The organism is Rhodanobacter sp. MP7CTX1 (assembly GCF_014205795.1).
In the GTDB taxonomy this organism is placed as follows: domain Bacteria; phylum Pseudomonadota; class Gammaproteobacteria; order Xanthomonadales; family Rhodanobacteraceae; genus Rhodanobacter.
This window is the reverse complement of the sequence record NZ_JACHCN010000004.1, coordinates 192,739-249,380: the sequence shown is the minus strand read 5'-3', so window position 1 is coordinate 249,380 and position 56,642 is coordinate 192,739. Positions and strand designations below refer to the sequence as shown.

Here is a 56,642-nt window from a genome sequence, read left to right as displayed (position 1 = left end):
GTTCGACGCGTCCCGGCTACGTGGGATACGGTGTCAGCGATTTCGGCCAGACATTTAGCGACGTGAGCCCGACCGCCGGCGCCAAGTTCCAGTTGAACGACCAGAACCAGTTCTACTTCGGCATTGGCCGGACCTTCCGCGCTCCGATCAACGGCGCCGTTCTGCAAAATGCGGCAGCAGCGAATTTCCCCGGCCAGACCCAGCCGGCGAACAGCTTCCTCAACAAGCCGGAAAAATCGACCACCGCCGACCTGGGCTGGCGTTATTACGACGACAAGGTCTCGGCCAGTGTCGATGCGTATGCGTCCAACCTCACCAACAAGCAGATCTCCGGCTTTGACGAGCAGAGCTTCGCGACGGTTTACCTGTCGATCCCCTCGGTACACATGCGCGGCCTGAACACCGAGGCGAGCTACAAGATCACGTCTGACTGGACCCTCTACGGTTCCTATGCGTATACCAAGTCGACGGTAGAGACGGATCTGAACTCGAGTGGCGACGGCATCTACAACACCGCAGGCAAGACGTTCCTGAATACCCCGTTGAACACCGCCTTCGTGCGCGTGAGCTACGACAACGGTCCGTTCTGGGCGAGCCTGGACGAGAAATATCGCAGCTCGATCTATGGCGACTGGTCCAACACGGAGAAGGTGGGTGGTTACGCTACGCTCAACTTCAGTGCGGGTTGGAAATTCCCGGACTTCTCGTCGATGATCCACAAGCCGTACATCAAGCTCAACCTGTTCAACCTCACCGACAAGGAGGCGCTGACCAACGCCAACAACATCGGTTCGTTCCTCGCGTCCAACCCGGGCAAGACCAAGGACCAGAACGGTACGACGCTGTTTGCCTCGGCACCGTATTACTCGCTGCTGGAGGGTCGTACGGTCATGGTGACGATCGGTGCCTCGTTCTTCTGATCGGATGGAAAGATCGGGTTGATGCGTGATTGATACGCAACACTCCAGGCCGGCGCCTTCGGGCGCCGGCCTTTTCATGTGCGCTTGACGCTACGCGGCAGGCGTATGAAGCTAGCCGGTCAACTGTGGATGGACGGCGTTGCACAAGCCGCGACAAGACGGTCTGGAGAACGATACGAATGAACTACGCAAGCCCGGTTTCAAAAGGCAAATCCGCCACTGTCAGCGCGCGCATCTCGCCTGTCGGCGGGCTGGATGTGCTTTCCCGCAATGAAGTGGCGCGATTGCGTGGCGCCAGTGACTCAGGTCTGCATGCGCTGCTGTGTCGCTGCGCGCTGGCGGTGCTGACCTCAGGCAGCGTCACCGACGATCCGCGCGCCATCCTCGAGCAATATCCGGATTTCGATATCCAGGTATTGCAGCAGGATCGCGGCATCAAGATCGAGCTCAGCCATGCGCCGGCACAGGCGTTTGTGGACGGCCAGATCATCCGCGGCATCAACGAGCTGCTGGTCGCGGTGGTGCGCGATATCGTTTATGTGGCGACGCAGCTCGAGCAGATTGGCTTCGATCTGGAGGGGTCGGCGGGCCTGACCCAAGGCGTGTTCGAGATCCTGCGCAATGCGCGCATCCTGAAGCCGCACATCGATCCCAACCTGGTGGTGTGCTGGGGCGGCCACTCGATCGCGCGCGAGGAATACGACTACACCAAGATGGTCGGCTATCAGCTCGGTCTGCGCGGGCTGGATATCTGCACGGGTTGCGGCCCGGGCGCGATGAAGGGCCCGATGAAGGGCGCAACCATCGCACACGCCAAGCAGCGCCGACGCAACAATCGCTACATCGGCATTACCGAGCCGGGCATCATCGCCGCCGAATCGCCGAATCCGATCGTGAACCAGCTGGTGATCATGCCGGACATCGAGAAGCGGCTCGAGGCGTTCGTGCGCATGGGCCACGGCATCATCGTGTTTCCCGGCGGCGTCGGCACCGCTGAAGAGATTCTCTACTTGCTCGGGATTCTCCTGCACCCCGACAACGCCGGCACTCCGTTTCCGTTGATCTTCACCGGACCCAGGGAATCGGCGGCCTACTTCGAGCAGATCGACCGCTTCCTGCGGCTCGCGCTGGGCGACGATGTGGCACAGCGCTACCAGATCATCGTGGACGATCCCGCCACGGTGGCGCGGACGATGATCAAGGGCATCGACAAGGTGCGGCATAACCGGCTGGACACCAAGGATGCGTTCTTTTTCAACTGGGCGCTGCAGATTCCCGTTTCGTTCCAGACACCGTTCCAGCCTACGCACGAGGCGATGCGCGCGCTGCAGATTCGGCACGATCGTCCGCGGCATGAATTGGCGGCGGATCTACGCCGCGCGTTCTCCGGCATCGTCGCCGGCAATGTGAAGGAAGAGGGTGTGCAGGCGATCGAGAAGTGCGGTCCGTTCGATATCGACGGCGATCCGGACATCATGCGCGCGCTGGACAAGCTGTTGCAGGCGTTCGTCGAGCAGCACCGGATGAAGCTTCCCGGCGGTGCCGCGTACGTGCCGTGCTACCGGGTGCGCACGACCTGAAGAAATTATGCGGCGATCTGCTGTCAATGGCTTGACAGCTCGCCGCACCGACGACAAACTACGCAGCTCACGCCCGAATAGCTCAGCTGGTTAGAGCACTTGACTGTTAATCAGGGGGTCGCTGGTTCGAGTCCAGCTTCGGGCGCCATATACAGGTTTCAGGACACCATCGTCCCGCGAAGCCAAGAAAACCCCGCTGCGGCGGGGTTTTTCATGTCCGTGGTAGCTCAGCCAACCGATTCCGAGGTATTCGCGCGCATGCCAGAAGAAATTGAGGTTGATACGGACAAACTTCGTGAGTCGATTGCCGACGAGATTGAGCACGAAGGCGGGGATCTGCTTCGTTCCATTGCACTGAGCACGGCTCTGTTCGCGGCGCTTGCGGCGATTGTCGCGCTGCAGGCCGGCAGCACGGTAAACGAAGCGCTGGTCCTCAAGAACGAGGCCACGATCCAGCAAGCCAAAGCCTCGGACAGCTGGACGTATTACCAGGCCAAGGGTCTGAAGGCCGCGATGGCGCGCAGCGCGCGGGAGCCCTGGTTGGCGCAGGACAAGGCGCCCCCGGCCAACCTCGCCGATGAAGAAGCGCACTATCTCGCGGAGCAGCGCGAACTCAAGCTCAAGGCAGTCGAGTTCGAGCGCGAACGTGACGAAAAGTCGGCCGAAGCCGATCACATGCTGCACCAGCACGATCGTTTGGCGGAGTCGGTGGCATTTCTGCAGGTCGGCATCGCGCTCGGCGCGGTGGCCGCACTCACGCGCAAACGCCTGGCTTGGTGGGCTTCACTTGCGTTAGGGGTGATAGGCGGGCTGTTGTTCGCCTATGCGTTCGTTGGCGTGCACTGAGTCCGCGCCCGTTTGGCGATGACCCTTCGGCTTGCCAGGTCTCTGTTCCTGCTTGCGCACGTTGCGATCAACGCAATGTTGGCACCCGGCATGTGCGCCTTAAAGAGATAGCCGCCTCAGCTCGTCGCCGCGCCGATGCTCGATTAACGCCTTCGCCCTGGCCACCCGTGGCTGGATGTCGGCGAGTAGTCCATTTGTATTGAAACCATTGCCCGCAGAGGCGCTGCTCAAAGCATAAAGCCATGGCGTGGGTGCGGATTGAGCATCCATCGCGCGATAGGCGCAGGCGCATAGTTCGCGCAACCTGCTGCGCTCTTCGTCCATGTCGAAGAGCAACTCGCGAACGGCTCGCCATCCTTCGAATTTCACCGAAGCGTCGCCGGAGGCGATTGCTTCAACGACTTCTTTACTTGTGGACATGACGTTTCTCCCTGCGGGATGCGCAGCGTTGGAGTATCTCGAAGCTGACGCGACGAAACGGTGAGTGCTCCTCACGGCACCGTCACAAGTTATTGATTCATAAATGTAAATCATCAAACGTTCACGGTGGGAATGGAACCCGATAGGCATTCCGGGTATGCGTAAGAGAGGAGCCTGATACGTAACGGCCTGGTGCATTGGGCTCTACGAGGTAAGTCGCATGACCATCTCCTTGCTCTTCCTGGTTACTTTATTGATTCCCTCAGTCGCCGCAGCGGCAGATCAGCGGATCGTGTTCTCGGGCGCGATCGTTGAACCCACCTGCGGCGTAGGCGCCTCACAACGCACGACTGGGGCGCCGCAGCGATTGACCTGCGCCGTGTCCAGCCATGCAACGACCAACCCGATCTTTGGACTGACCACTCGGAGTTTGTCGGGACAGGAGTCGGATCATGTGCTGGAGTACTTCGACGCCTACGTCAAGGCAGGTCGCCCTGATGCGGTGGCTCCGACGTTGCTGACGCAGACTTACGACTGATGCTGCCGCTAACAACGGCCGGCTAGTCCTGGTGCACGCAACTCTCGGTCTGCTCAGCGTTTGCCCGGCCACTACGGATGCGGCCGCTGCTCGAGACAATGACGCTCAGCACGTGATCGGTGCTGCCCCGTTGGCAAAACAGCAGCGTGATATTGCTGCCGCGTGCGCTGCCGTCGGGGAGAAAGCGCACGAGGTGCCGGCCAGCGGTGCCCTGGACGGTGAGGTTGCCGCTGTAGCCACGACCCACGCGCAGCGGCCCGTGCTCGGGTTGATTGTCGCCATTCTGGAACAGCAGCCAGCCGTTCTCCCAGTGAAGTTCGTTGCTGCAGTGGGCGCCATCGCGGGTAGGGCAGAGCAGCGTACGTTTGCCGGTAGTGAGGGCGGTCTCGCGGGCATATTGCAGGGTGGCGATGACATCCGACTGCGCGATCTGCTGCTGGTTTTGGGTCAGCAGCTTTCGCAACGAAGGTACGGCCATACCGGTCAGTATTCCGACGATGGCCAGCACCATGATCTGCTCGATCAGCGTCGTGCCTTGTTGCCTGCAATGAAACCCGACAAGCTGCCGCAGGGTCATGGCGTCGCTCCTGCGTTGCCCGGGCCGTCCATGCTAGGTCCTTGGCGCAGCGCCGCATGCCGCTGAATGATGGCGTTGTTGTGGGCATCTGCTGACACCAGCTGTCAGCAGGGCAGATTTAAAATGGGACATCGGACCCACATATGTCATCGATGACTGACCGCTTTCAACTCGTATCCCCCTACCAGCCCGCCGGCGATCAGCCGTTGGCGATTCAGCGTCTGTCCGAAGGCTTCGAGGCTGGCCTGGCTGCGCAGACCCTGCTGGGCGTCACCGGATCAGGCAAGACCTACACGATCGCGAACGTGATCCAGCAGGTGCAGCGGCCGACCATCGTGATGGCGCCGAACAAGACCCTGGCGGCGCAGCTGTATGGCGAGTTCAAGGAGTTTTTTCCGCACAACGCGGTGGAGTACTTCGTCAGTTACTACGACTACTACCAGCCGGAAGCCTACGTGGTGGCGTCGGATACGTTTATCGAAAAGGACGCCTCGATCAACGAACACATCGAGCAGATGCGGTTGTCAGCGACCAAGGCATTGTTGTCGCGGCGGGACTCGATCATCGTCGCTACGGTGTCGGCGATCTACGGCCTGGGCAATCCTGAAGACTATCTGTCGCTGCGGCTGATCCTGGCCAAGGGCGAGCGGATCGACCAGCGCAAGCTGATCCATCAGCTGACCGAGTTGCAGTACACCCGCAACGAGATGGAATTGCGTCGCGGCACTTACCGTGTCCGTGGCGAAATCATCGACGTGTTTCCCGCCGAATCGGAGATCGAGGCGCTGCGCATCGAGCTGTTTGATGGTGAAGTGGAAAACCTCTCGCTGTTCGATCCGCTGACCGGCGAAACAGTACGTAAGGTGCAGCGCTATACGGTCTATCCCCGGACGCACTACGCCAGCACGCGCGAGAGCGTGCTGAATGCCATCGAGACGATCAAGCCCGAGTTGAAAGACCGGCTGGAGCAGCTGTACCAGGACAACAAGCTGGTCGAGGCGCAGCGACTGGACCAGCGCACGCGCTTCGACATCGAGATGATGGCCGAGGTCGGCTATTGCCAGGGCATCGAGAACTACTCGCGCCATCTCACGCGGCGTGCGCCCGGCGAGCCTCCGCCGACGTTGTTCGACTATCTGCCAGCAGACGGGTTGCTGGTGGTGGACGAATCGCACGTCACCGTACCGCAGCTCGGCGCGATGTACAAGGGCGACCGCTCGCGCAAAGAGACCCTGGTCGAATTCGGTTTTCGTCTGCCATCGGCGATGGACAACCGGCCGCTGAGGTTCGAGGAGTGGGAGGAGCGCGTACCCCGCGCGATCTATATTTCCGCCACGCCACGCGCGTACGAACTGGAGAGGTCCGGTGAGGCCGTGGTCGAGCTGCTGGTGCGCCCCACCGGCCTGGTCGATCCGGAAGTGGAGGTGCGCCCGGTGCGCACCCAGGTCGATGACCTGCTCGGTGAAGTGCGCAAGCGCGTGGCGATGGGTGATCGTGTGCTGGTCACCACGCTGACCAAACGGATGGCTGAAAATCTCACCGAATATTTGTCCGAACAGGACGTCAAAGTGCGTTACCTGCATTCGGACATCGAGACGGTCGAGCGCAGCGAAATCATCCGCGATCTGCGTCTGGGTGAGTTCGACGTGCTGGTCGGCATCAACCTTTTGCGCGAAGGGCTGGACATGCCCGAGGTGTCGCTGGTGGCGATCCTCGATGCTGACAAGGAGGGCTTCCTGCGCTCCACCGGCTCACTGATCCAGACCATCGGGCGCGCCGCGCGCAACGTGCGCGGCAAGGCGATCCTGTACGGCGACACGATCACTCGCTCGATGCGTGCGGCGATGGATGAAACCGAACGCCGTCGTGAGAAGCAGGTTGCCTGGAATCTGTCGCAGGGCATCACGCCGACCACGATCGTGCGACGGATCGCCGACATCATGGAAGGGGCGCGCAGCGAGGCCGGCAATCGTCGTGGCAACAAACCATCACGCAGCCGCGCCGTGGCCGAGCAGGGCGCCGAGTATGCCGCGCTCAACCCCCAGCAGGCGGCGGGTATGCTGAAGAAGATGGAGGCGCAGATGTACAAGCACGCGCAGAACCTGGAGTTCGAGGATGCCGCCCGGCTCCGCGATCAAATCCACCAATTGCGCGAAAAGGCGCTCATGCTCTGAGATCCTGAACGGGTTGTGATGGCGTGCCAGCGGTGCTGGGCCGGCCATCAACCCCCAGTGGTGGCTGGATGTTGTCGTGCGTCCGCCGCTCCCGTATAATTCGCTGCTCGCGAGGGCAACCGAAGCGAAACGGGCAGTTAGCTCAGCGGTAGAGCACTTCCTTGACATGGAAGGGGTCACAAGTTCGATCCTTGTACCGCCCACCAATTCGAACAAGCAAAAAGGCTACCCTCAAGGGTGGCCTTTTTGCTTTTGCGCCCCTTGCTTCCTCCCCTGCTGGCAGGGGAGGGGTGGGGTGTAGACGCTCTTTGTCCGAAGCGAAGAACAAAATCACCCACTCCCAGTCTCCCCTGCGACCGAAGGGAGTCCCTTTTTCGGGGCATGCGTGGGGAGGCGCGAAGTGACGGCTCGCGCAGCCAATGACACTTCCCGCTCATTCTGAGATGCTGTGGCGCAAAGGGGCCTTTGGGGGAATTGATGACTGCGGACGCTTTCCTGATCGCCATGACGATCATCTTCAGTGTTCCGTTCCTGATCTGGCGATTGGCGCGCACCGACTATTACGCGCCCCTGGTCGTCGTGCAGATCATCACCGGCATCCTGCTGGGTCCGGGTATCCTCGGCGCCATTTTTCCCAGCTATTACCACACGGTGTTCAACCCCCCGGTCATTCAGGCACTCAATGGCGTGGCTTGGTGGGGAGTCATGGTGTTTGTGTGGATAGCTGGCATCGAACTGGACTTGAAGGCGGTTTGGGTCGAACGACGCGAGTGCGGTACGACGGCTGGCCTTGCGCTATGCGTTCCGCTGTTGTTCGGCTGTGCCGCGGCAATGGGCCTGCTGGCCTGGCGAGATGGCTGGATGGGCGCAGCGGCGACGCCGTGGCAGTTCGTGCTCGGCGTGGGTATGTCATGTGCCGTGACGGCGCTACCGATCCTCATTTTGCTGATGGAAAAGCTCGGTATCCTGCGCGAGCCATTGGGTCAGCGCGTCCTTCGGTATGCCAGCCTGGATGATCTGGCGATATGGGCCGTACTCGCGCTCATCCTGCTCGACTGGCAGCGGGTTGGAACGCAAGCAGCGTTCCTGTTGCTGTTCGCGCCCGTGGCGTGGGGCATCCGCCGATTGATGCAATGGATGCCTGAATCGGACCGTTGGTATGTCGGGCTGATCTGGCTGGCTGGCTGCGGCTATGCGGCTGATCGATCGGGTCTGCACTACATGGTCGGCGCCTTTCTTGCTGGCGCCGTGCTCGATCGGCAATGGTTCAACCAGGATCGGATGGACTTGCTCCGCCGACATGTTCTGCTGGTGATCATGCCCGTGTTTTTCCTGTCGACCGGCCTTCGGACCAACTGGAATGTCGGGGGCGCCTCAGTGTTTATTGCCGCCCTGGTGCTGTTGTTGGCCTCGGTTGGCGGCAAGCTGGCCGGTGTACATATCGCGGGCCGGATACTGGGCTGGGCGAAGGGTGATGGGTGGACCATCGGCTGGCTGCTGCAGACCAAGGCGCTGATCATGATCATCTTCGTCAATATCCTGCTTGACCGAAACCTGATCTCGGGCGCGACATTCACTGCCCTATTGTTGATGGCGGTTGCCAGCACCATGCTGACGGTACCCATCGTCAGCCCGCGCCTGGCCTGGGCAAAGCGACCACCGCCATACTCCTAGGCAGCGTTTGGCAACCTCCCAGCGAGCGGAACAACGTCGCGGCGATGGCGTTGGTCAACGACCGCACGTATAGCGTGGGCGATCTTCGTCGAACCTATGGGCGTGCATTCTGCACGCTGACAATCACATGTATTCTTCGCAGTCTGTCAGTACGGCACGGCGGCAGGCAGCGCTGTTGCCGGGTTGGTTACCTGTCCCACCTGCCAGTGAATCGAGCTCATGCAATCCATTGAAACCCTGATCAACGACGCGTTCGAGCGTCGCAACGAACTCGGCTCGACCGAGATCGAAACCCACCTTCGCCCGGCCATCAGCCAGGTACTCGACCTGCTCGAATCGGGTGAGCGCCGCGTCGCCGAGCCGGATGGCCAAGGTGGCTGGACGGTCAATCAGTGGTTGAAGAAGGCGGTGCTGCTGTACTTCCGCATCAACGACAACTGCGTGGTCGATGGCGGTTCAGCGCTGGCGTTCGACAAGGTGCCGCTGCGCTTCGGCCACGGCAATGACCACGAGCTGCAGCAGCTCGGCGCACGCGTGGTGCCTGGCGCGTTGGTGCGCCGTGGTGCGCACATTGCGAAAGACGCGGTATTGATGCCGAGCTACGTGAATATCGGTGCCTACGTCGGTGCGGGCACGATGGTCGACACCTGGGCCACGGTCGGCTCCTGCGCGCAAATCGGCGCGGGCGTGCACCTGTCCGGCGGCGTCGGCATCGGCGGTGTGCTGGAGCCGTTGCAGGCCAACCCGACGGTCATCGAAGACAACTGTTTTATTGGCGCGCGCTCCGAAGTGGTCGAGGGTGTGATCGTGGAGCAGGGCAGCGTGATCGGCATGGGCGTGTTCCTCGGTCAGTCCACCCGGATCTACAACCGCGCCACCGGCGAGGTCAGCTACGGCCGCGTGCCCGCGGGCAGTGTGGTGGTAGCCGGCAACCTGCCGGCGAAGGACGGCACGCACAGTTTGTATGCGGCGATCATCGTCAAACAGGTGGACGCAAAGACGCGCAGCAAGACCGGCATCAACGAATTGCTGCGGGCTCTGTAGGAGCGCACCCTGTGCGCGATGGGATTTGCAACGAAACTGATCGCCCACAGAGCCTGCCCCGGACTCGATCCGGGGGTGGGCTCCTACAGGAAGTTCGTATGACTCAACCAACGATCTACGGCCTGCCCAATTGCGATACCTGCAAGAAGGCGCGCAACTGGCTCGCCCGTTTCGAGGTGGAACACGTATTCGTCGATTACCGTGCGAATCCGGTTCCGGCGGCCACGTTGAAGTTGTGGGCGCAGCAGCTCGGTGGTTGGGAGAAGCTGGTCAACAAGGCCGGTACGACGTGGCGCAACTTACTCCCGCAGCGCAAGAACCCGGGCAGTGATCCGGAGTGGACGTTGCTGCTGAAGGAATACCCTGCGCTGATCCGTCGCCCGGTAGTCGCGAAAACTGACGGCACGGTGAGCGTGGGTTTTACCGACAATGGTTTCAAGAAGTTGTTTCTGCCATGAACCAGGGCGAAGATCTTGAACTGGCGATACATCGCGGCGACGTCCTTGAGCTTGCCATCGACCTGATCCGTCGGCGCTCGGTAACCCCGGAAGACGCAGGTTGCCTGGCGCATATCGGCGAACGCCTCGCGCGGGCAGGGTTCCGTGTGGAGCACCTGCGCTACGGCGAGGTAGACAACCTGTGGGCAACCCACGGCGAGCAGGGACCTACGCTGGCCTTCCTGGGTCATACCGACGTGGTGCCGAGTGGCCCGGAAGCGGCATGGCAAAGCCCGCCATTCGAACCGACGATTCGGGATGGCCATCTATACGGCCGCGGCGCGGCCGACATGAAGGGGTCGGTAGCGGCGATGGTGGTGGCGCTGGAGCAGTTCGTCGCGGCGCATCCGAAACATCGCGGCCGAGTCGGCCTGCTGCTGACCAGTGACGAGGAAGGGCCGACGAATCTCGATGGTGTGCGCAAGGTGGTGGAACACTTTCGCGCTATCGGCGAGCGCATCGACTGGTGCGTGGTGGGCGAACCCTCGTCGAAGGAGAAGCTTGGCGACCTGATCCGCGTCGGTCGGCGCGGCTCCCTGTCCGGCACGCTCAGCGTACGCGGCGTGCAAGGCCATGTGGCGTATCCGGAGAAGGCGCTGAATCCGATCCATGCGTTTGCGCCTGCGCTGGTGGAACTCGCCGCCGAACGTTGGGACGAAGGCAACAGCGACTTTCCGCCGACCTCGTTCCAGGTCTCCAACCTCAACGCGGGCACCGGCGCGAACAACGTGATTCCCGGTGAACTGAACGCGCTGATCAACTTCCGCTACTGCACGGCCAGCCGCGCGGAGGATCTGCGCGCACGCACCGAGGCGATCCTTCACCGGCACGGCCTGGATTTCGCGCTGGAGTGGAATCTCTCTGGTGAACCGTTCCTCACTCCTCCGGGCGGCGTGCTGCGCGAGACGGTAGTGGCGGTGTGCCGCGACCTCTGCAATGTCGATCCCGAACAGAGCACTGGCGGCGGCACCTCCGATGGCCGCTTCATCGCGCCGATGGGTGCCGAGGTGGTTGAGCTCGGACCGATCAACGCGACGATCCACAAAGTAGATGAGTGCGTGGCAGTGGCGGACCTGGAGCGGTTGCCGGCGTTGTATCAGGCTATCTGTGAGCGGTTGCTGGGCTGATCAGAGCTTGCTGTGCTCCACCTGACGCTCGCGTTGCATCAGCGTCCACTCCGCGTGCTCGGTGAGTGCCGCATCGCCGAGTGAAAGCAGGATTTCGCGCTGCTCCACGGGGTCGTCCGTGCTGTCCAGCGCAGCGCGCGCGCTGGTGAAGATGCGCTGCATGAAGCGGTACTGCCGGATCAGTTCCTTGTCGGCTTTGCGGTAAGCGTAAGCCTCCCGTACCGCGGCAATGATCGACAGCACCGCCATGATCATCACCAGGACGGTCTTGGCGTCCTGCGGAAGCACGATGACAAAGGCGGCGAGGAATACGCTGATGGCGATGCCGCCCCACAGGCTGATCGACCCGATCGCTTCGGTAATGTGATGTACACCGGTGCGCTCGACGGTCTTTCGTTCGTAATAGTGCAGCTGTCCGGATTTCCCGGATTCGCCGACCCATTCCGCAATGACGCTGGCCAGCGCTGCGGGTGTGGGCTCCATCGTGGCACTCGCCGGGCACAGACCGGCGGCGCGCATCACATTGCGAATCCAGCCCAGTTCGATGTTCTGCTTCTGCAGGAAGTTTTCATGCGCAAACTCATGATCGCTGCTTGCCGAGATGCCCGCGCGCCGCCAGTACGACTGTATCCGCAGGCCCTCCGCCAGGGCGCGGTAGTCCAGATACTTCCGGTGCCAGCCGCGACGACGGGCGAGCACAGCCACCAAGCCGCCACTCGCGAACAAAAACAGAAACAAATAGATCAGATAGTCCTGCTCTGTCAGGTGCGCATAGAACGTGAAGGCAATACCCATCAATGCCGCGATGGTATAGGTCAGTCGCATCGCCATCAGCACGCGCCTCTGGAAATGCATCGCCAGCCAGTCGGCGGCATGGAACAGGCTATCGATAGCCACGGTGGTATTCGATTGCGAGTCCTGGCGTGTATTCGCCGCGGCCTCGATATCTTCAGCGTATCGGTCGCACTCCGCGTTGAACTCTGCCATGCGCGCGAACATCAACTGGAACTCCTCCGGCATCCGGGTATCCGCTGTATCGACGGTGCGCCACAACGTCTGCAGCGGTAGCAGACCAGCGGCTACGGTATCGTCGGCGCCATCGCGCGAGCAGACGATGTGATAGAGCAGACTCTCGTCGCCACCGCCGAGTATATGGCGCGTATCGCGACGTCGATCGATCAGGCCAGGCAATGCGCCGCTCAGGTGATACTTCACGATTTGTGCAGTGCCACCGAGTCGACCCGTCTCCTTGCCGTCCCAGATCGCCAGCAGGATATGGCAGTGACTGGCGATATACACGCCGGCCTTGGCGTACTGACGGTCACGTGCCATCCCCGGCGATCCGATCGCCAGCCGCGACTGTGCCATCAGCTGCGGTAACCGCACAATCTCGGCCTGGCTGCACAGCGCATCGAAATTTGCACGGATGACCGGGTCCGGAAAGTCGTCGACATAGAGCTCCCGCGGCAGGGGCAGTGGTGCGACCAGCCGTGCGCCGGCGGCGAGCCCTTCTTGCGCGACCAGTTGATCGCCGCCCTCGGCCAAAGCTGACAGCACCACCAGTGGCAACTCGGGGAAATTACGCTTGAGCTGCGCAAAAAACTCCCGCACGCGCTGGCGGATCGGCTCCATCTCGTGCGCGGGCATATTGCGGTGACTGGTTACGCCGACAACCAAGGGAGTCATGGTGGCTTCCTGGTGATGGAAGATGTGCACGAGGGAATATACGCGGCCGTGCAAACCCCTGCTCCAGGGGGAGCCGTTGCCGGTGCCGCCCTAACGGAACCGGGCGAATTCTGCTTGATATCCGGGCTGGTATTTATGCGAGCCCGCGCTAGTTATTTTTTATCCTCGGTTCGGTGCTTGTATTTGGAACGTCACCGCCCCCTTCCTGGGGCTCTTGCTCGGGTTCGCGCACGGGGTCTTCGTGCTCGTCTTCGTCTGGCAGGGAATTTCGGGTTTGATTGCTGTTCTTCGACATGATGGTCTCCAGAAATGATTGAAGTAAATCTGGGGTGGCTGTGCCTGCGCCCTTGCGTTGACGCGACATGACGAGAGGCGCGTCGCGCTGGCTCCTTCATCAATGGCATGGAGTTTGGCTGCTTAAGGCATTACCACGGCTCGCAAGTTTAGCTATCCACTCATGACTCACCTCCTGGGCTTTGCCGGTCGATTTCGCGTGAACGAAATTAATTGTTTTTGATCCGGGGATTCGTGTTTTGGGCTGCGGCCGTCACCACGGTGGTTGTGTAGACGGTTCCATTGATCCTGGCGCGCAGGATGTAGGTCCAGATTCCCGCGGTGCCGGGGCCGGTGTGGTGATCAAGTACCTTCAATTGATTGTTCGCGGGCAAGAAGGGCGCGCCGAAGATGCCTTGGTGTGGCTGCTCTCCGGTCCAGGCGAAGCCAAGCTCGGGTCCGAAAAGCGGAAGGAACGTGCCCGAGGAGGCTTCACCCATCAGCGTCCACACGATGCCCTGCGGATTGGGGCCGGAGTTCAAATAGTTCGGGTGGTTAACTTCATCGACGTGGAGATATGGCTGGGCACCGCTTCGGTTCAGGGTGACGCTCAGCAGGGTGTCGATATTTGGCATGGTGCGCTCCTGTGGTGTAAGGGTTGGGACGAGCTCGTTGGTTCGTACCGCCGTTGCCTCTGCTCGGTTGCATGGTCTTACGGGTGATCGCCCCGGCCAGTGACTGCCAGCAACTTTTGCTGGAAGGCTGCATTGACCGGGTAGGCGATCTGCGCGCGCTGCAAGATCGCGACGAACGCCGCATCGCGGTAGCCGCTGCTCCACAATGGCTGGATTGCGGACTGCGCTTCTGCTTTTCTACCTAGTGCCAATAGCGCCTCGACGCGCAGCGCCACCAGGCGCGGATCGCTGCTGCCGCTTCTTATGGCTTGCATTGTGTTCAATGCGTCGTTGCTCAAAGTCTGTGCGGCCTGTGCGTCACTGCTTACCGTTGCCAGCAACAGCTTTGCGCCCATGGCCGCCAGCAAGGTCGCGCGATCATCGGGTTGCTTGGCGCGCAGCGGGTCGAGGATGGCCAGCGCGGCCTGCGCCTGCGTGTGCGCCACGTCCGCCTCACCCGCAGCGCGCGATAGCGCGGCTTGCGCAATATGTGCCTCGGCGAACTCGCGCTGCCATCCCACGTTTGCCGGATCCTGTTTCGTCAGGACACGAAAGATGGCCAGCGATTGTGCGGTCAGCGCCTGCGCCGCAGGCAGATCGCCGCTTAGTCGGCGCAACCGGGCTAACTGCGAGGAATACAGCGCAAGATCTTCCTGAAAATCAGTGTTGCTCGGATCGACCTTGGTCAATTGCGTCGACATGTCGACCGCTTGCTGCAGATCGCGCATGCCCGTTTCGATGTCGCCAGTCAGGGCCTGTGTGCGCCCCAAAATGGCGTGCACTTTGACCATGTTGTTGCGCTTGTCATTGTCCCGGGGGTCGCGTGCGGCCAGGGTAGCCTCGATCGCGTCATCGGCGGTGTACTCGGCGACGGCCGTTGCAAGATCGCCGCGCATCAGGGCCAATTTGCCGAGATTGTTGTGCGCATCGCCCAGTTGGTCTGCCCAGTCGGTGTTGTCGGGCTTGGCCGCAACCAGCTGCTGAGATAGCGCAAGCGTGCTCCGGTAGGGGGCGAGTGCCTCGTCGAGTCGGCCCCTTGCCTCGAGCACGTGACCGATATTGTTGTCGACCGTCGCCAGCTGGAACTGCAATGACAGATCATTTGCACCCGTCGGCACAGCACGCTGCAGGACTGTCTGCGCCGATTCGAAACTCTGTTGCGCCAGGTCGAGTTGTCCCTGATCCCAATGGGTCATGCCGATGTACGCCAGGATTCGCCCATAAACGAGCTGTCGCTTGGTGTCTGCGGGTTTCGCCTCGGCCAGTGTGGCAGCGAGCTTCGAGGCTGCCTGAAACGATGTCATGGCTGCCGACAAGTGGCCCTGGTTCAGCCGCACTACGCCGATTTTTTCCAGCGTCTTGGCGCGCTGCGCCAGTGCCTCGTCGGTGACATCGGTCGTCGGTAGCGATTGGAAATAATCCATCGCGTGATCGTCGACGGCTTCCATGATGTCCTGGCGCGCCACCTGCGCCAGCTTGTCGTTGAGGTCACCGAGCATGAAGTCGACCAGGGCCTCTGCCTGCTTCTGGCGACGCTCGGCGGCGTGGCTGGCGACCACGGCGGCGTGCCGCGCGATAACAGCCATGATGGCCAAGGTGGTCGTAACCGCCATCACGATCAGCGCCAGCGTGGCCAGCGCTGCCATGCGTCGGTTGCGCCGCTGCAGCTCGCGATGCTTCAGTGCATCGAAGCCGATATCCAGCATGCCGGCGATCAGCTTCAATTTGGCGTTGGTCTTGCCGTCCTTGCCAGGCCGCGCATCGGCGGCAATCGGTTCGGTCGGACGGTCGGTCAACCTGCCACCGGCATCGACGGTGAAACGCAAGGCCTGGGCAAAGCATTCCTCGGTCTCGCGGCCGGGCAGGGCGGTCGCGTTGGGTTCACCGTCGGCGATCAGGCAAAAGATGTTTTCGCTGCGGCCGAGCTGCTTGAACGCCAGCACTTCCTCGTTGACCCAATGCGAGGCGGCCGAGCGCGGCGAGCAGATCACGATCAGATTCGCGGACTGCGCCAGCGCCTCGTTGACCTTGCGGCCTAGATCGGTCGCGCTGGCCAATTCGTCGCGGTCGCGGAAGATCGGTGCGAGGCGTTTGGGGATCACCCCGGCCGCAGTGGTCTGGCCGACCAGCCGCTTCGGGATCGCATAGGTTTCCAGCGCCTTGTGCAGCCAGCCCGCCCAGGATTTGTCCTGGTGGCTGTAACTGATGAAGGCGCGGTACCGGAAATCCGGTATCACGGAGGCCTGCGTCATGACACACCGCACTCCCGCACGTGGTCACGCACTCCCTTGCGGGGAAATCCCCATTAACTCAACCGGTTATCAGGCATCGGTCGACCTGGGCGCAATAGTCAGTGCCCACGAATTCTGAACGATAGCACGTAATAATGTGATGCACGTCACATTAACTTGTGCCGGGAATGGCGCTTTGGCGAGTGCCGGGTGCGCCGATCAAATTGATTCGGCGCACTGGATGCTCCGACTTCTACTCATTTGGGTTTGTTATGGATCTCTGGATCGCCATTGCCGACATGAGTGACCGAGGGCCAGGTGATCTCCTCGGTACCGACCCATAGCGTAAGCACGTACGGGTAGGTTCCGTCACCGCTGATGGTGTCGGTACAACTGACTATGTTGTTGCCCGAGTTGTAGGCAGGTGTGGTCAGCGGCGCATGGGTGCCCACAAACGAGACCGGCGTGGTGGAGTCAAATGTGAAAGCGACACTGCCGGTGCCAGTACCGGCCTGCCAGACAATGCTGCCGTCGCTATCCACGTTGAGTTTGTTGGGCGATACCGTAACGTTGTAGTTGCTTGAGCTGCCGGTAACCGTGACCGTGATCGTCGTGGACATGGGAATCTCCTCGCAGTAGTTGCGGACGCGGCCGGAATGGTCATGTCCGTGACAGCATCAATTCAATGTGGCGTCGTCGCCTCCGCCGACACGGCGATATCGCGACTCGCATGCAGCGAATGGCAAGGGGTTGCATCGATCGATTGCAGGTACTGCGCATCGCGATACCCGAGCTTGTCCAACTTGGCGATGACCGGGGTAGCCTCACTGGTTTTGCCGAGCAGGCACAGAGCTACAGCGCGCGGTTTCAAAAACGCGAGTCGGGGATCCGACGCTGGCCCGTTCGCTTGCTCGAGTATCTTCAGCGCGGTTTCCCAGTGAGCGGTCGCACCGGGCAGGTTACCGCTCGCCATCTGCAATTGCCCGAGCGTGATGTCACTCTCCGCCAGCAGAGGCGGTGCCCGTGAATAGTCGCTGTGTTTCTGCATGACCGCGCCGATCAGACTGCGCGCCATTTCGGCACTCGCGCTCGCTGATGAAACGTCGCCCTTTTTCCATGTCAGACGCGAGAGCTCAAGATGGCTTTCCGCAAGATTCGCCTGCCAGGCGGGTTCATCGGGCACTTTGGCGACGAGCTGTGTATAGATCGTCAGCGCATTGCGCAGCAGTTGTTCGGCACGCGCGGCATCACCGTTCATGCGCAACCCATGCGCGAGGCCGCGACTGTAACTTGCCACGTCGCTGATGACGTCCGTGCTGGTCGGATCAGCCGCGAGCAGGCGATTGCCGATGGTGAGGGAGTTCTCAAGTGCAGCAACGGATGCGGACCCCTGGCCACGCGCCTGCATCACTTTGGCCAGCATGGCGTTGGCGCGTGCGAGGTACAACTGCACTGAATTGTCGTTTGCATCTTGCTGTGCCAAGGGCTGCCATATCGCCAGCTCCTGCGACGCATCGCCTTGTGCGGCAGCGAGATCACCCAGCGAATAGGAAATGCCGGCAAGATTGTCATACGCGTGGCCGAGCTCGGTGCGATAACGGCGATCGTCCGGAACGACCTCGACCAGTTTGCGATAGATCTGCAACACGATCCCGTACTCCTTCTGCGCCTCGGACAATTGTCCGCGCTCTTCCAGCACATGACCGATGTTGTTGTGCAGCCAACCCAGATGTTTCAGCCAATCCAGCTTTTCCGGATGCTCCCTGACGACGCTTTCGACCAGGGGCGCGGCCATACGAAACTGGAGCAGCGACTGCGGTAGGTCGCCGTGATCCCAAGCCACCATGCCGAGCCATGAATAGCTGTCGGCAAGCGCTATCTGCCATTGCGGGTTGTGCGGATAGCGCGCCACCAAGGGCTGCATCAGTCGCTGCGAATCTTCGAACGCGCGACGTGCCTCGGGGAGTTTCCCCTGCTCCTCGCGCACGCTGCCGATGAGTTGCAACGCTTTGGCGCGTTGCGCCAGCGAGTCTTTGGTCACCTCGGACTCGTCCAGCGAGCTGAAATATCTCATGGCCTTGTCGGCGACGTCGTCGATGATGTCCAGATGGTTGACAGCTTGCAGCTTGGTATTCAGATCACCGAGCATGAAGTTGATCAAACCTTCGGCCTGGTTCCGTTCGTGTTCGGCGAGGCGCTGGGCGCGAAAGGCGACGACGGCGAGCGCGGTGGTCATCAGCATCACCACCAGGGCCAGCGCGGTAATCGTGACCATGCGTCGGTTACGCCGTTGCAGTTCGCGTTGCTTGAGTGTGTCGAAGCCGACGTCGAGCATGCCGGCGATCAGCTTCAACTTGGCATTGGTCTTGCCGTCCTTGCCCGTGCGCGCATCGGCCGCGATGGGTTCGGTACGTTCGCGGCTCAATGCACCGTCGGCACCAAGCTGATAACGCAATGCGTTCGCAAAACATTCCTCGGCATCGCGGCAGGGGGACTCGGTGGCATTGGGTTCACCGTCGACGATCAGGCAGAAGATGTGCTCGCTACGGCCGAGCCGCTTGAACGCCAGCACTTCCTCGTTGACCCAGCGCGAAGCAGCCGAACGCGGCGAGCAGATCACGATCAGGTTTGCCGATTGCGCCAGCGCTTCGTTGACCTTGCGGCCGAGATCGGTAGCGCTGGCCAGTTCGTCGCGGTCGCGGAAGATCGGTGCGAGGCGTTTGGGGATCACCCCGGCCGCGGTCGTCTGGCCGATCAGTCGCTTCGGGATCGCGTAGGTTTCCAGCGCCTTGTGCAGCCAGCTCGCCCAGTACTTGTCCTGGTGGCTGTAGCTGATGAAGGCGCGGTACCGGAGATCCGGCATCACGGAGGCCTGCGTCATGACGCACCGCTCTCCCGCACGAGTCACGCTCGTCCCTGTGCCGGGAAGTCCCCATTCACTCGGCCGGACAACAAACTCCGGTCAACCGAAGCGCCTTGGTGCGCGCCTGCTCATTCAGGACGATAACAGCAAAATGTGGCGTGCGTCACATTTTTGGGACGGGCCATGCTGTGCTCCCTCCATTGCTCGCCCCGAAGAAGGGATTCCCTGCGGTCGCAGGGGGGGGGGCTCTTCGCCGAGCAAGATCAAGAGCTTCCCCCCCCTCCCAGCCTCCCCCTGCAAGCAGGGGGAGGAGCAAGACCGGCCGTGCTCCCTCGCCTGCACGCAGGGGAGGGTTGGGGTGGGGTGCTTTTCGCCCAGGAAGATCAAGAGCTTCACCCCTCCCAGCCTCCCCCTGCAAGCAGGGGGAGGAGCAGGACGAGGAGCGCTCTGATCATGCGAGCGTCGGACGCTACGGTTCCAGCATCAGCGTGTGCTGATCCGTTCCCGGTAGCAGAGGCGTGGGACGCCCATGTACCCAGTCTTCGTGTCCGGCGCCGTAGTAGGGCGACAGCGGGTTGTCGCTCTGGCCGGCGGGCATTTCGAGGATGCCCTGGGCTTCGTGGCCGGGGGCTACGTCGAGGCGCTCGGAGGCGCCGAAGCCGGAGGCGGCTACCCGCGGCATGTTGTTGTCGCCGGGCAAGGGTTGATCGGGCATGTCGAGGTAGTGGCCGAGCCAGCCGGGCAGGGCGGCAGACAATGGATGCTTGATCCCGCTGCGATTGACCTCTCCCCAACTGCGTGAGACCAGACCGCCAGGTTGCTGGCCAAGTTCGCTCACCACCTGTTTCGCAGCAGCGGTGAGCAATGCGTGCCAATCGCGATACTGGGGATCGAGCAGATGCGCCGGGTGTGTATTGACCATGGCCCACACCGCCGCTTCGGTGCTGTTCTCGCTCGGCCAGACGAAATCGCCGTGGCTCTGCTTTACCTGCGCGACAAAGGGCGCTAGCGCCATTTCGGTGGCTTGCGTACGGAATGCGCGCACGAGACGGTAATCGACACTTTCAACGGCGGCACGGCCGCGCCATTGCGCAGTGAGTTTCCGCAGCTGGATCAGCGCTGGATCAGTACTGTCGGACAGTGTGTCCTGCAACAGAAACTGCCAGCGACTCATGAAGATCGCGTGGTCGTCCAGCTGGATGCCGAGCAGGTCGCCAGGCCCGAACTTGCTGCTCGCATACAGATCGTCGCGAATCTGTTGTGCGCGCGCACCCAGGTCGTGGCCACCGTCGCCCAGCAGGGCCAGCTCGCTGCCACCGACGGTACGGTTGTTGGCCGTCCATAGCCGGCCATCGGCGGGATCTTCGATGCGCGGGTATTGCGACGGTGCCGCCCAGCCTTGCCAGCCGCTACCCGCACTGGACCAGTCCGCCGGCAGCAGCGGATCAACGCCGGCGCGCAACGGAATGCCGTTGCCGGCGAGCGTCCAACCGATATGTCCGGCATGATCGGCGACCAGCAGGTTCTGCGGTGGCATGCCGAATTGGGGTGCGAGATCCAGCGCCGCGTGCACGTCCGGCGTGTGCTCGAGTTGCATCAGCAGGACGTTGTAGCCGCGTGGTTGATCGGCGATCCAGGAGAGCGCCAACGGGGTGCCGTCGACATCGCTGGCCATGATCGGTCCCCAGCGGGTGTCCTCGACTTTCAGGATCGTGTCCGGCTTGCCTTTGACCTGGATGTGCTCGTCGTGGCTTTCGACGGTGGCCCAGCCTTCGGGCACCTTGTAGCGGGCGGAGTCAGCCGGATCGCGCAGCACGCGCACCCAGTCAAGCCAGTCGCCATAGCTGTTGGTGAAGCCCCAGGCGATCTGGCCATTGGAGCCGACGATGATGGCGGGGGTGCCCGGCAGGCTCACACCGTTGACGTCGCGTTGGCCCTGTGGCGCGCTCGGATCGGGGTAGCGCAGACGCGTGCGGAACCAGATGTTCGGTACGCGCAGGCCCAGGTGCATGTCGTTCGCGAGCATCGCCGCGCCGCTGTCGGATAGCGAGCCAGCGACGGCGAAGTTGTTGCTGCCAGGGCGCAGAGCGTCGCTGGCTGTTGCCAGCGCAGCCAGATCAGCCGTTGCCGTGGTGGATGTCGCTGCAGCCGGGAGATGGCGCAGGTCGAACACATCGGCAGCAGGGACGACCGGAGGATGCGACAGCTGGCCGCTGAGGGGTGCCTCCCAGTCAGGGTCGGGCGCCAGCAGAAAATCCACCAATGGGCCCGGCAGCACCGCGCGCATCTGGGCCAGCCGCAGTTCACGCTGGTTGCGACCGTCACCATTCAAATCCAGGTACATCGCAGCGATCACCAGCGCGCTGTCTTCCGATCGCCACGGCTGTGGTCGGGTGCCGAGCAGCAGGTATTCCCATGGCCGCACACGCAGGTCGGCGAGGCCCGCATTGACGCCATCGCGGTAGCGATCGAGCTGCAGTTTTTGCGCCGGTGGCAGCTGCGCGTAGGCAGCCTCGACGACGGCACGCAGGCGGTGCCGGCGGTGGTTCAGATCGGACGGGAGTGCAGCCGGGCCAACCAGTGCCGCCAACTCGCCGGCTGGCACACGACGCATCAGGTCCATCTCGAAAAAGCGTTCCTGCGCGTGTACGTAGCCGAGCGCGTAGCTCAGGTCCGTGCGGTTCTGGCCCTGCAGCGTGACGGTACCCAGCGCGTCGCGGCTGACGCTCACGCTGGCGCTCAAACCGGGTAGTTGATGTTGACCATCGAGGCGGGCGCGACTGCCGCCAAGCAACCACCAGCCGGTGGTGAACGCAAGCAGCAACAGCACCAGAAGCGCCAGCAGCAAGTCACGCCATACGCGCCATCGTCGTGTCGTCATTGCGCGACAAACACGGCAAAGATACCGGCGTACGGCTTGACCATAAACGGTGGCGAACCGGCGTAGCCCTCGCCGTCGACATACACCTGCGAAATGGTGCCGTCCAGGTACAGCGCATCGCGGCAACCGAGCTGATCGCGGAATAGCCGTCCAAACGAATGGAAGTTCACAGGTGCCTCACTCACCGCGAATACGGCTTGGGTCGGTGTCTTCATGCATACCCCGCTGCGCCATTTCAGGCTGTCTGAATCGTCGACGAATTGTTCGTTGAGCTTGCCGTCGATCAACAGCATCGGGCCAGATTGAGTGGCCCATTGTGCAGGCTTGCCATCAGCCTTGAAATCACTGCTGGTACGCACCGCGGCGTGGCCGTCCGGATACACCGCGAACACGCCATTCGGCAGCAGCGAGAAATTGCCGGAGGCGGGATTGCCGTGTGACAGATTCAGCGGAACCACGGTTTTGCCGTCTTCTACATACAGGCCCAGTGGCGCGAACTGTTTGTCGTAGATGCCGGCGTTGGTCGCAAAAAGCAAACGCTTGCCGCGGGCTTCGCCCCATTGGCGCAGGGTTTCGATGCTGGCAAAAGGTTGGCCGCTCTGCGGATCGCGCCAGTGCAGGCTCAATGGCTCACGCGCGAGATCCAGACGGACAACACGGTAAATCTGGCCATCGAAGGTCAGCTCGCTGCTGTCCAGTGCGCGCGCGCTGGAGCCGCAGCCGAGCAGTCCGGCGAGCAAGATGAAGGGGAGTAGCCAGCGCAGCGGCTGACGGCCGTGGAAGGCGCGAAGGGAAAGCGGGATCGATGGTCGCATCTGTCGATGGTCGCCGGCTGGTCGATCCTGCGCAAGCCCGACGGTCGCCGACCTCAAGAGCCTGTGTCCCAGGTCTCAGGGGTCCGACCCGGCAAGGATCGGGGCGTGCCGCTAGACTTGGGCTTCCCGTCGTTGAGTTCTCCCATGCCTTACAACCCCATCGTGGCCACGCTTGGCTATGTGCTGTCGCCGGATCGCAGCGAAGTGCTGATGATTCATCGCAATGCACGCCCGGACGATCAGCACCTGGGCAAGTACAACGGCCTGGGCGGCAAGATGGAGCCAGGTGAGGACATCGCCGCCTGCATGCGACGCGAGATTCTGGAAGAGGCCGGCATCACCTGCGAGTCGATGCAGTTGCGCGGCACGTTGAACTGGCCGGGTTTTGGCAAGCATGGCGAGGACTGGCTCGGCTTCATCTTCCTGATCGATCGCTACGCGGGCATGCCGTTGCAGGCGAACGCGGAAGGCACGCTGGAGTGGGTGGCATTGCAGCGGTTGATGACGCTGCCCATGTGGGAAGGCGATCGTCACTTCCTGCCGCTGGTGTTCGATGCCGATCCGCGACCGTTCCACGGCGTGATGCCGTATCGCGACGGTCGCATGCAGTCGTGGTCGTTTACGCGCCTGTAGTATCGGGCCCGCAGTGTCGGCCTCGCGGTGTCAGGCCCGCAGTGTGAGACTCGCCAGTGAGCGATCCCGCGTTGGCGCAGAAGATCAGAAGCCGTGGTTGTGGTAGTTGCCGAAGTTGCCCTGACCCTGGTTGACGCTGATCGAAAAGCCGACACTTCCGGTCGGGTGATCGCAATCGCCAAACGTCTTGGTGACGTTGACTTCACCGCCCTCCCAAGTGCTGGTGCCTACGTGGCTACCGCTGACCACGCCGGTACTGACGCTGCCGTGTACCTGGGGATCGTTGAACTTGGAGTCATCGCAGGCTTGCGCGCTGGCGATGCCGGCATCGGTGCTGCCGCTGGTGTCGCCGTAATACACGCCTGGTGCCGGTTTGGCGGGAGCAGCGCCGGGGGCTGAGTTCGCGGCAGAGACCGCTGTCGAGCCTGCGGGGGCGGTTGAGCTGGAGCTGGCGGGCTTCGCCGTGGTCGCACTGGAGGCGGGCAGGTTGCCGGGCAGCTTGAGGTTCAGCGGCTGGGTGGTTTGCGCCCACGCCGAAGTAACCAGCAGTGCGCCTGCCATGACACTGATCAGCCATTTGATGTTCATACAAGCTCCGGGGATATCACGTATTCAACGCACGATGCCGCGAGGCGTGCACATCCCTGTTGGTGTGCATGATAGCGCAGGAAGTTCCTGCCGCCGCGTACGGGAGCCTGTTCATGAACAGGCTCCCGAGTCAGTCTCAAGCTGTCGTCTCGATCCGTTCGACCCGGCGCAGACCGCGCGGCAGCAAGCCGCCACGGCTGGCGCGAGTGCCGCCGTATTCGACCAGGTCCGACCATTTCAGGGTGAGCTTGCGCTGGCCCGCGTACAGGGTGACCTCACCCTTGCCCTCGGCGACCACCGCCACGCCCGCCACGCGTTCGTCGCCGCTGACGAGTTTCGCCTTCGGGACCTCGATCAGCTTGTTGCCCTTGCCCTTGTCCAGCTCCGGCAATTCGGCCACCGAGAACATCAGCAGATGGCCTTCCGTCGTGACAACCACGACGCGGTCGCGTGCCGGGTCGGTGCTGATTTGCGGCGCCAGCACTTTCGCCTTGTCGCTGAGGCTGATGATCTGCTTGCCGGCCTTGTTGCGGCTGGTAAGCGCCTCGAAGCGGGTGACGAAGCCGTAGCCGAAATCCGTGGCGAGAATCAGCCGCGTATCGTTGTCGCCGGCGATAACCGCGTCGAAGCTGGCGCCCGCCACGGGACTGAAGCGTCCGGTCAGCGGCTCGCCGTTGCCTCGGGCCGAGGGCAGCGTGTGGGTCGGCGTGGAATAGCTGCGTCCGGTGGAATCGATGAATGCCACCTGCTGGGTGGTGCGTGCCTTGACCACCGCGAGCAGACCATCGCCTTCGCGGTAGTTCAGGCCTTCCGCGTCGATGTCGTGGCCCTTCGCGGCGCGTGCCCAGCCCTTCTGGCTCAGCACCACGGTGACCGGCTCGCTGACTACCAGCGCGCTCTCGTCCAGTGCCTGCGCGGCATCGCGCTGCACCAGTGGCGAGCGGCGTTCGTCGCCGAACTTCTCCGCATCGGCGCGCAACTCTTCCTTGATCAGGCTCTTCAGCTTGGCTGGCGATTTCAGCAGCACGCTGATCTTCGCGCGTTCTTCCTCGAGCTGGTCGCGCTCGGCGTTGATCTTCATCTCTTCCAGTCGCGCGAGCTGGCGCAATCGGGTTTCCAGGATGTAGTCGGTCTGCTCCTCGGACAACTTGAAGCGTGCCATCAGCACCGGCTTCGGCTCGTCCTCGGCGCGCACGATGCGGATCACCTCATCCAGGTTGAGGTAAGCGATGTGCAGGCCTTCCAGCAAGTGCAGGCGACGCTCGACCTTGGCCAGCCGGTAGTTAAGGCGGCGGGTGACCGTGCTGGTACGGAACGTAAGCCATTCGGTGAGGATGCGCTTGAGATCCTTCACCGCCGGACGGCCGTCCAGACCGATCATGTTGAGATTGACGCGGAAGCTCTTTTCCAGATCCGTCGTCGCGAACAGATGCTGCATCGTTTCGTCCGCATCGACGCGACTGGAGCGCGGCACGATCACCAGACGGATCGGATTTTCGTGATCGGACTCATCGCGCAGGTCTTCGATCATTGGCAGCTTTTTCGCGCGCATCTGCGCGGCGATCTGTTCGAGGATCTTCGACGGGCTAACCTGGTGCGGCAGCGCGGTGATCACGATGTTGCCTTCCTCGCGCTGATACACCGCGCGGGCGCGCACCGAGCCGGTGCCGTTCTGGTACATCGCCAGCAGTTCGCCACGCGGGGTGATGATTTCCGCCTTGGTCGGATAATCCGGGCCGCGCACGTGCTCGAACAGGTCGGCAACGGTGGCATCCGGATCGTCCAGCAGGCGAATGCAGGCACTGGCCAGTTCACGCAGGTTGTGCGGCGGGATGTCGGTGGCCATGCCCACCGCGATACCCATCGAACCGTTCAACAGCACGTGCGGCACGCGCGCCGGCAGCCAGCTTGGCTCGTCCATGGTGCCGTCGAAATTCGGCACCCAGTCGACCGTACCCTGGCCTAGCTCGGCGAGCAGTGCTTCGGCGATCGGGCTAAGCCTGGATTCGGTGTAGCGCATCGCCGCGAAGCTTTTCGGGTCGTCAGGCGAACCGAAGTTGCCTTGGCCGTCGACCAGCGGATACCGGTACGAGAACGGCTGCGCCATCAGCACCATGGCTTCGTAGCAGGAGCTGTCACCGTGCGGATGGAACTTGCCGATCACGTCGCCGATGGTGCGCGCGGATTTCTTCGGCTTCGCCGTGGCGGCCAGCCCCAGCTCGCTCATCGCGTAGATGATGCGCCGCTGAACCGGCTTCAGGCCGTCACCGACAAACGGCAGCGCGCGGTCGAGCACCACGTACATGGAATAGTCGAGGTAGGCCCGCTCGGCGTACTCCTTGAGCGGGATCTGTTCGTAATTGGCTTGCAGGTTCATGCGGTTACGTCTGATGAGTTACGCGCGGCGCGCGGATAGCCGGACGATGGTGCCAGAAAGCGGCGGGTTCTTGTAGGAGCGCACCCTGTGCGCGAAAAATCAGCGACATGGTGTGCTCTGACCTCGATCGCCCACAGGGTGGGCTCCTGCAAGCGATCCGGGGCGTCGCAAGCTCTTGTGGGAGCGACTTCAGTCGCGATGCTCTTGCCGTGCCGGAGCAAACTGAGGGGAGCCTCGGGAAACCACTCTCCGCCCGTCATTCCTGCGAAGGCAGGAACCCAGCGCCCCTGGCTCTTTGGGAACTTGAAGCTACTGGGTCCCTGCCTTCGCAGGGATGACGGGCGGGTTTTCGTCGGTGTCCTGAAGTCGCAGCCACATTGGCCGCCACAGTAGAGCCTGCTATTGCCGAACCGCCTCGATGTCCAGCTTCCGAAGCTGCTCCTGCACGCTGTCCGGCCCAGCCAGATGCGCCGCTCCGACGGCGATGAAGACGGTGCCGGGCTGTTGCAGCATGTGAGAGATCTGCGCGGCCCAGGCCTGGTTGCGATCGACCAGCAGTCGTTGGTAGAGCTGGGGTTCGCGCTGGCGCAGATCCTCGTCTTCGAGCCGGGCGATGGCGGCGGTGTCGCCGGCTTTCCACGCGGCGATCAGCTCGGTGAGTTCAGTGTCTCCCTGATCGATATCGTGCAGGGTCGAGCGCAGCAGGGCCAGTTCGACCGCCGGCGGCAGGTCGGCCAGAAAGTGAATTTGCTGCTCGGCGGTTTCCAGCCCTTTGACCGGCTTCCCAGCCTGGCTCATCTGCGCCTGCAGCAACTTGTCCACCCCGTGTGCGGGATCGAGCCCAGCCTTCAGCAGAGGCGCCACCGTCAGCGTCAAGGCGGCGAGCCAGGGGCGCATCACCTGCAGGGTTTGGATGCCGCCAGGCACGGCGACCGTTTGCGCCGCCTGGGTCAGGGTGGCGTTTTCGGCGAGAGTGAGTTTGTCCGACAGCGGATGGCCCGGGTCCAGCCCGTATTGCAGCACCAGCGCCTGCATGTGCGCGTCGTCGTCGTCGGTCAGTTCGATCGTCAACGAGTTGCTGGCAGCCAACGCGCTTTCCAGCGCGGGGTAGCGCCAGGCGGTGTCGTTCGGCAGCAGGTGCACGGTACCGAACAGATAGATGGTGGTGTGCGCGTTCTTGACGACCCACAGCGCGGGCTGTGCGAATGCCGGCGCGACCAGCAGCAGGCTGAGTAACACACCGGCCGCGTAGCGACGGGCGTGGCGAAACAGGGACATGTATCTTCCTCGCGGCAGCGTGTGACTGTGGATGTTGGCACGGGCGACCTTTAGTGGCGATGGCTTCAGCGCGGCACGCGATAGCCTCCGGGTACGCCGTGCGGGCTCAGGGTGAGCTGCCACAGCTGATCGCGACGACTGCGGAATACCGCGGCAGAAACCGCCAGGTAATAGCGCCACATGCGCCGGAAGCGTTCGTCGTAATTGGCGGCGAGCGACGGCCAGGCGGCCTCGACATTGGCCCGCCAGGCGGTCAGCGTGCGGTCGTAATCGGCACCGAAGTTGTGCCAGTCCTCGATGACGAAAAGATCTTCCAGCGCGGCGGCGACCTGGCTGGCGGCGGGGATCATCGATTTTGGGAAGATGTACTTCTCGATCCACGGATCCGGTTGCGCCGGCGCGCCGTTGCTGCCGATGCTGTGCAGCAGCGACAGGCCATCGTCTTTCAGGCAGCGACGCACCGATTCGAAATAAGTGCGGTAGTTCTTGCCGCCGACATGCTCGAACATGCCGATCGAGTACACAGCGTCAAAACGTTCGTCGATGTCGCGGTAATCCTGCAGGCGGATTTCGATCGGTAGCCCGGCGCATAGTTCGCGCGCGTATTCCGCCTGTTGCTGCGACACCGTGATGCCGACACCTTCAACGCCATAGTGTTCCGCCGCGTACTTCAGCGCTTCGCCCCAGCCGCAGCCGATATCCAGCACGCGCTGGCCGGGCTTGAGCTGCAGCTTGCGGCAGACCAGGTCGAGCTTGGCGGCCTGCGCATCGTCGAGATTGTCGGCGGTTGCCCAGTAGCCGCAGGAGTAGACCATGCGACGGCCGAGCATGGCGTGGAACAGATCGTTGCCGAGGTCGTAATGCACCTTGCCGATCTCGAACGCGTGCTCGCCGCGCTGCAGATTGATGAAGCGGGCCTTCAGATGGGCGAGCAGGGTATCGAGGGTTTTCAGCTCCAGATCCAGCCCGGCCGTCAGCAGCCGGGTACACAGGCCGGGCAGGTCCTCCGCATCCCACCAGCCGTCCATATACGCTTCGCCCAGACCCAGCGAGCCGCGTGCAAACACGCGGTTGTACAGACGTTCGTCATGCACGTGGAGGTCGATTGGCGCATCGCCATTGATGTGGATACCGGCTTGTTTGAGCAGTCCGCTCGCGCGTCCCTTGAGGCTGTCCTGACTCATGCTTTCCCTCGCTGGCTGGATGGGTGTCGGAAGTTCGCCCGGGTCAGGACGGTCAACCCTTGTCGAGCAGGGCAAAAGTTGCCGGTGAGCGTGCATAGACCACGTCAACGGCCGCCGCGCGTACCAGTTGCAGCAGCAGTTCGGCCTGATCCTCGCGCAGCAGAAACTCGACCTTTACCGGCAGGTCATCGGCGAGCTCGAAGAATTGCTCCTCGTGCAGCACGCCGTGCCGACCGAAGCCGGCGATCGCGCGGAACACCGAGCCACCGCCCAGGCCGTGGTGCTTGGCCTGCTCCAGCAGCCACTCGGAAAGCAGCATACCGTCATGCCTGGCGCGCAGGTGGCAGTAGAAATACAGGTGGACGCCCTGTTGCACGGTTTCATGAGTCATGGGGTTGCCCGATCAGTGACGCAGCAAGCTGCGGGTCAGCGCGATGCCCATCACGGTCATCGCCAGCGATCCGATCACGTGCACCAGCACGTGACCACTGAACCAAAGGTACTGCTGACGCAGCAACAGCGTGGCGGATTCAGCAGAAAAGGTGGAGAACGTCGTCAGCCCGCCCAGAAAGCCGGTGAATACAAACAGCCGCAATTCCGGCGACAGCGTCTGGAAGTGATCGAACAGACCCATCACGCAACCCATCATCAGGCCGCCGGCTAGATTCGCCGCCAACGTCCCCAATGGCAGAGTGGGAAACAAGGGATTGAGGAAGACGCCCAATCCCCAACGCAACCAGCAGCCCAGCACGCCACCGATACCAACCGCTGCAAATCCGCTTAAACCCACGAGCGCGTCTCCTGACAATGAGAGTGTCCGGTTGCCGCGGTGGCAGGCACGCCTGCGCCGCCGGAAGCCGGTGGTGCAGGCATCATCAACCTCAACGCCAGGCGAGAGGTGGTTTGTTTCGGATCGCCAGGGGCGTTCGCGAAACGGGAGGCATGCCATCTCCCGTGTGGCTATCCTATTCGATCGGGCGGCCTCGCCGCCAATAGCGGCGAAACTTTGCGTTGGCCATCTATACTCGCTCGGCCTTCGCCGACGCGCCTGTCCCCCATGAATCCAACCCATCGAACCGTGCGGCGCAGCCTGCCCTGGCTGTTGGCTGCCTTGTCGATGATCGGTCCGTTTTCGATCGATGCGGTGTTTCCGTCGTTTCCCCTGATCGGTGCGCGTTTTGGAGTCGACAACGCGGCGCTGCAACAGCTGATCAGCGTGTACCTGATCACCTACGCGACGATGAGCCTATTCCATGGTGCGATCTCCGACGCGATCGGGCGCAAACCGGTGATGGTGGCCGGCATGCTGGTGTATGCGCTCGCTTCGGTGGGTGCAGCGATGTCGACTTCATTTGCAATGCTGCTGACCTGTCGCGGCCTGCAAGGCGTGTGTGCGGGCGCAGGGCTGGTGGTGGGGCGGGCGGTGATCCGCGACAGTCTTGAAGGCCCTGCGGCGCAGGTAATGATGTCGCGGGTGATGATGATTTTCGGCGTGGCGCCGGTGATCGCGCCGATGGTTGGCGCATTGCTGTTGCCGCTGGGTGGCTGGCACGGCATCTTCTGGGTATTGACTGGATTCACCGCCTTGCTGGCGTTGGCCCTGATGCTGTGGCTGGAGGAGAGTCATCCACCGGCACGGCGCACGTCGTTTGCGCCACGGCCGCTGCTGGCCAGCTATCTCGCCTTCAGCCGTGATCGTCCGTTCTGGCCGCTGCTGATCTCTTGTTCGGTCAATTTTGCCGGCTTGTTCCTGTACATCTCCTCGGCGCCGCGCATCGTGCGTGAACTGCTGCATCTGTCGGCGGCAGGCTTCCCGTGGCTGTTCGTGCCGGTGGTGCTGGGCCTGGTCGGCGGCGCCTGGTTGTCCGGACGGATGGCAGCGCGGCGGAGTGCGGCGTTCACGGTGAACCTGGGTTACGCGGTGATGCTGCTGGCCTGTGCGTTGCATCTGCTGCTGGCATGGATTCTTCCCGTGCCGCAGTTGCCGTGGTCGATGTTGCCGCTGATCGTGCATGGTGTCGGCGTGCAGCTGGCGTTTCCCACGTTGACGCTGTTGTTGCTGGATCGTTTTGCGCACAAGCGCGGTGGCATTTCCTCGGCGCAGGCGTTCGCCAGCCTGCTGCTGTGCAGTATCGTCGCCGGCGTACTGTCGCCGCTGCTTTCCGGCAGCATGTTGCATCTGGCGCTGGGTGCGTCGGCGTTGACCGTGAGCGGCGCACTCGCATGGCGCTGGTACCGCAGCATCCTGCATCGCCCGCTGCCACATGTGCTGGCCAATCAGGATCCCGGTGCAGTCATCCAGGCGGAGATCGTCGAGCCGCATTGAAGCGGCCGATCCTGCACTCGGGTTTTGTCAGGGCGGAGCGAAGCTCGGCACGGTCGCTTTGACGAGAGTCACCGTCTGCAATTGCGTCACGTGCACAGGCTCGCCGCCGGGGTCTTCGCTCAGTGAAGGGCGGACCGGCAACATGAGGACCGCTCGCGCCAGCGCCTGCACCAGCGAAGGCGAACGGTAGTTTGCGTCGGCGTGCCAGCGCTGCCATACCGAATTGTCCACCGTTTCATTCACGCCAACACCTAGCGTGCGGTCGAACGGTGGCTTGAGTTCCTTGTAGATGCCATACATGAACTCGGCGTAGGAGTTGCGCGGCACGCCCGTGTCGGCGTCGCTGCCTGGGACGAGAATTTCGTTGCAGGCGAGGCCGGCAGCGATTGCCTTCTGTTGCAGCCATGCGAGCGGCAGGTCGGGCAGCGGATCAGGTTTGCGTCCGGCGCCATCGCGGTCGTTGCCACCACCGACGTCGGCATGCGAGCCGATGAACCAGCGCTGCTCGATCTCGATCTGCTCGCGTTTCTTCGAGGTCAGGGTTTCGCCGGGTTTCACGCTGTCCGGGTTGCGCGTCCACACCGTCGGTGAAAAATCCGCGCGATGTTCATCCAGCGCGAGCGCCTGATACGCGTACTTGACGATTTTGCTGAGCTCCGTGTCGTGGAACTGATAGCTTGCGCGTGCAAATGGAAACCACGAAGCCGTATCCGGGATGCCGAGCGAGCCCACCGTATCCCAGACGCCGATGAAGTGGATGCTGATTTCGACCGAGTGCTGCGCGCGAAAATCCAGCGCCGCCGGATCATCCGGCTGGATCGTGGTATCGCGGTAGAAATCATAGGCGCTGGAAATGGCGGCCCGGGCAACCTTGCCGTCGGCATCATGCTTGAGCAGGCCGCATTTGCGGATCAGTCCGCCGAGACTGCGTGCGGTATAGGCGCCGCGGCTGAATCCGAACAGATAAACGTCGTCGCCTGGGTGCCATTTTTCGCACAGTCGGCGGTAACCCTCCATCACGTTGCCGGACAGGCCGTAACCGAACGCCCCTCCGAGCAGGTGGGTCACACCCGGAGCTACGCCAACCCCAGGTATGTAATCGACGATCTGCTCGACTCCGGCGGAGTCGCAGGCGGCGATCAGTCGGCGCAGGCGCTCCACATTGGTATTCGACTCAGGTTTGTTCCAGGTGCCGTCGAACAACAGCACCATCCTGCGTGCGGCCATGGCCCCCCTCCCGCGCGACGCAATGTTGTCGCCCGAGAAGACTTTAGGCCTGTGTGGCGCGCAGAACCAGTGCCACGACACCCATTCCGATCGACGTCCTGGATCGGAATGAGTGCCGCCATGGCTGGCTGCCGTGTTACAGCGTTGGCGAGTTGTCGTGCAGCATGGCCTGGCGCACGATCCTGATCGGCGCGAAACCCTGCTGCATGAACGCGTTGTGGAACTGCATGAGGTTGAAGTCCTTGCCTTGTTTCGCAGCAAGGTCGGCGCGCAGTTTCATGATCTGCAGCTTGCCCAGCGTGTAATACAGGTAGGTGGGATCGGAGGTGCCGCGCTTGGTCTCGACCTCACCGACCGCGCGGGATTGATAGCCCTCCTTGACGAAGAAATCGATCGCCTGGTCCATCGTCATCTGGCCGGTATGCAGCTTGATGCCTACGATGAACCGGGCGTTGCGCAGCAACGCATCCTGCAACTGGCCCAGGCGCAGCAGCAATTGCTGGTGTTTGTCGTTCGGAAACTCGAACTGTGCCAGCCCTTCGTCCAGCATCATCTGTTCGCAGTAATGCGCCCAGCCTTCGACATTGGTGTTCGCGCCCAACAGCTTGCGCACGCGGTCATCCAGATGATGCATCCATAGAAACTGGATGTAGTGGCCCGGATAGGCTTCATGCGTGGCGATGGTCGAGATCACCGGATAACTGAATTGCGCCATGAACTCCTGCGTGCGCTGCTTGCTCCAGTCGGATTCCGGCAACGTGACATTGAAGTACGCCTCCTTGGCCACGGCTTCGTAAGGCCCGGGCGTGTCCATCGATGCGAACGTGGTGGCACGCATGAAGGGCGGCGTTTCCTCGACGATCGGACGCACATCTGACGGAATGGTGATGATCTGCTTCTGATTGATGAATGCGATCAGATGGCTAAACGTATCGCGGAAAGTGTCGAGAATCTTGTCCGAAGCTGGATAGTCGGAGGCCAGCTCGCCGAGCACCTGCTGTGGCGTTTTCGTTGGGTCGAGCTGCTTGGCGACATCGGCGAACGCTTGCTGGTTCTGGCGCATGTTGGCCATGTCGATCGCCACCAGCTGATCCAGCGGCAGGTTGACCATCTCGTCGTATTTCAGCTTGTCGCGAAACGCCGCGGCGCCAATGCGAAAGTCGCCATGCGAGCGCGGCAGCGCGTCGCTCTGCAGCCATGCCTGATAATCCTGAAGTGCCTTGATGACGGCGGCATTGCTGTCGGCGAACTGCTTTTTCAACGAGGCATCAGTGCCACCAGTGAAAGCCGACGGCACATCGTTCTGGAAGAAATGCACCAGGCCAGGCAGCTGCTGCAACGCGATTTCGGTATAGATCTGCGGCGGGTTGTCGAGGTTCTTGCGTGCCTCGGCCAAGGCCGCGGGCATCAGCTGCTCGCGTGCAATCAGCGCGCGCAGGCGCACGTCCGGCGCTGCGAACTTGCGCTCCATCAGGGTGAACGCGCTATTGGTGATGCCACTGGAATAGACATCGGGATTCTTCTGCCACGGACGAATCGTCTGCAGGGTCAGCAGCGTGCTGTGGATATTGTTCAACACCAGGTCGCGATCACCGCGGACATATTCGCTGAGCGACGCCGGGTTGACTGCGGCCACGCGCGTCTGCCATTGCTGAAGTGCCTTGACGTTGGCATCGACGGCGGCGCGCGAGTAGTCCTCCAGCTTGCCGTCATAGGCATGCAGACCATCGGTGGTCGCGGTGGTGGGGTTGGTGGGGAAATAGTAGGTATCGAAGTAGTCGTCGGCGAGACGTAAGAACGCCTGATCCGGCGCGGACTGCGCCGTCGCAGCGGTGGCGACGGTTTGCGCCGAAACGGCGGTGCCGGTGAGCGTGCATGCGACGACAACGCCGAATACCGCCTGCATGATCTTGATCATCACTTCCCCCAGACGCATCGCGGCATGCCTCCAACAGGCATTACGCGAATGGCCAAAACCGCAGGTTAGCTCACGACAGGCTCAGCGTGCAGTCCGGCGGGATCGGGCCAGGGGACTCAGCCGGCCGGAGCAGCATTCGAGGCATCGCTTTCGATGATCGTAGCGAGTTTGCGGCCCACGGCGTCCGGTGGAAGGTCGTAGGCGTGGACGGCGTGATTGCGCGGACCATACGGTCCCCATTCCGCGGCATTGGTGGTGGTGAAGATGCCCAGCGTCGGTGCCCGCGCGGCGCAGGCCAGATGCATGATGCCGCAGTCCAGGCTGATGTAGGCGTCCAGCGCAGCGAGCACTCCGCCGAGCCTGCGCAGATCGCTGGAGTAGTACGCGGGGTAGCGCGAACCCAGCATGGAGCGGCCGAACATCGGGACGATTTCCATCAGCTGGTAGTCCGGGCAGCTCGCTTCCAGCGCCTGCAGCAGCGGGGTCCACCAGTCCGGGCCGAGCAGTTTGGGGCCCGTGGCATTGGCGAAGATGCCAATGGTTTTTCGCCGCGAGGATGAGGTGGCGGGAGACGCCGCCAGAACACGGGCAAGGGTGTGTTTGCCCTGGGCCGATTCAAGCGTATCCAGACGGATGTCGGGCACCGGATAGCTGGTTGACGTGACGCTGTCGCCCAGCGCGCTGCGCAACAGGAAGACTGGGCGCTGCCCCTTGCTCGGCAACGCTTCGGGTATCGCCGCCGCGTGGGTTACGTTGCCACTTTTCTTGCGTCCAGTGAATCCGAGCTTGTACGTGGCATGAGCCATCAGCAGCAGCAGGCGGCCGGTCTGCGATTGCGGGTCCGGATCAATCGCCAGATCGTAATGTGCCTTGCGCATCCCGCGAATTCCGCGCAGCCATAGGAGTGGATGCCCGACGCCATGCGAAGGCAGCTGAAACACCCGATTGACGCCGGTGTAGTGACCGTAGAGCTCCTGGCCCACCTGGCTGCGTGTGACGATATCGATTTCCGCACCGGGCCAGGTCGCTTCCAGCTCCTGGATCAGCGGCGTCAACAACAGCGCATTGCCCAGCGTGTGGCTGATGTGGCAGATCACGATGCGGTAGATGCCGGTGCGCGGCAGCGGCTCGTTGCTGAGCTGTGCGGGAGCCCCGAACAACAGGCGCATCAGGCCCCGCGCGATGCGGCGGCGCCAGTCATTGATGCGGATGGAGTCGCGGATGGTTCTCGGCACGGGAAGCCTGCTTGATGAAGGTTGGCGAAGGAGAATAGTGAGGTCTGGAGGCCGCGATAGCTGCGGGTTCAGTCAGCGCGGCAGGATACGCCACCCACCGAATCCGTGCCGGGCGGCAGCCATTGGCCATCGGCGGTCAGCAGGCGCCGATCGATCAGCCATTGCCGTGCATTGCCGGCATCCCGCTCAAACCATGCGCGCGTCGAGCCGAGTCGAAACGAATAGCCCCAGGCGTCCATGTCGGTCATCAACCGTTCGCGTCCGACGCCGGGCAGTTGATCGGCCAGCACGATCTGCAGGTAGCAGGTGGCGTCCTCTTCCTCGATCGAATCGGTCGCATCGGTGTGGACATCCAGACGTCTTTCCGGTGACAGCATGATCAGGTGGCCGGCCTCGTGCAGCAGCGAGTGCACCGGGGTGTCGTCGCGCGCATGGACGGTGCTGCCAATGATGCCGGCTTCCTCGTCCCCCCAGAAACTGCCCGGGATCGGTTCGCCGAGCGCCACGCGCTGTAATTGCAGGTCGAAGTGGGCGAGCAGGGCGGCGGGCGCATGGAAACCGATCTGGCCCACGCGCAGTACGGTGCTGGCCGGGTCGCTGGATTCAGTGTGACGGATAGTTTCGGAATGCATGCGCGGGCTGCCGCGTGTGAGTGACGCAGGTCGGTGCGGCGGGTTGATGACGCCGGGCGACGGATCGCCCGGCGAACAGACTGGCGGCGATCGCCGCCGAAAACTTATCGCAGCGGTCAACAGGTATTCGCTTACCCGGTCTTGGCTTCGTTCTTGGACTCGGTGCTGGCGGTGGGTTTGCCATCGGGCAGCGTGACCGAGAGCTCGAGGATCTCATGCCCGCTGTCGCGCTCGAAGTTGATGTTGATCGCATCGAGATCGACGTGGACGTATTTCTTGATCACTTCGAGCAATTCGTTGCGCATCATCGGCAGGTAGTCTGGCGCGCCGCGGGTGGAGCGCTCCTGCGCCACGATGATGCGCAGGCGCTCCCTGGCCACGGTGGCGGTCGGTTCCGGCTTGCGCTTCAGGAAATCAAGAATACCCATCGTGATCAACCTCCAAATACGCGCTGGAGAAAGCCCTTCTTGGGCACGTCGATGAAGCGCAACGGACGCACTTCGCCGAGGATCCGGGCCACCGTGTCGCTGTAGGCCTGGCCGGCATGCGAATTGACATCGACGATTACGGGAATGCCGTTGTTGGACGCGGTCAGCACGTTTTCCGATTCGGGGATCACGCCGACCACTTCGATACCGAGGATTTCCTCGACATCCTTCACGCTGAGCATTTCGCCGATCGCGACGCGGGCCGGGTTGTAGCGGGTCAGCAGCAGATGCTGGGTGACCGGGCCTTCGCCACGCTCCGCGCGCCGTGTCTTGCTGGCGAGCAGGCCGAGGATGCGATCGGAATCGCGCACCGAGGAGACTTCCGGGTTGACCACAACCACGGCGTGGTCGGCAAAGTACATCGCTAGATGCGCACCCTTTTCGATGCCGGCAGGCGAGTCGCACACGATGTAGTCGAAACCGTCCTCGGACAGGCCGTCGAGCACTTTTTCGACACCTTCCTGGGTCAGCGCATCCTTGTCGCGAGTCTGACTGGCGGCCAGCACGTACAGGTTGTCGTGGCGCTTGTCCCTGATCAGCGACTGCTTGAGCGTGGCCTCACCGTGCACGACGTTGACGAAGTCGTACACCACGCGTCGCTCGCAGCCCATGATCAGATCGAGATTGCGCAGGCCAACGTCGAAATCGATGACGGCGACTTTTTTGCCGGCCATGGCCAGGCCGGTGGCGAGGGAGGCGCTGGTCGTCGTCTTTCCGACGCCGCCTTTACCGGAAGTGACAACGATAATCTCAGCAGTCAATGGCTCATCTCCGCATATGTTCTTGTTGTTAGGGGCTGGTGTCAGGTGACTACAGCTTGGCAATCAATAGTTTTTCGCCTTCGAGCCAGCATTGCACGGACTGGCCTTCGAGGTTGTCAGGAATCTGTTCAAACACACGATAGTGGCCGGCAATGGCTACCAGTTCGGCGCGGAAGTCGGACACGAAGATACGTGCCTTCTCATCCCCCTGCGCACCGGCCATGGCGCGACCGCGCAAGCCACCGTAGATATGGATGTTACCGTCGGCGATCACTTCAGCGCCGTTCGCGATGGCGCCGGTGACGATCAGATCGCGATCGCGCGCGTAGATCTGCTGGCCTGATCGCACCGGGCTGGCGTGGTGCTGGGCACCCTGCATGGCGCCAGCTGCGGGCGCAGACAGGATCGGTTCGCGCTGAACCGCCGTCGGTTGTTCGGTACGCGGAGCGGGTTCGGCGGCGGCGACCTGGCTGCCGTTGGCTGGCTCATAGGCGGCGCGGAACTTCGCGATCAGCGGCAAACCCATGCGTCGGGCCAGCGCTTCGGTTTCGCTGGTGCCGTAAGCCAGGCCCACCGGCAGCATGCCTGCGCTGCGCACGGCCTCGAGCAGCGCGTCGACCGTACCGTCGTCCGGCAGGTCCAGAAGGTGGCTCAGGTCAAGCACTACGGCGGCGCGGGCAAACATCTGCGGCGCCGCGCGTACACGTCGTTCCAGCTCATCGCACAAGGCGGCGGCGTCGACCCGGCGCACTCGCACGCAGGCCATGCCGACCTGGCCAAAGCGCAGATCGCAGGCGTCAGAGGTATCTGTCTTCACATTCATGGGCGCCGCTCTCCGACGAGGCGGCGCTGGTTGGCATCAGGAGGTAAAGGGCGTTGACGCTCGGCGAGCCATGGCACGTCCGGCAGGCCGCCGTGATCGAGCCAGGTTTCGCGTACATAGGCGTAGCTGGGCAGATCTTTCGCCAGCAGGCTGACCTGAGGGCCCTTCTCGGCCATGCGCTGCTGACCGACTTCCTGGAAGCCGTAGGTGCCGTGGAACAGCACCACCACGTCGTCGCGCGGCTCCAGGAACACCTCGCAGGTGAGTAGCGGCACGCGCACCTCGGCGTAACTGTGCACGTCGCAATAGAAGATGCGACCGAGGCCATGGCGACGGTATGCATTCGCGATCACGATGCGGTCGATGTAGACAAACTGCGGGTAATGCTGGGCAAACCAGCGGTAGTTGGGGCTTTCGTAATCGCCACCTTCACGCAGCGCGATCAGGAATCCGGCCAGGTGGTCGTCGATTTCGGCCACGCGGAAATATTCGGCGTGCTCGTAGAAGTAGCGCAACTGGGCAGCGTCTAGGGCGAGGATGGAGCGACCGGCAGCGTTGTTGAGCGCCAGTACGGCATCCAGGTCGTGCTCGCGCACGTCGCGGATGGCAAGGGCCATTCGTTGCTCCGCTAGGGTGGATTCGGGAACGGGGCCGATCAATGGCCCCGCGCAATGACTCATTATGGCATGCGGCCGTTGCCCGTACATCTCGTGTTGCGGCATGTAAAAGCTTCGTAAAGCGGCGAGCCAGGTGATTTCCCATCGGACGGGGCATGACTTCTCGCGCATTGCGCGAAACTTCCGCACGCCCAATGATGCGCGATATGCGCCTGCCATTTTTCAATCACATCCGACTGCTCCGTTATGCGGGCTTCTTCACGTACCTGTCGGTAGGCACGCCGCTGATCACCAGTTGGGCCACCGAGCGCCTCAATGAGCTGCAGCGGCCGAATTTTGCGTTGTTGTTGTGGACGCTGTGCTACCTGATCTTCGGTTTGATGTACTGGCTGCTGACCAGCAACCTCGGCTCACGGCGCTATCCGGGCCTGAAGCTGCTCGGGCTGGCCCTGATGACGGCGGCGGCGGTAGCCGTGGGCTGGTACAGCCACAGCGGGTTGTCGGCGATGCTGATGGTGGTGGCCTCGGTGGTGTTGCCCTGGTTGCTGCCATTCTGGCTCGGCGTGTTCTGGCTGGTGCTGCAGCATCTGAGCCTGGTGGCGATCTTTGCCACTTACCCTGAATACGACCACAGCATTGAGCTGGGCTTCCTGCAGGCGAGCATTTACCTTGGCATCTCGGTACTGGTATTCGTGACCTCGACCGTGGCCAGCCAGCAGGCCGAGGAGCGCGAGGTGCAGCGCCGACTCAATTCCGAACTGCGTGCCACCCGTGCGCTGCTGGCCGAGTCGAGCCGCATCGCCGAGCGCATGCGCATCGCACGCGACCTGCATGACTTGATCGGCCATCATCTGACCGCTTTGAGCCTGAACCTGGAAGTGGCCAGCCACCTCACCAACGAGGCTGCCCGTGTGCATGTGCTCAGCGCACAGAGCACGGCCAAGCATCTGCTGGCCGATGTGCGCGAGGCGGTCAGCGAATTGCGCCAGGACGACGCAATTGACCTGACTCAGGCACTGCGAAGCCTGACCGAAGGCGTGCCCGGGCTCGAGGTGCACGTCACCATGCCGCCACGCTTCAGCGTGGAGGATCCGCGCCGCGCGCAGGTGCTGTTGCGTTGCGCGCAGGAAATCATCACGAATACCGCCCGGCATGCCGGCGCACGCAACCTGTGGCTCCACTTTGCCTATGTCGAGGCGGATCTGCTGGACCTGCACGCGCGCGACGACGGTCGCGGCGCCGAGCAGTTCAAGCCAGGCAACGGCTTGTGCGGCATGCGCGAGAGGCTGGTCGAGTTCGGCGGCAGCCTGACGGTGGATTCCGGTGTCAGCAAGGGGTTTGCGCTGACCGTACGCCTGCCGCTGGGCGAGCAGACCGCCCTGGCTCATGCACCGACGCGGTTTGAACCACCGGCACTGAGTGTGTCGTAATGTGGGTGACTTGGATCGGCGTGCGAGAATGCGTCAGCGTCGGGACGGCACTCCCGCCGATCTGCAAGGTCACCTCCTGAGTCATGTTGCCTGAGGATTCACGATGATTTCCGTTTGTCTCGTCGACGACCAGAATCTGGTACGCCAGGGTGTTCGCTCGCTGCTGGATCTGGCCGAGGATATCCGCGTGGTCGCCGAATGCGCCGATGGCGCACAGGCGGTGCAGGATATTCCGCGGATCAAGCCCGACGTGGTGCTGCTTGACCTGCGCATGCCGAACATGAGCGGGCTGGAGGTGCTGCAGGCGCTGGGGGTTCGCAATGAGCTGCCGCCGACGATCATCCTCACTACGTTCGACGACGACCAGCTGGTGCTGCAGGGGCTCAAGGCCGGTGCGCGCGGCTACCTGTTGAAGGACGTGTCGCTGGAACAACTGGTGGAAGCGGTGCGCACGGTGGCCGCTGGCGGCTCGCTGGTGGCGCCGATGGTCACCCAGCGCCTGATGGCGGGCGTCGCGCGGATGCAGAATCAGTTCACCAGCCTGGAGCAGCCGGACCCGCTGACTGAACGAGAGACCGAGATCCTGCGGTTGCTTTCCGGCGGTTACAGCAACAAGGAAATCGCCAACTCGCTGAAAGTGGCTGAGGGCACGGTTAAAAACCACGTGTCCAACATTCTTTCCAAGCTGGGCGTACGCGACCGCACGCGTGCCGTGCTCAAGGCGCTGGAGCTGGGGATCGTCTGAGCTGCACTCGATCGCGCCTGCGGGGCAGGGCTCCCGTATCGGCGGTCGCTGCCGTTGAATGCTGCGTTGCGACGAAATCCATGGGCGTTGCATATGGCGGGGCGCTTGCTGCAGCTCACTTTTCAGCCATGCCCGGGATCCCGCCGTAGCTAATAGCGTTCCTGCCCGCGAGCAAGTAACATCCGTAGCTTCGGCATTTGCCGACCCCCTAGCGTGACCCATGGGATGAACCCTTCGGGACGGCCTGTTTGGCGGCTGGGGCAACACTTTAAAGTACGGCGTAGAGACGCTCGGAGAACTCTGGAAATGATGCGTGTCCTTGAATTTCTTGTTGCCCTGGTCATCGTAGTCGTGATCGGTGTCGTGGCGGCTGTGGTCATGCCCGGCAGTGGCCATGTGGATCGCTCGCTGGTCGTCGGCAAGGACATTCGCCAGGTTTATGACGTGCTCGACAACTTCCGCCGGCTGCCGGATTACTCGGTGCTGCGTTCGTATGACCCGCACGTCGAATTCAAGTTTTCGGGTCAGGCCTATGGCCCGGGCGCCGAGCTGAGCTGGAATAGCAGCGATCCGAAGGTCGGCAATGGTGGCTTGACCATCGCCAGCGCCACGCCGGACTTCGACAAGATCGACAGCAACACCAAGAAAGCCAGCATTGTCTGGAACCTGGACAACGACTGGCGCGGCATGGACAAGCATTTCACGCTGGACCTGGAGCGTCAGGGCAGTCGCGGGCAGTTGACCAACATCCTATGGTCGTATGACGTGGACTACGGCTGGAACCTGGTCAATCGTTTCGCCAACCTGTACATCCATGGTGATCCGGACGCGTTCATCCAGTTCGGCCTGAACAACCTGCAGAACGTGCTGGCCTCCGTGCCGAACATCGACTACAGCACGCTGATTCCGTACGTCGCGCAGACGCAGCCGACGCCGGTGCTGCTGGTGTCGACCTCGTCCCTGCGCAAGGATGGTCAGGACGGGATCGATGATGCGACCAACAAGGCCATCGCCCTGATCCAGGCTTCCGCGAAGAAGCTTGGCGTGAATGTGACGGGTCCGCGCATCATTTTCACCACCAACTATGGTGACCAGACCTTCACCTTCGACGTGGCGCTCCCGATCGATACCAGCACCCTGACCGTGAACGGCCAGAGCGAGCAGTTGACCGCAGCAACGCCGCCTGCGCTGGATGCGGGTGGCGCGCCGGCAGAAGCCAGCTCGGCGGCTGATGCTGCCAATGCGGCCCTCACGCCTGGTAGCCGTGATCGCTACGCTCGCCTGGTAGTGGACGCGAATGTCCGCGCTACGCTGGCATTTGGCGGTGCAGCGCTCAAGGGCATCTGGAATGGCGCGTACAACGGTGTGCCGCAGACCCGCGACGAACTGAAGGCCTACGCGCAGACGCATGGCTACAAGTTTGATGACGTCGTCAACCGCTCCTACGACATTCTGGCCACGCCGGAAGTGAAGGACGCTGGCGGCAACATCACGTCTTATTCCAAGTTCGAAATCTACCTGCCGATCACCGATGCTCCGCAGAAGACACCCGAGCAGGAAGCTGGCCTCCAGCCGCCCGCGCCAGACACCGGCTCCGCACCGGCTTCAGCCAGCACGGCTCCGGCCCCGGCCAGCACCAGCGCTGCACCGGCAGCCAGCAGTGCCGCACCGGCGGCCGCCGCCAGCGTCAAATAGTCTCAAGCGACCAGCTGCTCTGCACTAGCTGTCCGTCTTTAGCAGCACGATCGAGAAAGGCCCTTCTTCCTGGAAGGGCCTTTTCTTTGTCAGCCTCGGTAAGCGGCGGGATGGCTGTTTCATCCACGGGACCGAACTTCGCGGGTGTCTTGCGGTACATTGCAGGACGATTCGCGACGTCGGTGCTTGATCTTGTCGGCGGTCGACAGTACGCCCCGCAACCATTCTTCACCGGACATGATCGAAACCGACCAGCTCACCCGATGCTATGGCAACCTGACCGCAGTGGATGCGCTGAGCATTCGCGTCGAGCCCGGTCAGGTGCTCGGTCTGCTGGGCCCCAATGGCGCGGGCAAGTCGACCGCCATGCGCATGATCGCGGGCTTCCTGACGCCGACCTCGGGTACCGCGAGGGTCTGCGGTTACGACGTCAGCCGCGAGCCGCTGAAAGCCAAGCGTGCACTCGGTTACCTGCCGGAAGGCGCGCCGAGCTACGGTGAGATGACGGTACGCGAGTTTCTGCTGTTCATCGTGCGCGTGCGTGGGTTGAAAGCAGACCGCGGCTACCGGCGCTTCGAGGAAGTCGCGCACCGACTGCAGCTGGAGGAAGTGCTGGATCTGGGTATCGATACCTTGTCCAAGGGCCTTCGCCGACGTGTCGGCTTGGCGCAGGCGATCCTGCACGATCCACCGGTGCTGATGCTGGACGAGCCGACCGATGGCCTTGACCCGAACCAGAAGCATGCCGTGCGTCAGTTGATCGACGTGATGGCGCGTGAGCGCACGATCCTGATCTCCACCCATCTGCTGGAAGAAGTCCACGCGCTATGCAATCGGGTGGTGATCATTGCCCGCGGCAAGTTGCTGGCCGATGCCACGCCAGCCGAGCTGGAGCAGCGTTCGCGTTATCACGGGGCGGTATCGTTCAGCGCGCCGGGCAGTGGCATGTCGCAGGAAATGCTGGGTCGCCTGCCACAGGTGGCCGCGATCGAGGTCGATCCTCTCGATGGCCGCATCACGGTGTTTCCGAAACTGGGCGAGCGCATTCTGGAGCCCGTCGAAACTTTGCTGCGAGAGCAGGGTCTGGAGGTGTCGGAGATCCAGCTGGAGCGTGGCCGGCTTGATGAGGTATTCCGTCAGATCACCACCAATGAAGGCGGCGTCCTGGTTCGCGGCGACGTGAGCAAGGTTACGGAGGGCGGCGCATGAGTCCGGTCGAGGCGGTGATGCGACGTGAGTTGCGCAGCTATTTTGCGACGCCGGTGGCGTATGTGTTCCTGGTGATTTTCCTGGTGCTGGCCGGCATTCTCACGTTCTATGCCGGCGATTTCTACGAGCGCGGACAAGCCGACCTGCAACCGTTCTTCGTGATGCATCCATGGCTGTACCTGATCCTGGTGCCGGCAATCACCATGCGCATGTGGGCGGAGGAGGCGAAGGGCGGCACGCTGGAGCTTTTGCTGACGCTGCCGATGACTCTGTGGCAGGCGATGCTGGGCAAGTTTCTGGCGGCGTGGCTGTTCATCGGACTGGCGCTTGCGTTGACGTTTCCGATCTGGATTACCGTCAATTATCTGGGCTCGCCGGACAACGGCGTGATCCTGGCCGGCTATCTGGGCAGCTGGTTGATGGCCGGTACGTTCATCGCGATCGGTGCCTGCCTGTCGGCGGTGACAAGCAGCCAGGTCGTGGCGTTCGTCCTGACCGCGCTGGTGTGCGTGTTGCTGATGCTCGTGGGGCAGCCGCAGGTGCTGGATTTCATGCAGGGTGCACTGCCGAGCCGGCTGATCAATGGCGTGGCGCACCTGAGCATGCTGCAACATTTCGAGGCGATCGCGCGCGGCGTGCTGGACGTGCGCGACGTGCTGTATTTTCTGCTCAGCATGATCGGCTGGTTGATAGCCGGCGTACTGCTGCTCGATCTGAACCGGACGCGCTGACGCATGGCTCGCCTGCTTGCCGCCCGCTTGCACTTCACCCGACGTGTTGCCCTTTATGGTGCGCTGGTCCTGCTGGTATTGATCTTCGTACCGTTGATCGTAACCAGCGGCCGCTGGCTGCGCGCATCGCGGATCGACCTCACCACCGACCAGTTGTACACCCTGACTCCCGGCACCCTGCAGATTGTCGATACGCTGCAGCGGCCGTTGAAGCTCACCCTGTATTTCTCCGATCACGCCACCCGCGACCTGCCGCAGTTGCGCAGCTACGCGCAGCGCGTACGCGAAATGCTGCAGGAGATGGTCGCGCGCTCGCACGGTCGCATCCGTCTTCAGGTGATCGACCCGATACCGTACTCAGACGATGAAGCGAGCGCCGAAGGAAGTGGCCTGACCGCGGCGAATGGCGGAAGCAACAATGAGCGGGTGTTTTTTGGACTGGCGGGCGGCGCGCTGTCGAGCAATGCCGACGTTGATTCCCTGGAGGACCGGGTACCGGAAAAAACGCTGGCGATTCCGTTTTTCGATCCGGCCCGCGAAGCATTCCTCGAATACGACATCGCCAAGCTGTTGTACGAATTGAACCAGGCGAGCAAGCCGTCCATCGGCGTCATCAGTTCGTTGCCGGTCAATGGCAACCCGGTGCTTGGCGAGCAGCCGTGGACGGTAGTGCAACAACTCGGTCAGTTGTTTGACGTGAAAACACTCGATCCGGCCAAGCTGCGGCATATCGACGACAGCATCAAGGTCTTGCTGCTGATTCAGCCCAGGCAGTTGTCGGCGGATACGCAGTATGCAATCGACCAGTATGTGCTGCGCGGTGGGCATCTGGCGGTATTTGTCGACCCGTTCGCCGAGCTCGATACCACGCCAGGCACACCGTCCGATGCCGGAGGCACGACACCGCCGGATCGCAGTTCGGACCTGCCGCGGCTGTTTGCGGCCTGGGGAGTGCTCTACGACCCGCACAAGGTCGTGCTGGATCGCGCACGCGCGTTGCAGATTGAACTGGCCGGCAGCAATTTCAATCATCCGGCGATGCTTGACCTGGGTACGCAGGAACTGAATCGCAACGACGTCATCACCGCCAGCCTGCAACGCATCAATGTGTCCACCATCGGTTACTTCGAGTTGATGCCGAACGCGCACACGCGACTGATTCCGTTGTTGCAGAGCACGGCCCAGGCCAAGGTGGTGTCAACCCAGCGGGTGCTGGCCGAGAGTAACGACCCCACCATGTTGCTGCAGGGCTACAAGGCGGATAATGAACACTATGTGCTGGCGGCGCGACTTCGCGGGACATTCGACAGTGCGTTTCCAGAGCGTGCCAGTCAGTCAGGGCACCGTGCCGTATCCGCGGAGAATGCCGAAGTGATCCTGGTGGCCGATACCGATCTGCTCAGCGATCGGCTGTGGGTAGAGCCGCAGACTATTCTTGGTCAGACGATGATGCGGGTATTCGCAAACAACGGCGACTTTGTGACCGACCTGGTCGACAATCTCAGCGGCTCCTCGGCGCTGTTGTCGATACGTGGCCGCTCCACCTCGCAGCGGCCGTTCACCCGGGTACAGGCGCTGCGTACCGTGGCCGACCAGAAGTTTTTGCAGAAAGAGCAGGAGCTGGAGCAGGAGCTGGCCGATACGCGACGTCGACTGGACGAGTTGCAGCCGGCCAAGGGTAGTCAGGTCAGTACCGTAACCCCCGAACAGCGCCAGGAGATCGAGCAATTCCGCCAGCGCCAACTGGCGATCAACAAGGAATTGCGCGACGTGCAGCACCAGCTCAATGCCGAAATCGATGCGCTCGGGCTACGCCTGAAATTCATCAATATCGTGCTGGTGCCGGCGCTGGTGACGCTGTTCGGGCTGCTATATGGCTGGCGTCGTACCCGGCGTAGCCGGCAACGTACATAAGGGCGGCAATCTGCCGCAATGCTGCCCGCCCGAGCGGCACTATGCTGGGTGGTCGCAGGCAGTAGCCGAGATGGCTGGACGGCTGCGGATCGTGCTCGATGTGAATGGGATCGCTGGTGCAGTGAAGTGAAGTGATGGCAACGCTGTTGAAATGGATCGTACCGTGGGAGTTTTCGTGGGTGTTTCTCGCGATCTTCCTGCTGACCTGCGTGCTGTTTCTGCGCGGCAGTCGCCGGTTGTCGGTGAGCTTCAGCCGCAAGCTGATGTTCTGGGTCGGCATGGCGATCATCTATCTGTCGCTGCAGACCTATCTGGATTACTACGCCGAGCACGAATTCTTCGTGCACCGGACCCAGCAACTGCTGCTGCATCACCTGGCCCCCTTGCTGATCGTCATCGCGTACCCGGCCAGCGTGCTGCGCGCCGGCGTGCCGCTGGCGTGGCGACTGCGTGTGCTGCGACCGTTGCAACGGTCCTGGCCGTGGCGGCTGATCCGTGGTGTGCTGCTGAACCCGGCCGTGGCGACGTTGCTGTTCGTTGTGTTCGTCCTGATCTGGCTGATACCAGCCATGCAGACGCTCGCGATGCTGGACTGGCGTATCTACCGCTTCATGAACTGGACGATGCTGATCAGCGGCTTCGCGTACTGGTCGCTGGTGCTCGACCACCGGCCACACCCGCCAGGTCGGATGACGGTTGGTCTGCGCGTGCTGTCGCCGGCCATCACGATGACGCCACAGATCGTGGCCGGCGCCATCGTCACGTTCTCCAGGACGGATCTTTATCCGATCTTCGAAATCTGCGGTCGCGCGTTCACCTTCAACGTGTTGAGCGGGCAGTTGATCGGCGGCGTGATCACCTGGGTGCCGGCAGCCTTGCTCGAATCGATTGGCGGCTTGATCGCGCTGAACCAGTGGCTCCGCCTGTCGCGCAGCGGTCGGCTGCCACGCAGTCTGCCACAGCGACCGACGGTACGCCCTTCGGCAACAGCCGCCTCAGCAGCAAAGTAAATCGGGCGTCCTGAATCAGGTTCCGGAGTCAGCGTGTGCTTTCAGTGGCTGTCATCGACGGCATTCGCCGGTCGCGCGATGAAGTCGGTGACCAGCGTGCTGCCGTCAGTGAACCTGAGGGTCAAACTGACCGTGTCGCCGGGCTTCACCGGCGCGGCTGCCTTCATCAACATCAGGTGATAACTGGCCGGTGCCAGCAGCGCCTTGCCATGCGCTGGTATGGCAAGCGAATCGAGCATCGCCATGCGGCTTATGCCGCCCTCGTTGGAACTCTGGTGCAACATCACTTCGCCGTACGCGGCACTGCTGGCGCCTTTCAGCGTGACCGGCTGATCGCTGTCGTTTTCCAGGGTGACATACGCGCCGGCGGGCAGATTGCCGGGCAGCATGCGGATCCACGCATGGCTGGCGTGGATGTGCTCGGCGGACGTCGCATGCACACCACCGGCGAGCAGAAGACCAGCGAGCAGGACCGACAGCGTATGTGGTTTCATGGGTTGGTTCCGGTGCTTAGCAACAGATGCAGGTCGTGCACGAGATCGTCCTGCGTGTCGGTTGGCGTGGACAGCACGCGCGCATTGCCGCCGCCGTCGAAGACGTAGATCGCCGAGCTGTGGCTGACTTCGTAGTTACCGTCGCTGCTGGCCGGCTCGCGGGTGAAGGACGAGCGGTAGCGTTTGACCAGCGCCTCTACCACGCGAGGGTCACCCGTCAGACCGACGGTGTGAGGATCGAAAGCGTTGACGTAGGCGTGCAGGATGGCTGGCGTATCGCGGGTCGGGTCGACGCTGACAAACAGGATGCGCGCGCCATCGGCGAGCTTGCCCAGGCGCTGCATCACCACATGCAGTTGCGCCAGGGTCAGCGGGCACACATCCGGGCAGTGGGTGTAGCCGAAATACAGCAGCACCACCTTGCCCCGATAGTCAGCCCCGGACACTGCCTTGCCCTGATCGTCGGTGAGCTTGAAATCAAGCGCGGGCATGTGGCCGCTGATATCGGTCAGTTTGAACGGCAGCGGTGCATTGCGCTGGCAGCCGCCCAGCAACAGGCCAATCGCCAGCAGCAGTAGCACGGCGGCGCCCAGGGGACGGCGGGACTTCATGCGAGAATCCGTGGTCATATTCATCCGATCAAGCATACGACACCGGCTGCGCCACGGGGCTCACCCGTGCAGGGATCCACTCATGATGCGACAAAATGTCAGTGCCCGCGCCGGCTTGCTGGTGGGTTTGGCTGGTGCCAGCGCGGTGCTGCTGGGCGCGTTCGGTGCCCATGCCTTGCGCGGCGTACTCGATGCGCCACACAGCGAGCTGTGGCACACCGCCGTGAATTATCACGTCTGGCATGCCTTGGCCCTGGTGCTGGCGGTGGGCCTTGGCCGCGGCCGCAGTGGCCGCGTGGCGACCGCCAGCTTCGCGATCGGCATCGTTCTTTTCAGTGGCAGCCTGTATGCGCTGGCACTTGGAGCACCGCGCTGGTGTGGCGTGATTACTCCGTTCGGAGGCCTGGCTTTCATGGTCGGCTGGATTGCGTTGGGCCTTTCGCTGCGGTCGCCGGCCGACTGATCGCCTCGATCGCGTCACGGACCTGTCATGCCGCGGCGTCAGCATGTCGGCATGAACCCTGTTGCGAGCATCCGGAAATCGCCGTGGCCACTTGCCGTTGGCATGCTGGCAGGGCTGCTCGTGCTCGTGCTGGGCAGCGTGTGCGTGACCCGTTCGCAGCAGCTGAGCACAAGCGGGCAGCCTGCGTTCAATACGGTGGTGCACTGGCATGACGTCAGCCACGACTGGTTGCTGGTTGCCGACGGCCCCGCCGATCGGCTGAGTGTCTATAGCGCCGTCGATGGCCGTCCATTGGGCCAGCTGCATGTCCAGCGTGGTCTGCGAGATGTCGACGCCATGGCACAGCGCGATGGCCGTCTGTTTGTCATCGACGACGACGGCAGGCAGAGTGAACTCGAGCTGCCACAACTTCAGCTGGCCGCCGCAAGCATCCCTTGAACAGCGGCGGATAGCCGGTGCGAGTCAGCGGTGCGGTCGTATATAGAAACCGGCAATCTTGCCATCGGCATCACAAGCCACCTGGGCATCGATCATGCCCTGTCCATAGTGCAGCGCTGTCACCACCACGACGTAGTTCGGTATCGCGCTGACTTGTGCCGGTTCGCGCGCACCAGGCGCGCCGAGCTGCTTCGGCATGGACTGCCAGAGCGCGCCCAGCTTGTCGGCTGTCTCGGCAGCCTTCATCTGGTCATTGAAGTCAGCAGTGGCGCCGGCGTAGTCGCCCTTGTCCAGATGGTCGAGTAATCGGGTAGATGCCGCCTGACAGTCAGCACTGGCGGCGTGCGCCATGCCGATGCCGAGACTGAGTGCGAAGCATGTGGCGTAGGCAAGTTTCATCATGGGTGCACCACGCTGTATTCGCTGAGCTGGTCGAGTGCAGGATTTGACATCAAAAAGACATCATTCTCAAGTAACCGCTTGTACGCCTCACCGCGACGCTTTCCACAACAGCATGGTGATACTTTGGGGCGTGCGTTTTGCCCGAAAACGCCGCTGGTTCGGTATCTGCCCGCTTACAATGGTGCTTTGCCTGTCCCGGAGAACCTGATGAAGCCGTTCGGCACGCCCCATTCCCCCCATGCCCTGCGTGTCTTGCTGCTCGGCGCTGGCGAGCTGGGCAAGGAAGTTGCCATCGAACTGCAGCGTTACGCGGTGGAGGTGATCGCGGTCGATCGCTACGCCAACGCGCCGGCGATGCAGATTGCCCACCGCAGCCATGTGATCGACATGCTGGATGGCAAGGCATTGCGTGCGGTGATCGAGCTGGAAAAGCCCGATCTGGTGGTGCCGGAGATCGAGGCGATCCATACGCCCACGCTGATCGAGCTGGAGAAGGAGGGGCAGCGGGTGGTTCCAACCGCCCGCGCGACCTGGCTGACGATGGATCGCGAAGGCATCCGCCGGCTCGCCGCGGAGGAATTGAAACTGCCGACCTCGCTGTACCGTTTTTGCGATAGCGAAACAGAGTATTTCGCGGCGGCTGCGGCGATCGGCTATCCGTTCGTGATCAAGCCGGTGATGAGCTCGTCCGGCAAGGGTCAGAGTGTGGTGCGCCATGCCGACGAACTGCAGAAGGCGTGGGATTACGCGCAATCCGGTGGTCGTGCGGGCAAGGGCCGGGTGATCGTCGAGGGCTTCGTTGCGTTCGATTACGAGATCACCATGCTGACCGTGCGCCACACCGATGGCGTGAGTTTCTGCGCGCCGATCGGTCATCGCCAGGAAGATGGTGATTACCGCGAGTCTTGGCAGCCGCAACCGATGAGCGCGATCGCGCTGGCCGAGGCGCAGCGGCAGGCCGCCGCGGTGACCGAGGCGCTGGGAGGATGGGGTGTGTTCGGCGTGGAATTCTTCGTCAAGGGCGATCAGGTGATCTTCTCCGAGGTCAGCCCGCGTCCGCACGACACCGGACTGGTTACGCTGATCTCGCAGGAGTTGTCGGAGTTTGCGCTGCACGTGAGAGCGATCCTCGGTCTGCCGATTCCGGTGATCCATCAGTACGGCCCGTCGGCCTCGTGCGCGGTGCTGGTCGAGGGCGATGGTGCAGCGCCGCGATATCACCACGTCGCCGATGCGCTGGCCGAACCGGACACGCAATTGCGCCTGTTCGGCAAGCCGGCGGTGAAGGGGCGGCGACGCATGGCGGTGACGCTGGCGCGCGCGGATACTGTCGAAGCGGCAGTGGAGAAAGCCGTGCGTGCGGCCAAGCGTCTACGTATCGAGTTGTAAGCCCAGGCGTCGATACCCACGCGATGCGATAGGCTCCTTCCTTCGCTCCGGTCTTGCTGAAACATGTTGGCGCCGGCAGGGCAACTGATAACGCAGAGAGAAAACATCATGGAATCGACGGGTTTTGCGCACTGGCTGGTCGTGGCGATCGAGGCCGGCACGGCCTTCCTGCTTTTGCTATTGGCATTGGCCGTCGTGGTGGTGCTGGTGACCTGGGTGGTCGATCGCAACCAGACGGCCAATTCGGTCTTGCGCAATTTCCCGGTGATCGGGCATTTCCGTTATTGGTTCCTGCATCTTGGCGAGTTCTTTCGCCAGTACCTGTATTCCAGCGACCGTGAAGAGATGCCATTCAATCGCGCCGAACGCACCTGGGTGTACCGCGCCGCAAAGAACGTCGACAACACCAACGCGTTCGGCTCCAGCCGTGATTTACGCGGCGAGGGTGTGCCGTTCTTTGTCAACGCGCCGTTCCCGGCGTTAGGCGAGGAGCATGTCGAGCCGGTGCCGGTGACGATCGGCCCGTATGCGCGCGAGCCGTACAGTCATGCATCGTTTTTCAACATCTCGGCCATGAGTTTCGGCGCGCTGTCGGCACCGGCGATACGTGCACTCGCACGCGGAGCCGCCAAGGCCGGGATCTGGATGGATACCGGCGAGGGCGGTCTGGCGCCGTACCACCTCGAAGGCGGTTGCGACATTGTGTTCGAGATCGGCACCGCCAAATATGGCGTGCGTACTCCCGACGGCAAGCTCGATGACGAAAAACTGCTGGCGATCTGCGCGAACAAGCAGGTGAAGATGGTCAGCATCAAGCTGGGGCAGGGTGCCAAACCGGGCATGGGCGGCTTGCTGCCGGGTGCCAAGGTCACCGCGGAAATCGCCGCGATTCGTGGCATCCCGGTCGGCCAGGATTCGCAAAGTCCGAACCGCCATCTGGACATCGGCAACGTGCAACAGCTGATGGACGCGATCAATCACATCCGCAATCTCACCGGCAAGCCGGTGGGCTTCAAGGCCGTGCTCGGCGGCGTGGAATGGATCGGCGATCTATGCGATGAAATCGCCACGCGAGGCCTCCAGAGCGCACCTGACTTCATCATCGTTGACGGCTCCGAAGGCGGTACTGGGGCTGCGCCGCAAACGCTGATGGAGGGCGTGGGCCTGCCCTTGCACGAAGCGTTGCCGGCGTTGCTGGACATGCTGATCGTCAAGGGCATGCGCGAGCGCATCAAGGTGGTTTGCTCGGGCAAATGCATCACGGCCTATGACGTGGCATGGGCGCTGTCGATCGGTGCCGACTTCGTCAATTCAGCACGCGGCTTCATGCTCGCGCTCGGCTGCATCCAGTCACTGCAGTGCAACCGCAATACCTGTCCCACCGGCATCACCACGCAGAACCCCAAGTTGCAGCGTGGCCTGGTAGTCGCCGACAAGAGCGAGCGCGTCTACCACTACGCCACCAACCTGATGCACGAAGTCGGCATCATCGCGCACAGCTGCGGCGTCGACGAACCGCGCCAACTAGACCGTACGCATTGCCGGGTGGTCGGCGATGACGGCTTGTCGGTTCCGCTAGTGAAACTGTATCCGTACCCGCAGGCGACGTAGGTTGGGGTGAGCGCAGCGAAGCCCAGCATGGCCGCCCAGTGTGTTGGGCTTCGCTGCGCTCACCCCAACCTACGTGATGGTTACGGCATCGGCTGCCAGCCGTCGGCCTTGCGGATCTGCAATGGCTGGAAGCGGCGTTTGTAATCCATCTTCGGGTGACCGTCGATCCAGAAGCCCAGATACAACCAGGGCAGGCCGCGGCGGCGCGCCAATTCGACTTGCTGCAGGATCGCGAAGGTGCCGAGGCTGCGCTCGGTTTCGGCAGGGTCGTAAAACGTATAGACGGCTGAAAGACCGTTCAGGCACACATCGGTTACCGCCACGGCGAGCAACCGTTCGCCCAAGCGCAGTTCCAGAAATAGCGTGGGACTCCACGGCGCAGTGAGAAAGCGCCGAAAATCGCTGGCCTCGGCATCGTCCATGCCGCCGCCGGCATGGCGGCTTTGCAGATAGCGCTCGTACAACCGGTGGCGCTCGCGGTTGTAGCCGGGGATCGACTCGCTGACGCTTAGGTCGGCATTGCGTTTCAGGCAGCGTCGCTGCGCACGATCCGGCTGGAAGTTTTCCACGTCGAGACGACAGGGCGTGCAGGCATGGCATTGCGGGCAATGCGGGAAATACAGATGGCCACCAGCGCGACGAAAGCCGCGTTCCAGCGCCGGGCCGTACAGCCTGTCAAGCTGCGGTGCGGCTGGATCGATCACCAGATTCTGCGCCGTGCGCTCGGCGTAGTAGCCGCACGCATGAGGCAGCGTCTGGAACAGCCGGACTTGATCGGAGCGCATACGCCGATTCTATGCCTGCCCGACGGCATCGCACCATCGCCGGCCGGCCGAGGATCAAACGACGTGCAGGTAGCGCAGCACCACCATGACGAACGCGACCAGCACTCCCAGCAGCACGATGCGGCGCGCACGGGCCACCGTATGCTCGCGTTGCGTGACAGGCGAAGGATTGCGTGAGGCAGCCAGCTCGTCGCCGTGCCGGATCACCGGCTCGATGCCGAGCTCGCGCAGCAGGGTGCGAGCCCTGGTGTAGTCGTCGGCGCTGGTGATCCACACCTGCGCCCAGCTGTCGCGGGTGTCCTGCCGTTGTGTATAGCTGAACCGCTGCCAGGTCGGGCGGTTGTAGTTGGAGCGATTGGCCACGGTAGCCTCGATGCCATGTTCGGCCATCAGGGCGACCACGGCATCAATGTTTTCCTGGCGAGGTGAGGTATAGATCTGGCGCATATGCGCAGTTTACCCGCCTTGGCCGGCTCTGAACCGGGTCGGTGGGATCAGGGTTGGCGCAGGCGGATCAGGCCTTCCTGGGCGGAGGAGGCAATCAGCCGGCCATCACGGCTGAAAATCTGTCCACGCGCCAGCCCGCGACTGCCCTGTGCGGTCGGACTGTCGAACGAATACAGCAGCCATTCGTCGACGCGAAATGGCCGGTGGAACCACAGCGCATGGTCGAGGCTGGCCATCTGCACGTTGTGGGTGAGGTAGGAGATGCCGTGCGGCAGCGTGGCCGTGCCGATCAGGTGGAAGTCCGAGGCATACGCCAGCAGTGCACGGTGCAGGATGGCAGAGTCATCGATCGGACAGACCAGCTTGAACCAGATGTGCTGGATCGGCGGCCGCTTGGCCGGGTGCTGTTCGTCGCGCGGCCACACCTGGCGAAAGGCGAACGGGCCGTCGATGCCGAGCCAGCGCTGCAGTTTCACCGGCAGCCGCGCCAGCTCGTCCGGCGACAGCGCGTGCAATGGCTCAACGTCCTCCGGCGCCGGCACCTCGGGCATCGTTGTCTGATGCTCCACGCCTTGCTCCGGTACCTGGAATGAGATCGAGCCATCCAGGATCGGCTGACCGTGCTGGATCGCCACCACCCGCCGCGAGGAAAACGAGCCGCCATCGCGGGTGCGCTCCACGCTGTAGACAATCGGCGCATCGATATCGCCGGCGCGCAGGAAATACGCATGCAGCGAATGCGCCTCGCGCACCGGGTCCACCGTCTGCTGCGCCGCCGCCAGCGCCTGTCCCAGCACCTGGCCTCCAAACACGAAGCGGGTGCCAATGTCGCGACTCTGGCCGCGGAACAGGTTGTCTTCCAGACGCTCGAGCTGCAGCAGCTCGACCAGTTCGGTGACGTGGTTTGACGACATGGGGTGGGAAGCTCGATAGGGCGTGAAGCGAGATTATAGCGGGGCACCAGCTCTACTCCGTCCTCTGCTTGCAAGGGAGGGTTGGGAGGGCCCTTGATCGTGTTCGTGAGCAAGCAAGAGTCACCCCCTCCCAGCCTCCCCCTGCGAGCAGGGGGAGGCGCGCAGCTACGGAGCCCCGATACGCGTCAGCCCGCTGCCGTCCAGCACTTCAGCCCATGGAAACATCGGGCCCGGGTCGAGCTTGCGGTGGATCTCGATGGCCGGGTCGTCGCTGGCGGGCATCATCGCGGTATCCAGATCCTCATGGCCGGCGATCTGCCGCAGGCTCGGGAAGTCACGCCGCAACTGGGCGAGCAGGGCTTGCAGCGCGCGGATCTGGGCGGCCGGGTAGGGCTCGGTCATCTGCTGATGATGCGAGTCCCACCAGTGCGGGTACCGGCCCAGGTTCACCAGCTCGATGCCGATCGAGTTCGGGTTATGGCCGCGGACATGGTTCGCCACGCGGGTGCCGGGGACATAGCGGTGGATCGTGCCGTCGCGGTCAATGTAGTAGTGGCCGCTATTGCCGGTGCCGTTGTCATGCAGCGCCCGTTCGCCGTACTCGCGGGCGGTGGCCATGTCCGGCAGTTCGGTGCAGTGGATGACCACCCGCTCGACGGCGTCGGCGGGTCGCTCGGGCAACTGGTCGATATAGGGCAGTGGTTGATCGTGAATGGCTGGCGGCATGGACCAAGTCTCGCATGGGGCCAGGCCGGGCGGAAACGCCGCCTGTTACGATGCACGCCTTAGCTTTCTGCAGTTTCCATGGAGACCGCCATGCGCGGCCAGATCATTCTTTCGCACGGTTCGGATTCCGGCCCGGACGCGACCAAGGTCAGCACGCTGGCACAGCTGGCCGAATCGCTGGGTTGGCGCACGCAGCGGCCGGACTACCGTGACGACGATGCGCGTGGCCATGCCGGTTCGGTGGCGCCGCGGATCGCCCGTTTGCGAGCCACCATCGAGGAGCTGGCCGAGCCGCCGCTGCTGGTCGGGTCGAGCATGGGCGCATTCGTGTCCGGACTGGCCTCGCTGGATGTGCCGGTGGCCGGTCTGCTGCTGCTGGCCACGCCAAGTGCGATTCCCGGTTATGCGCGGGCGTTCGATCTACGGCACGGCGTGCCGACGCTGCTGATCCACGGCTGGCGCGACGAGGTCTGTCCGTTGGGTGGCGTGCAAACGTTCGCCGCGCAGCGTCGATTGCCGCTGCTGGTGCTCGACGACGACCACCGGCTGGGCGCCAGCATGGACGTGATCGCCGCACAATTTCGCTTGTTGCTGGACCAACTGGCGGAGGCTGCATGAGCCACTATTTCGCCACCTGCCCGAAAGGCCTGGAATACCTGTTGCGCGACGAATTGATCGCGATCGGTGCCAGTGACGTGCGAGAGGCGCTGGCCGGTGCGCA

At 62.7% G+C, this 56,642-nt stretch carries 54 protein-coding genes, 2 tRNA genes and 1 riboswitch (2 of these 57 only partly in view); of the genes, 26 read left to right on the top strand and 30 right to left on the bottom strand.

What is annotated here, in order from left to right; genetic code table 11:
- From HDE77_RS07690 to HDE77_RS07675, 4 genes are all read left to right on the top strand, one after another.
- Positions 1-920, top strand: partial view of a TonB-dependent receptor gene (locus tag HDE77_RS07690; RefSeq protein WP_184416566.1) — the final stretch only. 1,522 nt of this gene lie to the left of the window's left edge; 920 of the gene's 2,442 nt are visible here — the last part of the coding sequence; its start codon lies beyond the left edge, outside the window; the stop codon is at positions 918-920.
- Between the two features lie 179 nt (positions 921-1,099).
- Positions 1,100-2,500 carry a nucleotide 5'-monophosphate nucleosidase PpnN gene (ppnN, locus tag HDE77_RS07685; RefSeq protein WP_184416565.1) on the top strand — a complete coding sequence of 467 codons (1,401 nt, stop codon included), beginning with the start codon at positions 1,100-1,102 and terminating at the stop codon, positions 2,498-2,500.
- Positions 2,501-2,571: 71 nt separating this feature from the next.
- Positions 2,572-2,648: transfer RNA gene (locus HDE77_RS07680), tRNA-Asn, on the top strand.
- Between the two features lie 65 nt (positions 2,649-2,713).
- Positions 2,714-3,346, top strand: coding sequence for a DUF4337 domain-containing protein (locus HDE77_RS07675; protein ID WP_184416564.1), 633 nt, complete (start codon positions 2,714-2,716; stop codon positions 3,344-3,346).
- Positions 3,347-3,445: 99 nt separating this feature from the next.
- On the opposite strand, the gene HDE77_RS07670 is transcribed toward HDE77_RS07675, so the two are convergent.
- Entirely contained in the window at positions 3,446-3,766 is a 321-nt protein-coding gene (locus HDE77_RS07670) for a hypothetical protein (RefSeq protein WP_184416563.1), read from the bottom strand.
- A 220-nt stretch (positions 3,767-3,986) separates the two neighbouring features.
- Here HDE77_RS07670 and HDE77_RS07665 point away from each other — a divergent pair, with 220 nt between their 5' ends.
- Positions 3,987-4,304 carry a hypothetical protein gene (locus HDE77_RS07665; RefSeq protein WP_184416562.1) on the top strand — a complete coding sequence of 106 codons (318 nt, stop codon included), beginning with the start codon at positions 3,987-3,989 and terminating at the stop codon, positions 4,302-4,304.
- Positions 4,305-4,326: 22 nt separating this feature from the next.
- On the opposite strand, the gene HDE77_RS07660 is transcribed toward HDE77_RS07665, so the two are convergent.
- Positions 4,327-4,881, bottom strand: coding sequence for a GspH/FimT family pseudopilin (locus HDE77_RS07660; RefSeq protein WP_255482587.1), 555 nt, complete (start codon positions 4,879-4,881; stop codon positions 4,327-4,329).
- Between the two features lie 152 nt (positions 4,882-5,033).
- On the opposite strand from HDE77_RS07660, the gene uvrB reads away from it, so the two are divergent.
- The 6 genes from uvrB (at position 5,034) to dapE (ending at position 11,397) form a co-directional block, all read left to right on the top strand.
- Positions 5,034-7,055, top strand: coding sequence for an excinuclease ABC subunit UvrB (uvrB, locus tag HDE77_RS07655; protein ID WP_184416681.1), 2,022 nt, complete (start codon positions 5,034-5,036; stop codon positions 7,053-7,055).
- 131 nt (positions 7,056-7,186) lie between these two features.
- A tRNA-Val gene (locus HDE77_RS07650) sits at positions 7,187-7,261 on the top strand.
- Between the two features lie 271 nt (positions 7,262-7,532).
- Entirely contained in the window at positions 7,533-8,729 is a 1,197-nt protein-coding gene (locus HDE77_RS07645) for a cation:proton antiporter (protein WP_184416561.1), read from the top strand.
- Between the two features lie 219 nt (positions 8,730-8,948).
- Positions 8,949-9,773 carry a 2,3,4,5-tetrahydropyridine-2,6-dicarboxylate N-succinyltransferase gene (dapD, locus tag HDE77_RS07640; RefSeq protein WP_184416560.1) on the top strand — a complete coding sequence of 275 codons (825 nt, stop codon included), beginning with the start codon at positions 8,949-8,951 and terminating at the stop codon, positions 9,771-9,773.
- Positions 9,774-9,871: 98 nt separating this feature from the next.
- The gene (locus HDE77_RS07635) at positions 9,872-10,231 is read left to right on the top strand and encodes a Spx/MgsR family RNA polymerase-binding regulatory protein (RefSeq protein WP_184416559.1); all 360 of its coding nucleotides are present in this window, start codon (positions 9,872-9,874) and stop codon (positions 10,229-10,231) included.
- Positions 10,228-11,397, top strand: coding sequence for a succinyl-diaminopimelate desuccinylase (dapE, locus tag HDE77_RS07630; RefSeq protein WP_184416558.1), 1,170 nt, complete (start codon positions 10,228-10,230; stop codon positions 11,395-11,397). Before HDE77_RS07635 ends, dapE begins: the two co-directional genes overlap by 4 nt.
- Here dapE and HDE77_RS07625 read toward each other — a convergent pair whose 3' ends face one another.
- The 7 genes from HDE77_RS07625 to HDE77_RS07595 all read right to left on the bottom strand — a co-directional run bounded on the left by HDE77_RS07625 (position 11,398) and on the right by HDE77_RS07595 (position 22,820).
- On the bottom strand, positions 11,398-13,083 hold the full coding sequence (locus HDE77_RS07625) for a hypothetical protein (RefSeq protein ID WP_184416557.1): 1,686 nt from the start codon (positions 13,081-13,083) through the stop codon (positions 11,398-11,400).
- Positions 13,084-13,586: 503 nt separating this feature from the next.
- Positions 13,587-13,991, bottom strand: a complete 405-nt coding sequence (locus tag HDE77_RS07620; RefSeq protein ID WP_184416556.1) for a hypothetical protein — start codon at positions 13,989-13,991, stop codon at positions 13,587-13,589.
- Positions 13,992-14,068: 77 nt separating this feature from the next.
- A complete protein-coding gene (locus HDE77_RS07615) occupies positions 14,069-16,282 on the bottom strand; it encodes a toll/interleukin-1 receptor domain-containing protein (protein ID WP_184416555.1) in 2,214 nt (737 codons plus the stop codon).
- A gap of 236 nt (positions 16,283-16,518) precedes the next feature.
- On the bottom strand, positions 16,519-16,881 hold the full coding sequence (locus tag HDE77_RS07610; RefSeq protein WP_184416554.1) for a hypothetical protein: 363 nt from the start codon (positions 16,879-16,881) through the stop codon (positions 16,519-16,521).
- A gap of 62 nt (positions 16,882-16,943) precedes the next feature.
- Complete coding sequence (locus tag HDE77_RS07605) at positions 16,944-19,142, bottom strand: toll/interleukin-1 receptor domain-containing protein (protein ID WP_184416553.1); 2,199 nt, start codon at positions 19,140-19,142, stop codon at positions 16,944-16,946.
- Between the two features lie 451 nt (positions 19,143-19,593).
- On the bottom strand, positions 19,594-22,005 hold the full coding sequence (locus tag HDE77_RS07600; protein ID WP_184416552.1) for a penicillin acylase family protein: 2,412 nt from the start codon (positions 22,003-22,005) through the stop codon (positions 19,594-19,596).
- Positions 22,002-22,820: a phosphodiester glycosidase family protein gene (locus HDE77_RS07595; RefSeq protein WP_184416551.1), complete on the bottom strand. Its 819-nt coding sequence runs from the start codon at positions 22,818-22,820 to the stop codon at positions 22,002-22,004. Before HDE77_RS07595 ends, HDE77_RS07600 begins: the two co-directional genes overlap by 4 nt.
- A 144-nt stretch (positions 22,821-22,964) precedes the next feature.
- Between HDE77_RS07595 and HDE77_RS07590 the strand changes: the two genes are divergently transcribed.
- On the top strand, positions 22,965-23,453 hold the full coding sequence (locus HDE77_RS07590) for an 8-oxo-dGTP diphosphatase (protein ID WP_184416550.1): 489 nt from the start codon (positions 22,965-22,967) through the stop codon (positions 23,451-23,453).
- A gap of 84 nt (positions 23,454-23,537) precedes the next feature.
- Here HDE77_RS07590 and HDE77_RS07585 read toward each other — a convergent pair whose 3' ends face one another.
- The 6 genes from HDE77_RS07585 to crcB all read right to left on the bottom strand — a co-directional run bounded on the left by HDE77_RS07585 (position 23,538) and on the right by crcB (position 29,670).
- Complete coding sequence (locus HDE77_RS07585) at positions 23,538-24,041, bottom strand: hypothetical protein (protein WP_184416549.1); 504 nt, start codon at positions 24,039-24,041, stop codon at positions 23,538-23,540.
- 136 nt (positions 24,042-24,177) lie between these two features.
- Positions 24,178-26,418, bottom strand: coding sequence for a DNA topoisomerase IV subunit A (gene parC / locus HDE77_RS07580; RefSeq protein ID WP_184416548.1), 2,241 nt, complete (start codon positions 26,416-26,418; stop codon positions 24,178-24,180).
- A gap of 399 nt (positions 26,419-26,817) precedes the next feature.
- Positions 26,818-27,696: a TraB/GumN family protein gene (locus tag HDE77_RS07575; protein ID WP_184416547.1), complete on the bottom strand. Its 879-nt coding sequence runs from the start codon at positions 27,694-27,696 to the stop codon at positions 26,818-26,820.
- A 65-nt stretch (positions 27,697-27,761) separates the two neighbouring features.
- A complete protein-coding gene (gene cfa / locus HDE77_RS07570) occupies positions 27,762-28,880 on the bottom strand; it encodes a cyclopropane fatty acyl phospholipid synthase (RefSeq protein WP_184416546.1) in 1,119 nt (372 codons plus the stop codon).
- Between the two features lie 52 nt (positions 28,881-28,932).
- A complete protein-coding gene (locus HDE77_RS07565; RefSeq protein WP_184416545.1) occupies positions 28,933-29,271 on the bottom strand; it encodes a DUF190 domain-containing protein in 339 nt (112 codons plus the stop codon).
- Positions 29,272-29,283: 12 nt separating this feature from the next.
- The gene (gene crcB / locus HDE77_RS07560) at positions 29,284-29,670 is read right to left on the bottom strand and encodes a fluoride efflux transporter CrcB (RefSeq protein WP_184416544.1); all 387 of its coding nucleotides are present in this window, start codon (positions 29,668-29,670) and stop codon (positions 29,284-29,286) included.
- Positions 29,671-29,739: 69 nt separating this feature from the next.
- A riboswitch (Fluoride riboswitch) is annotated at positions 29,740-29,842 on the bottom strand.
- Positions 29,843-29,937: 95 nt separating this feature from the next.
- Between crcB and HDE77_RS07555 the strand changes: the two genes are divergently transcribed.
- Entirely contained in the window at positions 29,938-31,206 is a 1,269-nt protein-coding gene (locus HDE77_RS07555) for a multidrug effflux MFS transporter (RefSeq protein WP_184416543.1), read from the top strand.
- A gap of 27 nt (positions 31,207-31,233) precedes the next feature.
- Here the strand turns inward: HDE77_RS07555 and HDE77_RS07550 are convergent, their stop codons facing one another.
- The 8 genes from HDE77_RS07550 to HDE77_RS07515 form a co-directional block, all read right to left on the bottom strand.
- A complete protein-coding gene (locus HDE77_RS07550) occupies positions 31,234-32,433 on the bottom strand; it encodes a DUF2235 domain-containing protein (RefSeq protein ID WP_184416542.1) in 1,200 nt (399 codons plus the stop codon).
- A gap of 136 nt (positions 32,434-32,569) precedes the next feature.
- Complete coding sequence (locus HDE77_RS07545; RefSeq protein WP_221444167.1) at positions 32,570-34,369, bottom strand: DUF885 domain-containing protein; 1,800 nt, start codon at positions 34,367-34,369, stop codon at positions 32,570-32,572.
- A gap of 98 nt (positions 34,370-34,467) precedes the next feature.
- Entirely contained in the window at positions 34,468-35,586 is a 1,119-nt protein-coding gene (locus tag HDE77_RS20710; RefSeq protein ID WP_184416541.1) for a glycosyltransferase family 9 protein, read from the bottom strand.
- A gap of 68 nt (positions 35,587-35,654) precedes the next feature.
- Entirely contained in the window at positions 35,655-36,218 is a 564-nt protein-coding gene (locus HDE77_RS07535) for a hypothetical protein (RefSeq protein ID WP_184416540.1), read from the bottom strand.
- A 131-nt stretch (positions 36,219-36,349) separates the two neighbouring features.
- Complete coding sequence (gene minE, locus HDE77_RS07530; RefSeq protein ID WP_184416539.1) at positions 36,350-36,646, bottom strand: cell division topological specificity factor MinE; 297 nt, start codon at positions 36,644-36,646, stop codon at positions 36,350-36,352.
- Between the two features lie 5 nt (positions 36,647-36,651).
- Positions 36,652-37,467 (bottom strand): septum site-determining protein MinD, encoded by an 816-nt coding sequence (minD, locus tag HDE77_RS07525; protein WP_184416538.1) that lies wholly within the window; start codon positions 37,465-37,467, stop codon positions 36,652-36,654.
- Positions 37,468-37,516: 49 nt separating this feature from the next.
- Positions 37,517-38,290, bottom strand: a complete 774-nt coding sequence (gene minC, locus HDE77_RS07520) for a septum site-determining protein MinC (RefSeq protein ID WP_184416537.1) — start codon at positions 38,288-38,290, stop codon at positions 37,517-37,519.
- A complete protein-coding gene (locus HDE77_RS07515; RefSeq protein ID WP_184416536.1) occupies positions 38,287-38,907 on the bottom strand; it encodes a GNAT family N-acetyltransferase in 621 nt (206 codons plus the stop codon). The genes minC and HDE77_RS07515 overlap by 4 nt, the downstream gene beginning before the upstream one ends.
- A gap of 206 nt (positions 38,908-39,113) precedes the next feature.
- On the opposite strand from HDE77_RS07515, the gene HDE77_RS07510 reads away from it, so the two are divergent.
- From HDE77_RS07510 to HDE77_RS07480, 7 genes are all read left to right on the top strand, one after another.
- The gene (locus HDE77_RS07510; protein ID WP_184416679.1) at positions 39,114-40,337 is read left to right on the top strand and encodes a sensor histidine kinase; all 1,224 of its coding nucleotides are present in this window, start codon (positions 39,114-39,116) and stop codon (positions 40,335-40,337) included.
- A 103-nt stretch (positions 40,338-40,440) separates the two neighbouring features.
- Positions 40,441-41,082 (top strand): response regulator transcription factor, encoded by a 642-nt coding sequence (locus tag HDE77_RS07505; protein ID WP_184416535.1) that lies wholly within the window; start codon positions 40,441-40,443, stop codon positions 41,080-41,082.
- A 306-nt stretch (positions 41,083-41,388) separates the two neighbouring features.
- The gene (locus tag HDE77_RS07500; RefSeq protein ID WP_184416534.1) at positions 41,389-42,777 is read left to right on the top strand and encodes a polyketide cyclase; all 1,389 of its coding nucleotides are present in this window, start codon (positions 41,389-41,391) and stop codon (positions 42,775-42,777) included.
- 237 nt (positions 42,778-43,014) lie between these two features.
- Positions 43,015-43,986, top strand: a complete 972-nt coding sequence (locus HDE77_RS07495; protein ID WP_184416678.1) for an ABC transporter ATP-binding protein — start codon at positions 43,015-43,017, stop codon at positions 43,984-43,986.
- Positions 43,983-44,717: an ABC transporter permease subunit gene (locus HDE77_RS07490; RefSeq protein WP_184416533.1), complete on the top strand. Its 735-nt coding sequence runs from the start codon at positions 43,983-43,985 to the stop codon at positions 44,715-44,717. Before HDE77_RS07495 ends, HDE77_RS07490 begins: the two co-directional genes overlap by 4 nt.
- Before the next feature lie 3 nt (positions 44,718-44,720).
- On the top strand, positions 44,721-46,631 hold the full coding sequence (locus tag HDE77_RS07485) for a Gldg family protein (RefSeq protein ID WP_184416532.1): 1,911 nt from the start codon (positions 44,721-44,723) through the stop codon (positions 46,629-46,631).
- A 131-nt stretch (positions 46,632-46,762) separates the two neighbouring features.
- The gene (locus HDE77_RS07480) at positions 46,763-47,641 is read left to right on the top strand and encodes a cytochrome c oxidase assembly protein (protein WP_184416531.1); all 879 of its coding nucleotides are present in this window, start codon (positions 46,763-46,765) and stop codon (positions 47,639-47,641) included.
- Positions 47,642-47,682: 41 nt separating this feature from the next.
- Here HDE77_RS07480 and HDE77_RS07475 read toward each other — a convergent pair whose 3' ends face one another.
- Positions 47,683-48,135, bottom strand: a complete 453-nt coding sequence (locus HDE77_RS07475; protein WP_184416530.1) for a copper chaperone PCu(A)C — start codon at positions 48,133-48,135, stop codon at positions 47,683-47,685.
- Entirely contained in the window at positions 48,132-48,746 is a 615-nt protein-coding gene (locus tag HDE77_RS07470; protein ID WP_184416529.1) for an SCO family protein, read from the bottom strand. The genes HDE77_RS07475 and HDE77_RS07470 overlap by 4 nt, the downstream gene beginning before the upstream one ends.
- A gap of 85 nt (positions 48,747-48,831) precedes the next feature.
- Between HDE77_RS07470 and HDE77_RS07465 the strand changes: the two genes are divergently transcribed.
- Complete coding sequence (locus tag HDE77_RS07465) at positions 48,832-49,209, top strand: DUF423 domain-containing protein (protein ID WP_184416677.1); 378 nt, start codon at positions 48,832-48,834, stop codon at positions 49,207-49,209.
- Between the two features lie 51 nt (positions 49,210-49,260).
- Entirely contained in the window at positions 49,261-49,647 is a 387-nt protein-coding gene (locus tag HDE77_RS07460) for a hypothetical protein (RefSeq protein WP_184416528.1), read from the top strand.
- A 24-nt stretch (positions 49,648-49,671) separates the two neighbouring features.
- On the opposite strand, the gene HDE77_RS07455 is transcribed toward HDE77_RS07460, so the two are convergent.
- On the bottom strand, positions 49,672-50,049 hold the full coding sequence (locus HDE77_RS07455) for a DUF3887 domain-containing protein (RefSeq protein ID WP_184416527.1): 378 nt from the start codon (positions 50,047-50,049) through the stop codon (positions 49,672-49,674).
- A 207-nt stretch (positions 50,050-50,256) separates the two neighbouring features.
- Here HDE77_RS07455 and purT point away from each other — a divergent pair, with 207 nt between their 5' ends.
- The gene (gene purT, locus HDE77_RS07450) at positions 50,257-51,438 is read left to right on the top strand and encodes a formate-dependent phosphoribosylglycinamide formyltransferase (RefSeq protein ID WP_184416526.1); all 1,182 of its coding nucleotides are present in this window, start codon (positions 50,257-50,259) and stop codon (positions 51,436-51,438) included.
- A 108-nt stretch (positions 51,439-51,546) separates the two neighbouring features.
- Positions 51,547-53,049, top strand: coding sequence for an FMN-binding glutamate synthase family protein (locus HDE77_RS07445; RefSeq protein WP_184416525.1), 1,503 nt, complete (start codon positions 51,547-51,549; stop codon positions 53,047-53,049).
- Positions 53,050-53,129: 80 nt separating this feature from the next.
- Here the strand turns inward: HDE77_RS07445 and HDE77_RS07440 are convergent, their stop codons facing one another.
- The 4 genes from HDE77_RS07440 to HDE77_RS07425 form a co-directional block, all read right to left on the bottom strand.
- Complete coding sequence (locus HDE77_RS07440) at positions 53,130-53,834, bottom strand: arginyltransferase (protein ID WP_184416524.1); 705 nt, start codon at positions 53,832-53,834, stop codon at positions 53,130-53,132.
- 54 nt (positions 53,835-53,888) lie between these two features.
- Entirely contained in the window at positions 53,889-54,281 is a 393-nt protein-coding gene (locus tag HDE77_RS07435; protein ID WP_184416523.1) for a hypothetical protein, read from the bottom strand.
- Positions 54,282-54,328: 47 nt separating this feature from the next.
- On the bottom strand, positions 54,329-55,195 hold the full coding sequence (locus tag HDE77_RS07430) for an acyl-CoA thioesterase II (protein ID WP_184416522.1): 867 nt from the start codon (positions 55,193-55,195) through the stop codon (positions 54,329-54,331).
- A gap of 165 nt (positions 55,196-55,360) precedes the next feature.
- Positions 55,361-55,921 (bottom strand): N-acetylmuramoyl-L-alanine amidase, encoded by a 561-nt coding sequence (locus HDE77_RS07425; protein WP_184416521.1) that lies wholly within the window; start codon positions 55,919-55,921, stop codon positions 55,361-55,363.
- Positions 55,922-56,011: 90 nt separating this feature from the next.
- Here HDE77_RS07425 and HDE77_RS07420 point away from each other — a divergent pair, with 90 nt between their 5' ends.
- Positions 56,012-56,539 (top strand): alpha/beta fold hydrolase, encoded by a 528-nt coding sequence (locus HDE77_RS07420; protein WP_184416520.1) that lies wholly within the window; start codon positions 56,012-56,014, stop codon positions 56,537-56,539.
- Positions 56,536-56,642, top strand: the 5' end (the start) of a protein-coding gene (rlmKL, locus tag HDE77_RS07415) for a bifunctional 23S rRNA (guanine(2069)-N(7))-methyltransferase RlmK/23S rRNA (guanine(2445)-N(2))-methyltransferase RlmL (protein ID WP_184416519.1). The gene runs 2,080 nt beyond the window's last position; 107 of the gene's 2,187 nt are visible here — the first part of the coding sequence; it begins with the start codon at positions 56,536-56,538; its stop codon lies beyond the right edge, outside the window. Before HDE77_RS07420 ends, rlmKL begins: the two co-directional genes overlap by 4 nt.

Coding starts and splice junctions, on each gene's coding strand:
- ppnN (WP_184416565.1), top strand. CDS start 1,100: ATGAACTACGCAAGCCCGGTTTCAAAAGGCAAATCCGCCACTGTCAGC.
- HDE77_RS07675 (WP_184416564.1), top strand. CDS start 2,714: ATGTCCGTGGTAGCTCAGCCAACCGATTCCGAGGTATTCGCGCGCATG.
- HDE77_RS07670 (WP_184416563.1), bottom strand. CDS start 3,766: ATGTCCACAAGTAAAGAAGTCGTTGAAGCAATCGCCTCCGGCGACGCT.
- HDE77_RS07665 (WP_184416562.1), top strand. CDS start 3,987: ATGACCATCTCCTTGCTCTTCCTGGTTACTTTATTGATTCCCTCAGTC.
- HDE77_RS07660 (WP_255482587.1), bottom strand. CDS start 4,881: ATGACCCTGCGGCAGCTTGTCGGGTTTCATTGCAGGCAACAAGGCACG.
- uvrB (WP_184416681.1), top strand. CDS start 5,034: ATGACTGACCGCTTTCAACTCGTATCCCCCTACCAGCCCGCCGGCGAT.
- HDE77_RS07645 (WP_184416561.1), top strand. CDS start 7,533: ATGACTGCGGACGCTTTCCTGATCGCCATGACGATCATCTTCAGTGTT.
- dapD (WP_184416560.1), top strand. CDS start 8,949: ATGCAATCCATTGAAACCCTGATCAACGACGCGTTCGAGCGTCGCAAC.
- HDE77_RS07635 (WP_184416559.1), top strand. CDS start 9,872: ATGACTCAACCAACGATCTACGGCCTGCCCAATTGCGATACCTGCAAG.
- dapE (WP_184416558.1), top strand. CDS start 10,228: ATGAACCAGGGCGAAGATCTTGAACTGGCGATACATCGCGGCGACGTC.
- HDE77_RS07625 (WP_184416557.1), bottom strand. CDS start 13,083: ATGACTCCCTTGGTTGTCGGCGTAACCAGTCACCGCAATATGCCCGCG.
- HDE77_RS07620 (WP_184416556.1), bottom strand. CDS start 13,991: ATGCCAAATATCGACACCCTGCTGAGCGTCACCCTGAACCGAAGCGGT.
- HDE77_RS07615 (WP_184416555.1), bottom strand. CDS start 16,282: ATGACGCAGGCCTCCGTGATACCGGATTTCCGGTACCGCGCCTTCATC.
- HDE77_RS07610 (WP_184416554.1), bottom strand. CDS start 16,881: ATGTCCACGACGATCACGGTCACGGTTACCGGCAGCTCAAGCAACTAC.
- HDE77_RS07605 (WP_184416553.1), bottom strand. CDS start 19,142: ATGACGCAGGCCTCCGTGATGCCGGATCTCCGGTACCGCGCCTTCATC.
- HDE77_RS07600 (WP_184416552.1), bottom strand. CDS start 22,005: ATGACGACACGACGATGGCGCGTATGGCGTGACTTGCTGCTGGCGCTT.
- HDE77_RS07595 (WP_184416551.1), bottom strand. CDS start 22,820: ATGCGACCATCGATCCCGCTTTCCCTTCGCGCCTTCCACGGCCGTCAG.
- HDE77_RS07590 (WP_184416550.1), top strand. CDS start 22,965: ATGCCTTACAACCCCATCGTGGCCACGCTTGGCTATGTGCTGTCGCCG.
- HDE77_RS07585 (WP_184416549.1), bottom strand. CDS start 24,041: ATGAACATCAAATGGCTGATCAGTGTCATGGCAGGCGCACTGCTGGTT.
- parC (WP_184416548.1), bottom strand. CDS start 26,418: ATGAACCTGCAAGCCAATTACGAACAGATCCCGCTCAAGGAGTACGCC.
- HDE77_RS07575 (WP_184416547.1), bottom strand. CDS start 27,696: ATGTCCCTGTTTCGCCACGCCCGTCGCTACGCGGCCGGTGTGTTACTC.
- cfa (WP_184416546.1), bottom strand. CDS start 28,880: ATGAGTCAGGACAGCCTCAAGGGACGCGCGAGCGGACTGCTCAAACAA.
- HDE77_RS07565 (WP_184416545.1), bottom strand. CDS start 29,271: ATGACTCATGAAACCGTGCAACAGGGCGTCCACCTGTATTTCTACTGC.
- HDE77_RS07555 (WP_184416543.1), top strand. CDS start 29,938: ATGAATCCAACCCATCGAACCGTGCGGCGCAGCCTGCCCTGGCTGTTG.
- HDE77_RS07550 (WP_184416542.1), bottom strand. CDS start 32,433: ATGGCCGCACGCAGGATGGTGCTGTTGTTCGACGGCACCTGGAACAAA.
- HDE77_RS07545 (WP_221444167.1), bottom strand. CDS start 34,369: ATGCGTCTGGGGGAAGTGATGATCAAGATCATGCAGGCGGTATTCGGC.
- HDE77_RS07535 (WP_184416540.1), bottom strand. CDS start 36,218: ATGCATTCCGAAACTATCCGTCACACTGAATCCAGCGACCCGGCCAGC.
- minE (WP_184416539.1), bottom strand. CDS start 36,646: ATGGGTATTCTTGATTTCCTGAAGCGCAAGCCGGAACCGACCGCCACC.
- minC (WP_184416537.1), bottom strand. CDS start 38,290: ATGAATGTGAAGACAGATACCTCTGACGCCTGCGATCTGCGCTTTGGC.
- HDE77_RS07515 (WP_184416536.1), bottom strand. CDS start 38,907: ATGGCCCTTGCCATCCGCGACGTGCGCGAGCACGACCTGGATGCCGTA.
- HDE77_RS07510 (WP_184416679.1), top strand. CDS start 39,114: ATGCGCCTGCCATTTTTCAATCACATCCGACTGCTCCGTTATGCGGGC.
- HDE77_RS07505 (WP_184416535.1), top strand. CDS start 40,441: ATGATTTCCGTTTGTCTCGTCGACGACCAGAATCTGGTACGCCAGGGT.
- HDE77_RS07500 (WP_184416534.1), top strand. CDS start 41,389: ATGATGCGTGTCCTTGAATTTCTTGTTGCCCTGGTCATCGTAGTCGTG.
- HDE77_RS07495 (WP_184416678.1), top strand. CDS start 43,015: ATGATCGAAACCGACCAGCTCACCCGATGCTATGGCAACCTGACCGCA.
- HDE77_RS07490 (WP_184416533.1), top strand. CDS start 43,983: ATGAGTCCGGTCGAGGCGGTGATGCGACGTGAGTTGCGCAGCTATTTT.
- HDE77_RS07485 (WP_184416532.1), top strand. CDS start 44,721: ATGGCTCGCCTGCTTGCCGCCCGCTTGCACTTCACCCGACGTGTTGCC.
- HDE77_RS07475 (WP_184416530.1), bottom strand. CDS start 48,135: ATGAAACCACATACGCTGTCGGTCCTGCTCGCTGGTCTTCTGCTCGCC.
- HDE77_RS07470 (WP_184416529.1), bottom strand. CDS start 48,746: ATGAAGTCCCGCCGTCCCCTGGGCGCCGCCGTGCTACTGCTGCTGGCG.
- HDE77_RS07465 (WP_184416677.1), top strand. CDS start 48,832: ATGCGACAAAATGTCAGTGCCCGCGCCGGCTTGCTGGTGGGTTTGGCT.
- HDE77_RS07460 (WP_184416528.1), top strand. CDS start 49,261: ATGAACCCTGTTGCGAGCATCCGGAAATCGCCGTGGCCACTTGCCGTT.
- HDE77_RS07455 (WP_184416527.1), bottom strand. CDS start 50,049: ATGATGAAACTTGCCTACGCCACATGCTTCGCACTCAGTCTCGGCATC.
- purT (WP_184416526.1), top strand. CDS start 50,257: ATGAAGCCGTTCGGCACGCCCCATTCCCCCCATGCCCTGCGTGTCTTG.
- HDE77_RS07445 (WP_184416525.1), top strand. CDS start 51,547: ATGGAATCGACGGGTTTTGCGCACTGGCTGGTCGTGGCGATCGAGGCC.
- HDE77_RS07440 (WP_184416524.1), bottom strand. CDS start 53,834: ATGCGCTCCGATCAAGTCCGGCTGTTCCAGACGCTGCCTCATGCGTGC.
- HDE77_RS07435 (WP_184416523.1), bottom strand. CDS start 54,281: ATGCGCCAGATCTATACCTCACCTCGCCAGGAAAACATTGATGCCGTG.
- HDE77_RS07430 (WP_184416522.1), bottom strand. CDS start 55,195: ATGTCGTCAAACCACGTCACCGAACTGGTCGAGCTGCTGCAGCTCGAG.
- HDE77_RS07425 (WP_184416521.1), bottom strand. CDS start 55,921: ATGCCGCCAGCCATTCACGATCAACCACTGCCCTATATCGACCAGTTG.
- HDE77_RS07420 (WP_184416520.1), top strand. CDS start 56,012: ATGCGCGGCCAGATCATTCTTTCGCACGGTTCGGATTCCGGCCCGGAC.